58 protein-coding genes, 1 tRNA gene and 2 other RNA genes (1 of these 61 running past the window's edge) are annotated in these 57,671 nt (G+C 44.3%); 43 read left to right on the top strand and 18 right to left on the bottom strand.

Annotation, left to right across the window (positions count from 1 at the left end; genetic code table 11):
- From BUA78_RS16290 to BUA78_RS16260, 7 genes are all read left to right on the top strand, one after another.
- On the top strand, positions 1 to 53 hold the end of the coding sequence (locus BUA78_RS16290) for a double-cubane-cluster-containing anaerobic reductase (RefSeq protein ID WP_072916655.1). 1,105 nt of this gene lie to the left of the window's left edge; 53 of the gene's 1,158 nt are visible here — the last part of the coding sequence; its start codon lies beyond the left edge, outside the window; its stop codon occupies positions 51 to 53.
- 3 nt (positions 54 to 56) lie between these two features.
- Positions 57 to 836 (top strand): acyl-CoA dehydratase activase, encoded by a 780-nt coding sequence (locus tag BUA78_RS16285; RefSeq protein WP_072916654.1) that lies wholly within the window; start codon positions 57 to 59, stop codon positions 834 to 836.
- Positions 837 to 949: 113 nt separating this feature from the next.
- Positions 950 to 2,242, top strand: coding sequence for an asparagine--tRNA ligase (gene asnS / locus BUA78_RS16280; protein WP_072916652.1), 1,293 nt, complete (start codon positions 950 to 952; stop codon positions 2,240 to 2,242).
- A 33-nt stretch (positions 2,243 to 2,275) separates the two neighbouring features.
- On the top strand, positions 2,276 to 2,692 hold the full coding sequence (locus tag BUA78_RS16275) for a 4Fe-4S dicluster domain-containing protein (RefSeq protein WP_072916651.1): 417 nt from the start codon (positions 2,276 to 2,278) through the stop codon (positions 2,690 to 2,692).
- On the top strand, positions 2,682 to 4,421 hold the full coding sequence (locus BUA78_RS16270) for an aldehyde ferredoxin oxidoreductase N-terminal domain-containing protein (protein ID WP_072916649.1): 1,740 nt from the start codon (positions 2,682 to 2,684) through the stop codon (positions 4,419 to 4,421). The genes BUA78_RS16275 and BUA78_RS16270 overlap by 11 nt, the downstream gene beginning before the upstream one ends.
- Before the next feature lie 92 nt (positions 4,422 to 4,513).
- A complete protein-coding gene (locus tag BUA78_RS16265; protein ID WP_072916648.1) occupies positions 4,514 to 5,812 on the top strand; it encodes a putative DNA modification/repair radical SAM protein in 1,299 nt (432 codons plus the stop codon).
- A gap of 1 nt (position 5,813) precedes the next feature.
- On the top strand, positions 5,814 to 6,560 hold the full coding sequence (locus BUA78_RS16260) for a TIGR03915 family putative DNA repair protein (protein WP_072916646.1): 747 nt from the start codon (positions 5,814 to 5,816) through the stop codon (positions 6,558 to 6,560).
- Between the two features lie 163 nt (positions 6,561 to 6,723).
- On the opposite strand, the gene BUA78_RS16255 is transcribed toward BUA78_RS16260, so the two are convergent.
- Positions 6,724 to 6,930 (bottom strand): hypothetical protein, encoded by a 207-nt coding sequence (locus tag BUA78_RS16255; RefSeq protein ID WP_072916644.1) that lies wholly within the window; start codon positions 6,928 to 6,930, stop codon positions 6,724 to 6,726.
- A gap of 288 nt (positions 6,931 to 7,218) precedes the next feature.
- Here BUA78_RS16255 and BUA78_RS16250 point away from each other — a divergent pair, with 288 nt between their 5' ends.
- The 3 genes from BUA78_RS16250 to BUA78_RS16240 all read left to right on the top strand — a co-directional run bounded on the left by BUA78_RS16250 (position 7,219) and on the right by BUA78_RS16240 (position 8,462).
- Positions 7,219 to 7,833 (top strand): hypothetical protein, encoded by a 615-nt coding sequence (locus BUA78_RS16250; protein ID WP_072916642.1) that lies wholly within the window; start codon positions 7,219 to 7,221, stop codon positions 7,831 to 7,833.
- Between the two features lie 137 nt (positions 7,834 to 7,970).
- Positions 7,971 to 8,314, top strand: an RNA gene (rnpB, locus tag BUA78_RS16245) — RNase P RNA component class B.
- Between the two features lie 72 nt (positions 8,315 to 8,386).
- Positions 8,387 to 8,462 (top strand) — tRNA-Ala (locus tag BUA78_RS16240).
- A 230-nt stretch (positions 8,463 to 8,692) separates the two neighbouring features.
- Here the strand turns inward: BUA78_RS16240 and BUA78_RS16235 are convergent.
- Positions 8,693 to 9,499 (bottom strand): AP2 domain-containing protein, encoded by an 807-nt coding sequence (locus BUA78_RS16235; protein WP_175549052.1) that lies wholly within the window; start codon positions 9,497 to 9,499, stop codon positions 8,693 to 8,695.
- A 473-nt stretch (positions 9,500 to 9,972) separates the two neighbouring features.
- Between BUA78_RS16235 and BUA78_RS16230 the strand changes: the two genes are divergently transcribed.
- Positions 9,973 to 10,503, top strand: coding sequence for an SLOG family protein (locus BUA78_RS16230; protein ID WP_072916640.1), 531 nt, complete (start codon positions 9,973 to 9,975; stop codon positions 10,501 to 10,503).
- A 102-nt stretch (positions 10,504 to 10,605) separates the two neighbouring features.
- Here BUA78_RS16230 and BUA78_RS16225 read toward each other — a convergent pair whose 3' ends face one another.
- Together BUA78_RS16225 and BUA78_RS16220 are read right to left on the bottom strand one after the other, a co-directional pair.
- Positions 10,606 to 11,946 carry a sensor histidine kinase gene (locus BUA78_RS16225; RefSeq protein ID WP_072916639.1) on the bottom strand — a complete coding sequence of 447 codons (1,341 nt, stop codon included), beginning with the start codon at positions 11,944 to 11,946 and terminating at the stop codon, positions 10,606 to 10,608.
- A gap of 18 nt (positions 11,947 to 11,964) precedes the next feature.
- Positions 11,965 to 12,699 (bottom strand): LytR/AlgR family response regulator transcription factor, encoded by a 735-nt coding sequence (locus tag BUA78_RS16220; RefSeq protein ID WP_072916637.1) that lies wholly within the window; start codon positions 12,697 to 12,699, stop codon positions 11,965 to 11,967.
- Positions 12,700 to 13,375: 676 nt separating this feature from the next.
- On the opposite strand from BUA78_RS16220, the gene BUA78_RS16215 reads away from it, so the two are divergent.
- The 9 genes from BUA78_RS16215 (at position 13,376) to BUA78_RS16175 (ending at position 23,226) form a co-directional block, all read left to right on the top strand.
- A complete protein-coding gene (locus BUA78_RS16215; protein WP_072916636.1) occupies positions 13,376 to 13,807 on the top strand; it encodes an RrF2 family transcriptional regulator in 432 nt (143 codons plus the stop codon).
- A gap of 237 nt (positions 13,808 to 14,044) precedes the next feature.
- A complete protein-coding gene (locus tag BUA78_RS16210) occupies positions 14,045 to 14,707 on the top strand; it encodes a hypothetical protein (RefSeq protein ID WP_139257427.1) in 663 nt (220 codons plus the stop codon).
- Positions 14,682 to 15,233, top strand: a complete 552-nt coding sequence (lepB, locus tag BUA78_RS16205) for a signal peptidase I (RefSeq protein ID WP_084082474.1) — start codon at positions 14,682 to 14,684, stop codon at positions 15,231 to 15,233. The genes BUA78_RS16210 and lepB (BUA78_RS16205) overlap by 26 nt, the downstream gene beginning before the upstream one ends.
- Positions 15,234 to 15,275: 42 nt before the next feature.
- Positions 15,276 to 18,203 (top strand): DUF7601 domain-containing protein, encoded by a 2,928-nt coding sequence (locus BUA78_RS16200; protein ID WP_072916631.1) that lies wholly within the window; start codon positions 15,276 to 15,278, stop codon positions 18,201 to 18,203.
- 1 nt (position 18,204) lies between these two features.
- Entirely contained in the window at positions 18,205 to 18,774 is a 570-nt protein-coding gene (lepB, locus tag BUA78_RS16195; RefSeq protein ID WP_084082473.1) for a signal peptidase I, read from the top strand.
- 56 nt (positions 18,775 to 18,830) lie between these two features.
- Positions 18,831 to 20,123 (top strand): DUF7601 domain-containing protein, encoded by a 1,293-nt coding sequence (locus BUA78_RS16190; protein WP_072916630.1) that lies wholly within the window; start codon positions 18,831 to 18,833, stop codon positions 20,121 to 20,123.
- Positions 20,124 to 20,174: 51 nt separating this feature from the next.
- A complete protein-coding gene (gene srtB / locus BUA78_RS16185) occupies positions 20,175 to 21,095 on the top strand; it encodes a class B sortase (protein WP_084082472.1) in 921 nt (306 codons plus the stop codon).
- Positions 21,096 to 21,100: 5 nt separating this feature from the next.
- The gene (locus BUA78_RS16180) at positions 21,101 to 22,405 is read left to right on the top strand and encodes a Spy0128 family protein (protein ID WP_175549049.1); all 1,305 of its coding nucleotides are present in this window, start codon (positions 21,101 to 21,103) and stop codon (positions 22,403 to 22,405) included.
- Between the two features lie 26 nt (positions 22,406 to 22,431).
- Positions 22,432 to 23,226, top strand: coding sequence for a class B sortase (locus BUA78_RS16175; RefSeq protein WP_072916627.1), 795 nt, complete (start codon positions 22,432 to 22,434; stop codon positions 23,224 to 23,226).
- Positions 23,227 to 23,262: 36 nt separating this feature from the next.
- Here BUA78_RS16175 and BUA78_RS16170 read toward each other — a convergent pair whose 3' ends face one another.
- The 5 genes from BUA78_RS16170 to BUA78_RS16145 form a co-directional block, all read right to left on the bottom strand.
- The gene (locus tag BUA78_RS16170; RefSeq protein ID WP_072916626.1) at positions 23,263 to 24,366 is read right to left on the bottom strand and encodes a GerAB/ArcD/ProY family transporter; all 1,104 of its coding nucleotides are present in this window, start codon (positions 24,364 to 24,366) and stop codon (positions 23,263 to 23,265) included.
- A gap of 19 nt (positions 24,367 to 24,385) precedes the next feature.
- Positions 24,386 to 24,598 carry a hypothetical protein gene (locus BUA78_RS16165; RefSeq protein WP_072916624.1) on the bottom strand — a complete coding sequence of 71 codons (213 nt, stop codon included), beginning with the start codon at positions 24,596 to 24,598 and terminating at the stop codon, positions 24,386 to 24,388.
- 14 nt (positions 24,599 to 24,612) lie between these two features.
- The gene (locus BUA78_RS16160; RefSeq protein WP_072916622.1) at positions 24,613 to 25,749 is read right to left on the bottom strand and encodes a Ger(x)C family spore germination protein; all 1,137 of its coding nucleotides are present in this window, start codon (positions 25,747 to 25,749) and stop codon (positions 24,613 to 24,615) included.
- A complete protein-coding gene (locus BUA78_RS16155) occupies positions 25,746 to 27,296 on the bottom strand; it encodes a spore germination protein (RefSeq protein ID WP_084082469.1) in 1,551 nt (516 codons plus the stop codon). The genes BUA78_RS16160 and BUA78_RS16155 overlap by 4 nt, the downstream gene beginning before the upstream one ends.
- A 675-nt stretch (positions 27,297 to 27,971) precedes the next feature.
- Entirely contained in the window at positions 27,972 to 28,634 is a 663-nt protein-coding gene (locus tag BUA78_RS16145; RefSeq protein ID WP_084082468.1) for an NAD-dependent epimerase/dehydratase family protein, read from the bottom strand.
- 261 nt (positions 28,635 to 28,895) lie between these two features.
- Here BUA78_RS16145 and ssrS point away from each other — a divergent pair.
- The 6 genes from ssrS (at position 28,896) to BUA78_RS16115 (ending at position 32,857) form a co-directional block, all read left to right on the top strand.
- Positions 28,896 to 29,096: non-coding RNA, 6S RNA (ssrS, locus tag BUA78_RS16140), on the top strand.
- Between the two features lie 121 nt (positions 29,097 to 29,217).
- Positions 29,218 to 30,183: a cation diffusion facilitator family transporter gene (locus BUA78_RS16135; protein WP_072916616.1), complete on the top strand. Its 966-nt coding sequence runs from the start codon at positions 29,218 to 29,220 to the stop codon at positions 30,181 to 30,183.
- A gap of 72 nt (positions 30,184 to 30,255) precedes the next feature.
- On the top strand, positions 30,256 to 31,179 hold the full coding sequence (locus BUA78_RS16130) for a DUF362 domain-containing protein (protein WP_072916615.1): 924 nt from the start codon (positions 30,256 to 30,258) through the stop codon (positions 31,177 to 31,179).
- Positions 31,180 to 31,240: 61 nt separating this feature from the next.
- Positions 31,241 to 31,726, top strand: a complete 486-nt coding sequence (locus BUA78_RS16125; protein ID WP_072916612.1) for a 2-thiouracil desulfurase family protein — start codon at positions 31,241 to 31,243, stop codon at positions 31,724 to 31,726.
- Positions 31,727 to 31,786: 60 nt separating this feature from the next.
- Positions 31,787 to 32,320 (top strand): BON domain-containing protein, encoded by a 534-nt coding sequence (locus tag BUA78_RS16120; RefSeq protein WP_072916609.1) that lies wholly within the window; start codon positions 31,787 to 31,789, stop codon positions 32,318 to 32,320.
- A 99-nt stretch (positions 32,321 to 32,419) separates the two neighbouring features.
- Positions 32,420 to 32,857, top strand: a complete 438-nt coding sequence (locus BUA78_RS16115; RefSeq protein ID WP_072916607.1) for a DUF6147 family protein — start codon at positions 32,420 to 32,422, stop codon at positions 32,855 to 32,857.
- On the opposite strand, the gene BUA78_RS16110 is transcribed toward BUA78_RS16115, so the two are convergent.
- Positions 32,844 to 33,575, bottom strand: a complete 732-nt coding sequence (locus BUA78_RS16110; RefSeq protein WP_072916605.1) for a DUF4367 domain-containing protein — start codon at positions 33,573 to 33,575, stop codon at positions 32,844 to 32,846. The two genes, BUA78_RS16115 and BUA78_RS16110, sit on opposite strands and share 14 nt — an antisense overlap.
- Positions 33,562 to 34,146, bottom strand: coding sequence for an RNA polymerase sigma factor (locus BUA78_RS16105; protein ID WP_072916603.1), 585 nt, complete (start codon positions 34,144 to 34,146; stop codon positions 33,562 to 33,564). Before BUA78_RS16105 ends, BUA78_RS16110 begins: the two co-directional genes overlap by 14 nt.
- A 449-nt stretch (positions 34,147 to 34,595) precedes the next feature.
- Here BUA78_RS16105 and BUA78_RS16100 point away from each other — a divergent pair, with 449 nt between their 5' ends.
- From BUA78_RS16100 to BUA78_RS16060, 8 genes are all read left to right on the top strand, one after another.
- Positions 34,596 to 35,042 (top strand): hypothetical protein, encoded by a 447-nt coding sequence (locus tag BUA78_RS16100; RefSeq protein ID WP_139257421.1) that lies wholly within the window; start codon positions 34,596 to 34,598, stop codon positions 35,040 to 35,042.
- A gap of 15 nt (positions 35,043 to 35,057) precedes the next feature.
- Complete coding sequence (locus BUA78_RS16095) at positions 35,058 to 35,474, top strand: hypothetical protein (RefSeq protein ID WP_072916598.1); 417 nt, start codon at positions 35,058 to 35,060, stop codon at positions 35,472 to 35,474.
- Between the two features lie 779 nt (positions 35,475 to 36,253).
- Positions 36,254 to 36,844, top strand: a complete 591-nt coding sequence (locus BUA78_RS16090) for a HEAT repeat domain-containing protein (protein WP_072916596.1) — start codon at positions 36,254 to 36,256, stop codon at positions 36,842 to 36,844.
- Between the two features lie 171 nt (positions 36,845 to 37,015).
- Complete coding sequence (locus tag BUA78_RS16085) at positions 37,016 to 37,333, top strand: type II toxin-antitoxin system VapC family toxin (RefSeq protein ID WP_072916593.1); 318 nt, start codon at positions 37,016 to 37,018, stop codon at positions 37,331 to 37,333.
- A gap of 431 nt (positions 37,334 to 37,764) precedes the next feature.
- Positions 37,765 to 38,181: a Fur family transcriptional regulator gene (locus tag BUA78_RS16075; protein WP_072916589.1), complete on the top strand. Its 417-nt coding sequence runs from the start codon at positions 37,765 to 37,767 to the stop codon at positions 38,179 to 38,181.
- Positions 38,182 to 38,191: 10 nt separating this feature from the next.
- Positions 38,192 to 39,148, top strand: a complete 957-nt coding sequence (locus BUA78_RS16070) for a metal ABC transporter substrate-binding protein (protein WP_072916586.1) — start codon at positions 38,192 to 38,194, stop codon at positions 39,146 to 39,148.
- Positions 39,145 to 39,885, top strand: coding sequence for a metal ABC transporter ATP-binding protein (locus tag BUA78_RS16065; RefSeq protein ID WP_072916584.1), 741 nt, complete (start codon positions 39,145 to 39,147; stop codon positions 39,883 to 39,885). Before BUA78_RS16070 ends, BUA78_RS16065 begins: the two co-directional genes overlap by 4 nt.
- 12 nt (positions 39,886 to 39,897) lie before the next feature.
- Positions 39,898 to 40,755 carry a metal ABC transporter permease gene (locus BUA78_RS16060; RefSeq protein WP_072916582.1) on the top strand — a complete coding sequence of 286 codons (858 nt, stop codon included), beginning with the start codon at positions 39,898 to 39,900 and terminating at the stop codon, positions 40,753 to 40,755.
- A 70-nt stretch (positions 40,756 to 40,825) separates the two neighbouring features.
- Here BUA78_RS16060 and BUA78_RS16055 read toward each other — a convergent pair whose 3' ends face one another.
- Positions 40,826 to 41,047 carry a hypothetical protein gene (locus BUA78_RS16055; protein WP_072916579.1) on the bottom strand — a complete coding sequence of 74 codons (222 nt, stop codon included), beginning with the start codon at positions 41,045 to 41,047 and terminating at the stop codon, positions 40,826 to 40,828.
- A gap of 132 nt (positions 41,048 to 41,179) precedes the next feature.
- Between BUA78_RS16055 and atoS the strand changes: the two genes are divergently transcribed.
- From atoS to BUA78_RS16035, 4 genes are all read left to right on the top strand, one after another.
- Positions 41,180 to 43,024 (top strand): two-component system sensor histidine kinase AtoS, encoded by a 1,845-nt coding sequence (gene atoS / locus BUA78_RS16050; protein WP_072916571.1) that lies wholly within the window; start codon positions 41,180 to 41,182, stop codon positions 43,022 to 43,024.
- A 32-nt stretch (positions 43,025 to 43,056) separates the two neighbouring features.
- Entirely contained in the window at positions 43,057 to 44,418 is a 1,362-nt protein-coding gene (locus BUA78_RS16045) for a sigma-54-dependent transcriptional regulator (RefSeq protein ID WP_072916568.1), read from the top strand.
- 169 nt (positions 44,419 to 44,587) lie between these two features.
- Positions 44,588 to 45,490: a TSUP family transporter gene (locus BUA78_RS16040; protein WP_072916566.1), complete on the top strand. Its 903-nt coding sequence runs from the start codon at positions 44,588 to 44,590 to the stop codon at positions 45,488 to 45,490.
- Between the two features lie 22 nt (positions 45,491 to 45,512).
- Entirely contained in the window at positions 45,513 to 46,310 is a 798-nt protein-coding gene (locus tag BUA78_RS16035) for a TIGR02186 family protein (RefSeq protein WP_072916717.1), read from the top strand.
- Positions 46,311 to 46,457: 147 nt separating this feature from the next.
- On the opposite strand, the gene BUA78_RS16030 is transcribed toward BUA78_RS16035, so the two are convergent.
- Entirely contained in the window at positions 46,458 to 47,783 is a 1,326-nt protein-coding gene (locus tag BUA78_RS16030; protein WP_072916563.1) for an acetyl-CoA hydrolase/transferase family protein, read from the bottom strand.
- Between the two features lie 385 nt (positions 47,784 to 48,168).
- Between BUA78_RS16030 and BUA78_RS16025 the strand changes: the two genes are divergently transcribed.
- Together BUA78_RS16025 and BUA78_RS16020 are read left to right on the top strand one after the other, a co-directional pair.
- Entirely contained in the window at positions 48,169 to 48,327 is a 159-nt protein-coding gene (locus tag BUA78_RS16025) for an MFS transporter (protein WP_072916560.1), read from the top strand.
- An 18-nt stretch (positions 48,328 to 48,345) separates the two neighbouring features.
- The gene (locus BUA78_RS16020) at positions 48,346 to 49,368 is read left to right on the top strand and encodes a sulfite exporter TauE/SafE family protein (protein WP_072916558.1); all 1,023 of its coding nucleotides are present in this window, start codon (positions 48,346 to 48,348) and stop codon (positions 49,366 to 49,368) included.
- A 103-nt stretch (positions 49,369 to 49,471) separates the two neighbouring features.
- On the opposite strand, the gene uraA is transcribed toward BUA78_RS16020, so the two are convergent.
- The 3 genes from uraA to BUA78_RS16005 form a co-directional block, all read right to left on the bottom strand.
- Positions 49,472 to 50,755, bottom strand: a complete 1,284-nt coding sequence (uraA, locus tag BUA78_RS16015; protein ID WP_072916555.1) for a uracil permease — start codon at positions 50,753 to 50,755, stop codon at positions 49,472 to 49,474.
- 236 nt (positions 50,756 to 50,991) lie between these two features.
- The gene (gene upp / locus BUA78_RS16010) at positions 50,992 to 51,633 is read right to left on the bottom strand and encodes a uracil phosphoribosyltransferase (RefSeq protein WP_072916715.1); all 642 of its coding nucleotides are present in this window, start codon (positions 51,631 to 51,633) and stop codon (positions 50,992 to 50,994) included.
- Between the two features lie 243 nt (positions 51,634 to 51,876).
- Positions 51,877 to 52,134: a thioredoxin domain-containing protein gene (locus BUA78_RS16005; RefSeq protein ID WP_072916553.1), complete on the bottom strand. Its 258-nt coding sequence runs from the start codon at positions 52,132 to 52,134 to the stop codon at positions 51,877 to 51,879.
- Between the two features lie 179 nt (positions 52,135 to 52,313).
- On the opposite strand from BUA78_RS16005, the gene BUA78_RS16000 reads away from it, so the two are divergent.
- Positions 52,314 to 52,790 carry a cell division protein SepF gene (locus BUA78_RS16000; protein WP_072916550.1) on the top strand — a complete coding sequence of 159 codons (477 nt, stop codon included), beginning with the start codon at positions 52,314 to 52,316 and terminating at the stop codon, positions 52,788 to 52,790.
- Positions 52,791 to 52,967: 177 nt separating this feature from the next.
- Here BUA78_RS16000 and BUA78_RS15995 read toward each other — a convergent pair whose 3' ends face one another.
- The gene (locus BUA78_RS15995) at positions 52,968 to 54,353 is read right to left on the bottom strand and encodes an aminotransferase-like domain-containing protein (protein ID WP_175549048.1); all 1,386 of its coding nucleotides are present in this window, start codon (positions 54,351 to 54,353) and stop codon (positions 52,968 to 52,970) included.
- Between the two features lie 137 nt (positions 54,354 to 54,490).
- Between BUA78_RS15995 and BUA78_RS15990 the strand changes: the two genes are divergently transcribed.
- The gene (locus BUA78_RS15990; protein ID WP_084082467.1) at positions 54,491 to 55,903 is read left to right on the top strand and encodes a pyridoxal phosphate-dependent decarboxylase family protein; all 1,413 of its coding nucleotides are present in this window, start codon (positions 54,491 to 54,493) and stop codon (positions 55,901 to 55,903) included.
- Positions 55,904 to 56,049: 146 nt separating this feature from the next.
- Here BUA78_RS15990 and BUA78_RS15985 read toward each other — a convergent pair whose 3' ends face one another.
- Positions 56,050 to 56,808, bottom strand: a complete 759-nt coding sequence (locus BUA78_RS15985; protein WP_072916545.1) for a tRNA lysidine(34) synthetase — start codon at positions 56,806 to 56,808, stop codon at positions 56,050 to 56,052.
- A gap of 232 nt (positions 56,809 to 57,040) precedes the next feature.
- On the opposite strand from BUA78_RS15985, the gene BUA78_RS15980 reads away from it, so the two are divergent.
- Positions 57,041 to 57,199 carry a small, acid-soluble spore protein, alpha/beta type gene (locus tag BUA78_RS15980; RefSeq protein WP_072916543.1) on the top strand — a complete coding sequence of 53 codons (159 nt, stop codon included), beginning with the start codon at positions 57,041 to 57,043 and terminating at the stop codon, positions 57,197 to 57,199.
- Positions 57,200 to 57,671: the final 472 nt, after the last annotated feature.

The following is a 57,671-nucleotide window of genomic DNA, read 5'->3' as shown; positions in this document are numbered from 1 at the left end:
AACAGCTCAGGGTTCGGGTACAAGCCTTCCTGGAGCTAGTTCAGGGGGAATAGTAGATGATCACTGCTGGCATAGATGTGGGTTCCGTATCGACAAAAGTCGTTTTCTTACAAGAAGATGAAATTTACTATTTGGTTCGCCCCACTGGCTGGAGTCCCAGAGAGGCTGGCCTAAATACGTATCAGGAACTGCTGCAACAGACGGGAATTGGCGACAGTGAAGTAGCCTATAGAGTAGGAACTGGTTATGGCAGGATTTCTCTGGGGTTCATCGATAAGGCAGTAACTGAAATACACTGTCATGCCAGAGGTGCTAATTACCTGGTCAGTGGTGGTGGACTAGTGATTGATATCGGTGGTCAAGACAGCAAAGCCATTCTAATGAACGATCAAGGTAAAGTGCTTGACTTTGCCATGAACGATAAATGTGCTGCAGGAACCGGCCGTTTTCTCCAAGTAATGGCAGCGGCTCTGGGGGTGGATGTTAGCCAATTGGCAGAATTGGCCAAAGATCGTCAACCGCTGGAGATTAACAGTATGTGTACTGTTTTTGCCGAATCCGAGGTTATCAGTCTGTTAGCCAAGGGAGCGGATAAACAGGACATCATAGCGGGCATTCACCGTTCAGTGGCCCGGCGAGTCTGGGGTATGGCCAGCCGTTTTGGTCCGGCCAAGCAAATACTTTTTACCGGCGGTGTAGCTAAAAACCAGGATGTCAGAAACCGTTTAGCCATAGAAGCTGGCGCACCGGTAGTTGCACCGGAACTGGGCCAATTGGCGGGAGCCTTAGGTGCAGCGCTGCATGCCCGGGACGTAGCTAAAAAGGATTTCGTGTAATAAAAGAGCCCCTCAAAGCAGGGGCTCTTTGCTATGCAGTAGTAGATTTGTATAGATTTAACACCGTAGAGAATGATAATATAATATGGAAAACTTTGTGTTGAGGTGAAGAAATGCAACAGGGTACATTGATTAAGCATCTTGGCAAACATGTAGGGGAAGAAGTAACGATTCAGGGCTGGTTATACAACAAACGTTCCTCCGGTAAGATCCAATTTTTAATTGTCAGGGACGGTACCGGCATGGTGCAAAGCGTACTAGTCAAGAGTGAAGCACCGGAACTTTTTGAAATGGCCAAGGGTATTACCCAAGAATCTGCTATTCGAGTAAAGGGAGTTGTGCGAGAAGAGCCCCGCTCTATGGGTGGTTATGAAATGTCTGTAACCGGGGTAGAACTCATTAGTTTAGCTCAAGAATATCCAATTACCCATAAAGAGCACGGCGTAGATTTCTTAATGGATCGCCGACACCTGTGGATTAGAACCCCACGGCAAAACGCAGTGTTACGCATTAGAGCGGAAATTGAACAGACTGCCCGGGACTTTTTTCACCAAAATGACTTTACCCTGGTGGATAGCCCCATTATTACGCCCGCGGCCTGCGAGGGTACTACGACTTTATTTGAATTGGACTATCATGGTGAAAAAGCCTATCTTACCCAGAGCGGTCAACTGTACAATGAAGCCTCCGCCATGGCGGTAGGACGTATGTATTGCTTTGGACCAACCTTCCGGGCGGAAAAATCCAAGACCCGTCGTCACCTGATGGAATTTTGGATGATTGAAGCCGAGGCAGCTTTTTTTGACCATGAAGATAACATGAAGCTGCAGGAGGAAATGGTTTATTTTATTGTGCAGCGGGTCTTAGAACGCCGTCGCAAAGATCTGGAATTATTGGGCCGGGATATCAGTAAACTGGAAGCTGTTAAACTTCCCTTTCCCAAACTCAGCTATACAGAAGCCGTTGAACTGTTAAAGAGCAAAGGGGAGGAGTTTGTGTGGGGCGAGGACTTTGGCGCACCTCACGAAACAATTATTTCCGAAAGCTTTGACTCACCGGTATTTATTGATCGCTACCCCACAGAAATTAAAGCTTTTTACATGAAGCCAGACCCGGCAGACCCCAAAGTAGTCTTAGGGGCCGATTTAATCGCACCGGAAGGTTACGGCGAGATGATTGGCGGTGGTCAGCGGATTGATGACCTGCAGCTTTTAGAACAGCGTCTCGAAGAGCACAAACTGCCTAAGGAAGCCTTTGAGTGGTATCTGGATTTACGCCGCTACGGCAGTGTGCCCCATGCCGGCTTTGGTTTAGGCCTGGAGAGGACAGTAGCCTGGATTTGCAAATTGGATCACGTGCGGGAGACCATTCCTTACCCGCGCATGCTTTATCGCGTGTATCCCTAACACGTCTCACTTTACCAACGATAAGGGGTTACCATGGCAAAAATACTGCAAGCAAACTATATGGCCAAATGCATTGGCTGTTATTCCTGTATGTTGGCCTGTGCCAGAACGGTACGGCACAGCTTTTCCCTGCAGCAGTCAGCGATTCAGATTCATACGGCTGGTGGGCTGCAAAGCCGCTTTTTAGCGGATATTTGTCGAGGGTGTTCGGAACCAGCCTGTGCCAAGGCTTGCCACTGCGGCGCTCTCCTGCCCCGCAACGGCGGTGGTGTTCGATTCATCCCGGAAAAATGTCTGGGGTGTCAAGAGTGCGTGGAAGCCTGTGTGGTTAAAACCATTCGTTTCGATCATACCAGCAATAAACCGCTTATCTGCATTCAATGCGGCAGTTGTACTCGCTTTTGCCCTCACCAGGTAATTACCATGGAGGTAAGAGAAGATGGCCGTTAAACCAGTACCCAGAATCTTAGTGATTAACCTTGCGGAGGAAAGGGTAGAAACCATCCGTCGGGAGGATTTAGCACCCTTCATCGGGGGTATTGGAGTGGCTACCAAGCTGTTTTCCGAGTTGGTAGATGTAGAGAAGGATGCTTTAGACCCTGTACAGCCTATCATTCTAGCCAATGGCCCTATGTCCACCATTTTTCCGGTGGTAACCAAAACGGTGGCGGTATTCCGTTCACCGCTAACCGGGGAGTGGGGAGAGAGTTACGCTGGTATGCGGCTGGCCCTGGCTATGCGCATGACCGGGTTCCAGGCCATTGTTATTAAGGGACGGGCGAAGCGGCCGATGTACCTAGCCATCAGTCATCAAGGGGTACGATTTAAAGATGCCACAGCCCTGTGGGGACTATCGGTTTCAGAAACCGGTAGTATCCTACGAGATTTGGAGTCGGGTCGGGGGCATCGCAGTTGTATTCGCATCGGACCAGCCGGCGAGCGGGGCGTACGTTTTGCCAATGTCAATGTTGATACCTACCGCCACTTTGGCCGTCTGGGCTTAGGGGCCTTGTTTGGCTCCAAGAATTTGAAGGCTGTGGTAATTCATGGCGAGAGAGAAGAACCTATTGAAAATTTCGCCCAATACAGCCGGGTTTATAAAGAGATCTATAATAAAGCAGTTACCACCGATATTATGGATAAGTATCATGGCATCGGTACAGCTATTAATGTCAATGGACTGAACAACCTTAATGGCTTACCCACCAAAAACCTGCAGCAAAGCTCTTTCGATCAAGCTGCAGCTATTAGCGGGGAAGCCTTTGCGGAACAAAGCCTCATCCGTAAAATGGCCTGTGCCGGTTGCCCGGTTGGCTGCATTCATATTGGTTTGCATCGCAGGGAGTTCGGTCCGGGGTACGATTACGAATCCAAAAATCTCTCCTATGATCATGAATTAATCTTTGCCCTAGGCTCTTTTTTGGGCATGTCTAGCCAGGAAAAGATTTATGAATTGATCGATGCTGTGGAGGAGCTGGGATTGGATGCCATATCCGCTGGCGTGCTGTTGGGCTGGGTGACCGAAGCCTTTGAAAAAGGGATACTGACCGAAGAACAGCTGGGTGTCAGGCCAGCCTTTGATCACTCCAAGCCTTATTTGCAAATTCTCAGAAAGCTTGTTCAGCAGCCCAACGAGCTATATCGTTTCTTAGCCCTTGGCGCCTACGCTGCCGCCCAACGATATGGTGGGCAGGAGTATGCGATGACCTTGGCCAAAAACGAGATTGCGGGTTATCATACGGGTTATGCTAACATCTTGGGACAGGCTGTGGGAGCCAGACACAGTCACTTAGATAATGCCGGTTATTCAGTGGATCAAAAACTAAAGGATAAATCCCCGGTGGAAAAAGTAGAGGCTTTAGTGAAAGAAGAAAAATGGCGCAATGTCTTGAACTGCCTCACCATTTGCCTCTTTGCCCGGGAGATTTACCAGCTGGATACCGTGCTAGCAGCTTTAGATTCCATCGGCATTCCCAGCACGGAAGAAGAACTGGAAAAGCTTGGTGAAGACATATTCAGGCTGAAGCAGGATACTCGACGTCAGTTAGGCTATGATTTTAATCAAGTAGAAGTTCCCAAACGTTTCTTTGAGACAACCAGTGTCACGGGTAATCTCAACCGGGAAGCCTTTCAAGAAATGGTAGAGCATTATAAAGCCCATACCTGTCCCCAAAATTAGGGGCAGGTATTTTTTGTTTGCCAAGAGAGAAGAAATATGGTAAGTTATAGAACATAAACATATGTTCGGTTGAGCTAGTTGGGGTGTTGCTAGTGGAAGTGCTTGAGAAATTAAATATTCTGTCTGCTGCGGCAAAGTATGATGTGTCTTGCTCTTCCAGCGGCAGCAATCGCAAGAATAAACCGGGTGGAGTGGGCAATGCCGCTGCCAGCGGTATTTGCCATAGCTGGTCCCAGGACGGGCGTTGCATCTCTCTGCTAAAAATCCTACAGACTAATTTTTGCGTCTATGACTGTGCCTATTGTGTTAACCGGGCCAGTAACGATCTGCCCCGGGCAGCTTTTACCCCCGAGGAAGTGGCAGATTTAACCATCAATTTTTACCGAAGAAACTACATCGAGGGGTTATTTCTCAGCTCGGCTGTTTGGCCCAACCCCAATCAAACCATGGAAGCTTTATTGCGTACAGTAAAACTATTGAGAACTCAATACAGGTTTAACGGTTACATTCATGTAAAAGCCATTCCAGGTGCCGACTGGCGTTTAATTGCGGAAACCGGCACCCTTGTGGACCGCATGAGTGTCAATATCGAACTTCCCACCAGCGAGAGCTTACAGTTGCTGGCGCCGCAGAAAAAAAGAGAAAATATCCTGCAGCCCATGAAACTCATCGGCTCACAGATTGTTGAGAGCCAAGAAGAAAGGAAACAATCGCGGAAGGCACCTTCCTTTGTACCGGCGGGGCAAAGTACTCAGTTAATTGTTGGTGCGACACCGGACACCGATCTGCGTATTCTGCAGCTTTCAGAAAGCCTTTACCGCCGTGTCCACCTAAAAAGAGTTTACTACTCTGCCTATGTACCGGTCTCCACAAATCCCAAGCTGCCTACCCTGGCGTCTCCGCCTCTAAACCGGGAGCACCGCTTGTACCAGGCAGACTGGTTGCTGCGATTTTATGGTTTTGAAGCGAAGGAACTACTCAATGAGGCAAGCCCAAACTTTCACCTACAGCTTGATCCTAAATCCGATTGGGCACTGCGTAATTTACATCTGTTTCCCCTGGAGGTAAACAAAGCGGATTATCGATTTCTCTTACGGGTTCCCGGCATTGGAGTAAAGTCGGCCCAAAGAATTCTTACGGCACGCCGCTTTCATTCCTTAGATTTTGAAGATCTACAAAAGCTGGGTGTGGTTATGAAGCGGGCTCGTTATTTTTTAACCTGCAAAGGAAAATACTTTGGCCAAATTCCTTATCGGGAGGAAGCCATTAAAGAAAAATTGCTTGCTAAGCCTACCAAGGTAGAAAATTATACCCAGCTTGCTTTATTTTCAGATGTTGAAAATCAACAACCGGTTCAGGATGCCCTCACCAGTATTACGGGAGAACTTTAAAATGATCATTTATCTTTATGACGGCAGCTTTGAGGGGCTCCTGACCGCTATTTATGAAGCCTATTATCGCTCTGAAAAGCCAGAACAAATCATGGCGCAAGACTCATACCAACCAGATTTGTTTAGTCAGCCCAGGGTGATTGCCACCGATTCGGACAAAGCGGGGAAGGTATACGATGCCATTGAACGAAAAATATCCCACGAAGCCCTGGAACATGTCTTTTATGTTTATCTATCCGAACTGCCGGGGCTGGGTACACTTATCTATCGTTACCTGCAATTTGGTTGGCGGGTAGGCGCGGACATTAATGGTCATCTCTCGCTGGAACCAGTACGGGAAGTATTAAGAATCAGCCAAAAGGTCGGAGTGGAAAGGCACCGCATGTTGGGCCTGCTTCGTTTCAAGAAGATTCAAGGAGAGCTCTACTACGCCCCCTTTGAACCGGATTACAATATTGTAGGGCTCATGGCACCTCATTTTGCCAGGCGACTGGCGGATCAAAACTGGATTATTCATGATCTGAAAAGAGGATTGGCAGCCTTTTATAATCAAGAAAGATGGCTGATTCGTGAACTGGCCAACAACACGGGGCAATTGAACTGGGAGGAAAATGAAGCCTTCTACCAAGAATTATGGCAAAATTATTTTCAGAGGATTGCTGTGGAAGGAAGAACCAACCGGAAAGTACAACGTCAGTTTATGCCTGCACGGTACTGGCGTCATTTAATAGAAAAACCTACACAATAAAGTCCGCACCCATAGGTGCGGACCATTTGTTTTCTCCTTTAAAAAGTGTAACACTAGGACTTCTACCTGCTACCCATAACCCCTTTGGTCATGCCCAAAAGGATACGTCCGGTCTTAGTTCGGGACAAGTTCATTCAATGTAATTTAGCTATTGAATTTGAAGTCAACTTTCCTCTCGATCAATATGGAAATGATTATGATGAATCTTTACTTTATGGTTAATTCGGCATTCTGGACAAGAGAGAACTTCACCATCTTTAAATCGAACTTCACCAATGTGTTTGTTACAGCAGATAACCTCAATACCGATAAGGGATCCGTCATTCTTTTGGTTGACCCTATAACCAGAGCTAGGTTTTTGAGTTTCCATACTAATCATCCCCCTTGTGGTTACTTTATTACTTCTTCGCCGTAATAATGAAAAATCCTGCCGCTCTATGATGTTGAGTTGAGTTTTGGTAAATAAGATGAAAAATATACATATTTTAGAGATTTTGTTGGAAAACTTTGACCCCCCAGGAACGATCTGCCGGTTTCTATAGTTTATTTAAATGCACATTTTCTAGACCTTAAAAAAGAATATTTTTTTAAAATACTCTAGGAAATATTCCTGATTTTTGATATGGATATAGTAACCTGGAAAAAGGAGTGATGTACAATGTCAAAGGCTTTAATTAACCCTTATGTGGTAAAGCAGATTAGCCATACAGAAGTCCAGTATCCCATCCCAGGCAAAGAAGTTAGCTTTTATATGAACAACGAATTGGCCACAGCTTTTGTCAGTGATAATTTTCTTACCATCTGCCGCAAGGAAATGGACCTTGTTATTCTGGGTAAAATTAAGTATATTTTGTTTAAAAATTTTCAACCGGAGATGACTAAGCAAGTAAAAATAATGACAGATTCCTTAGTAGAAATTGATAAATGGCCCTTAGTGACCAGCGGTGAATTAGAACTATGGAGGGCAAATAAAAAATTATCATTGTACCATAGTTCCGATTCTATTCGAGATCATTTATTGAAGGTTTTATTTGAACAAGAGAAGGTTGAACCAGGTTTAGCAATTAGTGTAGCCAATCTGGCCGCTAAAATGAATACCAGCCGAACTATATTAATACCGGAAATATTGGCTTTGGTGGAAGCTGCGATGATCGAAAGAGGTGGCGACAAAAACTTTGTGCATGCTTCGGATTGGATTAAACTGACCCAGGCTGGTGACCGTTATGTAGATGAAAATTTTATTATAGGTGGTTTAAAAGTAAGAATAAAATAGCTTTATCGTAACCTGTCTTAGACAGGTTACTTATTTATTTTGAATTTTCTTACTGGAATGTCAATCAAAGCAACTTGATTTATCATGAAATTTGAGTATAATTAATAAATGTCGCAGTAATTGCGGCATGATCAAAGTACAGCGGGTAGTCGCTGTTCCATGTAAATGGGGCAGAGGAAAGTCGAGACACGCACACGGTTTTTGGCCTTGGGTCGGAGATCGTGTAAATTGGTGCCCGGCGCAAGCCGGGGCAGGGTGACCTGACGACGGTAAAAGCAACTCACCGAGTTGCGAGTAGCCATAAAGTGCCACAGAAACAATGTCACCGGGTGACCGGTGAGTGCAAGGGTAAACTCCACCGGCGTGCAACCCAAATAGGCAGGGGCGTTTGCCGCCTGCGGGTAGGGGCACCTCGCTTGGCGAGGAAGGAGAACTTTCTCCTTAGATAGATGACTACTAGAACAGAATCTCGCTTACGGCTGTATCTTTGACCATATATTTCTAAAATGGACTTGCAACATGATAGATACTATGCTACAATAACTTTTGTTACGGGGGCATAGCTCAGCTGGGAGAGCGCTTGAATGGCATTCAAGAGGTCAGCGGTTCGATCCCGCTTGTCTCCACCATCGCAAATGAAGGTTCACAGTTTATGCTGTGAGCCTTTTTGTTGTCTGTTGGCAATTCATAGCCAGTATCGATGAGCTCTCACTTTCCCAACTGGAAGGCGAGCTCTGTTCTCGGTTAAACGTATGTCCGTTGTACCAACCGTTATGAACGAAAGGAATATCGAGCACATATCATGGTACTATCAGCGGGGCTGAGCGGTTTGATTGCCACAGTAAATGAATTGGCGAGACTATTCCTTGAGCAAATGGCGGTTCTCTTCAATAAAAGGCATTAGTATTTCATCTTCAGCCTGCCACCTTGCCTTCGCCGCTTCGATGATGGTATCATGATTTCCAAGATAATAATGCCTGCCCTTAAAGTTGAGCGTGGCAACCCAAGAGTCTGTTCTGCTGTAGTAAGAAACTCCTTTTATACCACTACGATTATCTCTCGGCACTTTGGTAGACGCAATAAGCTCTAAACATGTACCATCGATCATGGTTCGGTACTCTATTTCGTGCAAGCATCCGCAGCTTCGTGTATGGCCGTTCCTTAAATTTGAAATGCTTACGCTGCATGTGTTTCCGCAGTCACAGCTACAAATCCATTTTCGACGGCCTTTTTTAGACGCGTCATCAGGATATAGAGCAATCAGATGACTAAAACGCTGGTTCGTGATATCACGTTTTTCTTCCGAAAGGCATCCGCAGCTTTTTGTAAATCCCCGCGTTAGATTACGTCCTGTAACATAGACCGTTTCGCCGCATTCACAGATACACTCCCAAATAATATTGCCATCTTTACGCTGATCGGTAGGGGAAATCGCCTTTAACCTGCCAAATGACATATCGGTTATATCGTTGAACTTCCTCCGATTCTTTTCTTCCAAGCAACCACAGCTTTTTGTTCTATGGGCCGTTATATTACTTTTATGGATTTCTTTCATATTGCCGCATTCGCATTCGCACAGGCAAATAAGGTAACCCTTTTCGTTTCTATACTGATCTCTAACAGTAAGTAGTCCAAAACGTTCTCCAATGATGTTCATGTAAGCCATATTTATCACTCCAATACAGTTCAATTTGTCTTTGGGCATCGGCCTATCAATTTGCTGATAAGAGATAACTGGCAGGCGGGTTGCACAATCCGGTCAAAGATTGTCGGATTCATAAGAAAAGTATATAGAATAAAAAGATAATTTGGCCGTTCATCAGTCCAATAAGCTGGAATCCGTGCTTAATTGATACCTAAAAGGAATCACCCGTTCAAAACACGGGCGGTTCCTTTTTAAGATTGCGTCGAGTATGGGTGGAGTTGGTTAGTCAGAATGCATCGGAATGATCAAGCGTTCCATGCTAAATTCGACTATAAAGATAAATTCAGCGAAAGAAATTGCGTATTTGGCATAAAAATTCTGTTCCAAACAACTTTGCGATTATACTCTGAATAGCATTTAGGATCAGAAGTTATAGATATGAATCCTGGATTATTAATAGTATGCCTCATGTCAATGATTTGGAGGAATTCAAAGTGAACGAAATACTGAATAGTATAAAAGCAGAGACCGCAGCAACGTTTATCGGCCCCCATATTACTCGTTACCATTTTGGAGGCAAGGAAGATCATCCCGACTGTATGCAAATAAAGAAAGATCTGCGTGAGACGATCGTCACTCTGTATCGTGAAACTGCTATCTATCAGTATCTCAGTGGTGTCAGTCTAGGCATAGATATCTGGGCGGCGGAAACTGTGCTGGATCTTAAGAAAGAATACCCCGCTCTAGAACTGTATTGTGTGGTGCCCTACTCCGGACAAGCAGATAAGTGGTCTTCAAAAAATCAAGCTCGATATGCCCATATACTCCATCAAAGCACCGGCGTAATACAGATCAGTGCCGATACATATATTCCGGGCTGTTCTCGAGCGCTCAATGTGTTTCTTGTTGAGCACGCCCATATTCTTATTGCTGCATTTGGAAGAGAGTGTAGGTCAAAGAGCGGTTCAATACATAGAATCAATATAGCAAGGGAGAACGGCAATCGCATCATTTTTATCAACTGATTTACAGGTTGTAATTATAAAGCAAGTAAGTGAAAGTCTGAAGGGAATCCCTCTCAGACTTCTGCTTACATAAACTAGGTGTTTACTCTCATCTCTTTCCCGCTATAAGCTGATCGGGAATAAGAGCTTGATCGTAAATATCTTTTCCTGATGGTTCACGTCGATCTTCATCAAGCCACCTAAGCTCTCGACTGTATCTGAAACGACCGATAAACCAATTCCATGGATTTCCTGATTTTCTTTCGTGGATTTCGGCATCCCATTGCGCATGTTTGCTTCACCATGAAAAGAGTTCGACATTTCAACGGTTAACCAGCCGTTCTCTTTGTTTACACTGCTTGTGACTGAAAGAAAACGTTCAGATTCAGAGGCAACCTTGGCACAAGCTTCTATCGCATTATCCGTCAAGTTTGAGAAAATGCGAACAATATCAATATCTGCTATTTCGAGCACCACGGGGATGTACGCCATCGCTGAAAAGCGGATCGAGTGCTCCTCACACATGTTGGCAGCATCCTGCAATACAGTATCGAGTATGATATGGTTCGAATAGGTCTTATGAACCAGAACCTGTTTTTGCATCGTGTCATGGATGGTATCGAGCATTCTTTCCGCCTTGCTATATTCGCCGGCGGATAACAGGGATTTCACAGAGGTCATCATGTTCTTATAATCATGCTTAAACGCCCGGAAACTTTCGGTATATTTCTGATAAGCGTTGTAGTGCTGTAGTTGCCGTGAAAGCTGCTTCTGAAGCAATTGTTTATGCATTTCGGCTTCTATAAGAATGCTGATTCTGATTCCGTGTTTCACCAAAAACCCTTGCGTAAAAAAACAGATCACGCAGGATACGATATAGGTGAGCTTGTACCAGGGCAGGTCCAGCCCGTAATACCGTCCTAAATTGATAAACAGCATATAGCCTAGTAACATTGTTTGAAAGATTGCCACAAACCGTAATTGTTCGTGACTGCGATAGAGTTTCTCCATTTTTTGCTGGGGAGCGATGACACGACGAAAAAGCTCATGATAAAGAAGCATAATACACAATGAGATCACCCATGCAAGGCGGTAACATGATTCATCATGTCGAACCCATTGAACGCTCTGCCCCAAACACAATGCAAATGATGGAAGCACAATTCCCCTCGCCCAGTAAAGGCTGGCGACAAAATAACTTCCCTCGAAAAGAAGCTGCATCATGTTCATTTTGTACATGCATTTAAGTTCTAATATTATGATTCCAAGAAATGCCAGCGCCCCATAATGCGATGATAACGCCAATCCCCAACCAGCGCTGAAGCTAAAATGTATCAACAAAGCAATTGAAAAATAAATCCAGTAGCCCGGCCTGACAGAAAAGCTTTTTCTGTGATAGAGAAGGAAAGAAATGCTGTAAGCCAAAAACAGACACTCCGCTAAATTTCGTAGTAATATCGTCATCAGGCCGCCCCTCTCGCATTAGAACTCTGCGTTGATGCGAACGATATAATCCATAAAGGCCGTTTTCACTTTATCTTCATAGGTAACTCCCACGGGGATACTCTCTCCTGTTTTAAGCACCACAGAGCGGCGCGCAAATTTCGCAATATACTGGAGATTGACGATATAGGATCGGTGGGTCCGTATAAAGTCCTTACCGCGTAGTTGATCTTCCAACTCCGCTAGGGTCATCCAATATTCAAATTTCTCATTTTTTCCATAGTGTACGGTAACGACTCCTCGATTGATGTCATAGTGCGAGATCTCCTTGAGCGATATGATTTTGTGCGAAGCACCTGATTTGCAGACGAACTTCTTAGCCTCTTCACCAGCAGACAAATGAACGGCACGCAAAAACACCTGCTCGAACTTTTCTTGTGCCGTTTCTTCTTTGAGCAGATAATGTATCGGGAAAACATCAAACGAATCGAACACATAGTCTTCGCTGCTGGTCAGGAAAATAATCTCAGCATTACAGCCCAGCTTCCTCAGTTGTTTTGCCGTGTTAATACCGTTGAGCTTACCCATCAAAATATCAAGATAAATGATGTCCGGCAGATCCGGCGTATCGGACATATGAAAAACCAGAGATTCGCCGCTGTAAAACACGGAAAGGGCGATATCGATCTGATGCTTCTCTGCAGTGCGTTTAATCAAAGTGCTGTATTTTTCTACCGTCTCACTGTTATCGTCACACAGAAAAATGGTAACCATTTTGTACCCCTACTCTCATAAAATAAGGTTGAAATACATGGCGTCCATTTATTAGGATGAGGCTCAACACACTTATTTATTCGCTTGATCACCGGGTTTGAGTGTCACCCTTATACTAGGACGAATGTATATTTCAATTTATAAGTATAATAAAGAGTTTAATCAATCGGCACGGCATCCGCTAAATAAAACAATTTTTCCGCTCAATTTCATGTCTCTTATACCATGCAGGAACACATCAAGGAGCTGTTCGCAATGGTGCTTGATCTTGACAACAGCGGCAAAGGACCGGTCCAAGAGAAAATGCCGGGTTGCTATCATACAAATGCAACTCCGAATCTGTGACCGTCCCATAGATGATAAAGGACGCACCTGCAGGAATACGGGCGCTTTTTACTTATAGAATGAAAACAGGATATTTCATCAGAGCGTGTCTGCAGACAACAGTCTGCGGGCGCGCTACTTTTTTATAAGGGCAAGCTAAAATTTTTCTAATCGAGAATGACCACATACGGTTATCCATATGTAATCTCAATCACATATACACAAATTGAGCCGATATTTTAATGCATTGAGCGGATATCTGCGCCATCGGCTAATTTTATTTCTATACTTAAAATGCAAAGTATTATTGCTGACATTTGATATAGAACTTTTGGAATTGAGGGAATGAAAGATGCACTTACAAACAACGACTGACTATGGAATTCGCGTTATGTGTTATCTCTATGATAAAGATAGACTGATCACGGCTACCGAGCTGTCGGAGAAGCTCGGTATTTCATACCCGTATCTGATTAGGGTGCTCGGGCGTCTGAGGCAAACCGGTATGATTGAAGTCGCCCGGGGACGTTTTGGCGGTTATCGGATTACCAAGAGTGCGCGGGATAGCAGCCTTTATGACATCATTAAGACAATGGAAGGCGAAATTTGGATCAATTTCTGTCTGAATAAAGATGGCGATTGTACAAGGAATGCGATCGATACATGCCCTGTACATAAAATACTGGAATCAGCACAGGAACAATTGATTGCCAGTTTGGATCGTGTGCGCCTATCCGACATTGCAAGCATCAGTTGGAACGGAAGAACGGTGGCCGTCCAATAAATCAGGCAGGGGGTACATAGCCTGCGGATATGTAATTTACACAAATCACGGATCACCGAGCGGATGTTTTGTGGTATTGGGTGGAATCAACGTCAGCAGCAACTATGATGATGTATACTACTAAAGGCTTATTCGGAGATTTCCGATCGCGAGAAGTCGTTTGGCGTGGCGAGCGATATCACACCGGAATGTATTGCCAAGAAACTGCGGAAGCAGAGGTATGGGGGAATGGCGCAAATGGAAATTGCAACAACCTACCAATCACAGATTACGGCTTTTTTGTGCCAAATGAAATTCAAGAAGAGAATCATAGGCGGCGTGGATGAAGAGGACGTTTTAGATAAGATCAAGCATATTACCGAGATGTATAAGGATGTGGAAGTGGCCCTCCTGCGCCAAAATGCGTTCGTGCAGCAAGACAATAGCCTTCTGCAAAACCAGATGGAACAGCTTCAAGCGGTAGGTCGGGAAAAAGAGGCACTCATCTCTGCCCTTCAAATAGAAAAAGCATCCGTACTTCGTGAGCAGGAGGAGCTCAAAGCAAAGGTGCAGGAGATTGCCAGCACGTTGCAACGGTATGAACAAGAACGAACAGAGCTTATCGCGGCGGCACAGTGCGAAGCAAAGAAAATCATTCAACAGGCGATGACATATGCGGAGGAGTTGGCTGCACAGAATGAGCGCGAAATCGAGCGGCAGATTTCAGCACGGCAAGCGGAGATTGGACAGCTGACCAACCAACGAGAAGTGATGGAAAAAGAAGTCGAAGAAATCCGGATTAGGATGAAAGACGATCTGCGGCTCATTACCGAAAACCTCTACCAGATGCTGAGTCTGATAAAAGGATTGGACGGCGAGTTGGCCTCCGGTGCAGATGGCGATGCGCTCAAAAGTTTATAACGGGGCGGAACTGCCCGAGGACGTTTTAAAGAAAAGGTTCCATCAGCTGCGCCGGAAAAAAGAATGGTATCGGTTGATACGCAGCCTGGTGGCAACCGCTCTTACCGTTTTCTTTTTGTTTGGGGTTTTTTGTGGGGTCGGCATCATTCGCGGCCAGTCCATGATTCCGTCCTTCCAAGACGGCGACCTTGTACTGTTCTGGAGGTTGTCAAAAGACTACGCTCGCAATGATGTGATTTTCTTTGAGCGTGAAACATGGCAATGCGAACTCATCAAGCGCATTGTGGCCGTACCCGGCGACACGGTGGATGCAGACTCGGAGGGCAGGCTTATGGTAAATGCTGAGGTTCTGAAAGATACTCACACCAAGCCCGGTATCGGATACCCCTTGACGCTTCTGGAGAATGAATACTTCGTGCTGGGAGATAACCGGGAGGCCGCTATGGACTCAAGAAACTTTGGTCCTGTGGATAAAAGGGATATTGATGGCAAAGTCATTCTTGTTTTGCGGACTCAGGTAAACTGATGCATTTTACATGGGACCACTTCAAAGGAGATAGAACAAAATATGGAAAATGTCTGGAAAAGGATGAAAGGACCGGATAAGGCTTTATCCCGATTGTTGGCACTTACGCTTGCGGTGGTGATGGCCGCGACGTTATTTATGGTGGCATGGGGCTCGCTGGACGTTGGGACGGATACCATACTCTCTTTTGAGGCCAGCAACCCGGTCGTAAATCTGACAGTGGACATAGGGACTGAGCAACCATATTTGCCGGATACCCTTCGGGCGGTTGTGGAGCTTGCGGAGATTGAACAGACAGCGCCTGTGGCGCCACCCACCGAAGAACAAGCTCCGCCGACAGGCAATGAAGAAGTGCCCGTGACGTCACCCATCGAGGACCAAGTTTCGCCGACAGGCGATGAAGAAGCGCCCGGAGAAGTTGAAGATTCGCCTGTGGACACAAAGGAACAAGCTGCAACGTCAACAGAATTTTTCTCAGCACCGGAGGAGCCTACTTTTGTACTGTCGGAAGCAGCACTGGAGGAGCCTGTTTTTGTACCGGAAACACCGCTCGATTCCTACGACTACGAAGCTGCCGACGGCGGCCTTTATACATACACCGATCAGACGGGAGCGGTATCGTATCGTGTGTACGGTTCATACAGCGGCAGCGCCCCCGCTTGGTTTGCTTGCGATGAAGACGGTAATGTGAACGGCATCATCCAGGAGATCCCCGTCACTTGGTCGTGCACTGATTATGAAAAGGATACTCCCGGTACTTATACCTTCACCGCGTCGTTCACTGGCTATACCTATGCTGGCCCTTGCCCCTTTGCCTTGATTACGACGGAGGGTGAAGGCATTATGCCGCCCTCCGCTCCCGGTGCAGAATCCACACCAACCCCGACGCCCGCTGTGCAAACGAACAGCATCTCCGGCAAGCTGTGGCTGGACGAAAACGAGGACGGTGTGATGAATGAAACCGAAAACGGCGTGGCTTTTTACCCGATACACCTCTACGCGACGGACGACACTGGCGTGGCGGTGCAATCTACTCAAACCGAAGAGGACGGAACCTATCGGTTTGAAAGCCTTGAACCCGGCAGCTATGTAGTGGGGATAGCCCCCGAAACCATAACCGAAGTGGATTACTTGCTGCCTGTAGTCGGCATTTCCCATGATAACCAATTTGAAATCAATGAGGAATTGTCCGCTGCCTATAGTGGGCCGCTGATGATCGCAGAGGACACGGCGATAGAGAACATACATGCCGGCGTGCGTCAGATACCGGTAATGGAGAAAATGCCATTTGCAACCACTTATACGGTAACCGACTTCGCAACACTAAAAAAAGCCGTGGAGACCGACGCGGTTTCAGGCGATACCATCAAGATTGAGAATGATATCACCTTTACTGGAGCCATCACGATCAATGACAAGAGCCTCACCTTCATTAGCACGACGCCGGTAGTTCTTACGGCGAAGACCTCACGGCACTTTAGGATTGAAGGTGAAACGAATAACAACATCACCCTTACCTTTGATAACGTCATATTAGACGGCGGAAATACGGACGTCGGCACAAACGGCAGAGGCGGGATTGAATATGCACAAAACGCACTCTCCCTGACGCTCATCAATCCCGAGATACGCAATTGCTTTGCGAATAACAGCAGTACAGCCGGGGGTGCTATCTGGGTCTCCGAACGGAGCGAACTCACCATTACAGGCGGAAATCTACACGAGAATCGATCAAATCACTCGAGTGGCGGCGGCGCTATCTGTGGTTCGGAAAGCACCATCACGCTTACCAACTGTATCATCAAAAACAATAAGGCAAGTAATGGCGGCGGCATTTTTGGTGCGTTGGCAACAATTCATATCAACGGGGGCGCGGTCACCGGCAATACATCAGAATTTGTTGGCGGTGGCATTTACGTCACGCAAAACTCAGCTCTTTTCGTCAATGGCACTGATATTTCCGGCAATACGGCAACCGGCGACGGTGGTGGTATCTATACAAGCGATAGCAGCTATGCCAACCCCGCCGCCACGGCGAAATATTCCAACATCAGTATAACGGGCGCAGCGGTCATAAGCGGCAACACGGCGGGTCAGGCTTTTTTGCCCCCGTCCAACGCATCAGAATTTATTGCCCGGTTCCCCGGTACCTTGCTGAACAACAACGACATCAACTACCGCAACCCATACTTTGTCGTCACATATAAGGCCAACAATGGTACCTCGCAGCCTGACTACCTGCAGCAAACCACGATCACAGGCAGCGGGAGCGTCAACACGGTTGCGTTTGCAACCACGGGCTTTACAGCTCCTGCTGCCGATACAATCTTTTTAGGATGGAACACCCAAGAGGACGGCAATGGCACGGCCTATACGGAAAATGCGCCAATGGCCATCACCGGTTACACAACACTGTACGCCAAGTGGTTGAATGCTGTAGTACTTACCGTTTCCAACATGGTAACAGAACCCTACGCCAATACAACGCAGGCGTTTACCTTTACCATCCGTTTCTTTGATGCAGGCGGTGACCCGCTTCCGGACGGCACGGAGCTTTTCTATACAGGCGGCATCGTGCAGGGCTCCGGCGCAACGGCCCCCGCAAACGGTATTTTGACGCTGGCGGGTGGCCAGGCGACGTTTATGCTCAAACACGGCCAGCAGATTACCATTGCCGGTATCCCGGCAAACAACAAGGTTCAAGTAACACAGGCAGCCGCTGAAGGGTATAGTACATCTTTCAAGGACAGCAAGGACACGGGTTCTACAACTTCCTTGGATACCGGTGTGCGTGACCTGTCTGACGGCAACAGGGTATTCGCCTTCACGAACGCCAGCATCATCGTACCGGCGGGCATTTTGACAGGAAGCACGCAGGGCCCGGTTCTTCTGATGTTATCTGCGCTGCTGATAGTGGGAGTCGGCGTGGGTATCCATAGGAAATACCGCAACCGTAAGGAGAATTTTTGATATGAATGAAGCGCTAAAACACGCGGTAAACCCAACATCCCGAAGGGGCCAGGAGCCCCCTTTTAGAGCGCCCCCTGAACCATCGCCGCTCAAGGATATTTTGTTCCTGCTGGCCAAGATTGCGGTGATCCTTGTTGCCTTCCTGCTGATTTTCACCTTTATGTACGGTCTTTGCCGCAATACGGACGCCTCCATGGCTCCGTCGGTCAAGGATGGCGATCTGGTAATCTTCTACCGGCTGGACAAAAAGTATGTCGCTCAGGACACCCTTGTCCTGGAATTTGAAGGGCAAATGCAGGTGCGTAGGGTGATCGCCACGGCCGGAGACGTCGTGGACATCACCGAGGACGGGCTGGTGATCAACGGCGCGCTGCAGCAGGAAACAGGAATCTACGAATCAACGCAGCGATATGAAAACGGTGTGGAATTCCCGCTTACCGTAGGAGAAGGGCAGGTATTTGTGCTTGCCGACAGCCGGGTAAACGTTGCGGACAGCCGCATCTACGGGGCTGTGGAGATCAAGGACACGCTGGGGAAAGTGATGACCATCTTCCGGCGCAGAAATATATAAGCGCAAGCGATAAAGAATACGTTTGCATATAAAACAAAAAAGGAGTACACCAAACAATGAAAAATCAAAACAAGAGGTTTATAGGAAGGCTGCTTAGCAGGGTCCTTGCTATTGTGCTGTGCTTTGGCATGGCTGTCCCTGCATTTGCAGCAGGCCCAATTTTGGGAACCGAAGTTAACCCCGCCACGGCGGCGATTACAAAAACGTTGAAAATGCCGGAAGGCACAACCATACCTGGCGTCACTTTTGGGTTTACCTTCGAAAAGAAGGCCCTGAATGAAAAGATCGGTGCTGATTATCTTGCTCAGATGCCGGTAATCTCCAACCATGTCATTGCTTTCACCAGCGGCGATAACCCCACTTCCAGCGACGGCATCAAAAGCATAACTAAAGAAGTGCTTATTGATCTCACAGGTGTCACCTTCCCGAATGCGGGCGTCTATACCTATAAGCTTACGGAACTGCCAAATATCACCAACGGCAGCATCGATCCCGCCAAGGAAACTCTCGTTTACTCCAAAGCTGTGTACGAGATCACCTTTTTTGTGAGAGAAAAATCGGATCATTCGGGGCTGTACGTATCGGCCATCGGAACCAAAATCATGCAAAATGAGGAGGGAAGTCCCGGCTCCGGAGCGAAGGTTGATCCCACGCCCGGCACTGGAGGAGGCTTGGGCGCCGGCGGGCTGCTCTTCACCAACTCCTACATGAAGACCACCGGCGGCGTTGATCCTAGAGTCGAAGCGAACCAGGTTCTTAGAATCAGTAATGTCGTAGCCGGAGACTTCGCCGATACGAGCATGTACTTCAAGTATCTAGTTACCGTAAAGAAGCCCTTAGTTGCCGGCGCTGCCGCTAGATACAAGGCTTATGTCCTGAACGCTTCCGGAATTGACATTGATCCGACACAAAACGCGCCCGGCTCCATCATCCAGACCGACGCTGCCGGCAAAAAGTACATCGAATTTGCGGCCCACTCATCCATAACAATTAAGCTCAAGCATGATGAAAAGCTGGTTTTCACGGATGTGCCAGTTGGTGCGCTCTATGTTGCGGTAAATCAAGGTGCTGCAGACTATATACCGACAGCAAAGATTACAGTCAACGGGACGGTGCTTACTCCGGATTTATCTGCCGGAGTTGGTCAGTCTCTTATCACCGACAACATAAGAATTGGTGAAAATACTAACAAAGCCGATTTTACCAATACCTTTAAGAGCATCCCTGTCACCGGCCTAATCATCAACAACCTCCCCTTTATCATGATTCTGGTCATAGCGGCAGGTGCGTTCATTGCCTTCATCCTTATGAAGTTACGCAAACGCCGGAATTCTGCTGTCAGCTATTAAATGCTAAATTAAAAAATAAGTAATTAAGAAATATGCCGAAAGGAGGGCCATATGGCCATCGTTAAAGCAAAAAAAGCAGGAAGGGTCGCAGTTAAGGTTGCACATAGCATCATAGATTTCACGGTGCTGACCATCATCCTGCTTCTGGTCGCCTTTGCAGCTTACGCCATATGGGACTCCGACCAGGTATATCAGGCGGCGGACGCCGCGCAGTATGCGGTTTATAAGCCAAGCACCGAAGACAGTATTTCCTTTGCGGAGCTTCAGACCATCAATCCGGAGGTGTTTAGCTGGCTCACGGTTTACGGCACAAAAATCGACTACCCGATAACTCAGGGCACAGACAACATGAAGTACGTCAACACCAATGCGAAGGGGGCTTATTCCCTCTCGGGTAGCATCTTTTTAGACTATATGAACGACAAGGACTTTCAGGACTTCAACAGCATTTTATACGGGCATCACATGGAAAAACAGGCGATGTTCGGTGAACTGGGATTGTTTAGCGGTAAGCGCTTTTTTGACAGCCGCGTTTACGGCAACCTGTATTATGGCGGCAAAGACCATGGACTGGAATTTTTCGCATTCATAAAGACGGACGCATATGACGCAGGCATATTTTCGCCTAATGTTCAGGGCCGAGAGGCACAACAAAAATATCTAAACAACCTGCTGGCAAAGGCGATGTATACCCGCGATATCGGTGTGACGACAGACGACCATATCCTTCTGCTGACAACGTGCTCAACGGAGGCAACCAACGGACGGGACCTCCTCGTAGCAAGGATAACGAATGAATGCTACGGCGATGCATTTAAAACGGAAGAAAAAAGCGATGCAACCGAACAGGCGTCGGTGGATCAGCAGTTTGGCTTCTGGGGGCGCATCCCATTATGGCTACGGATGGTGTTGCCGGTCCTCCTGTTTATTGTGCTTATTTATATATTCAGGAGAAACCGTGTAAAGAGGTAAGGAAAATGAGCTTGATACTAAAATCATGTCATAAAAGGATAACTGCATTCTCCTTGTGCCTAGCCTGCCTACTCACGCTGGTATTCCCACTGACGACCTATGCGGCGGTCGATTCGGTTTCAGTTACTCTACGAATGGATCAGACCTTCAGTAATAGTTCCGCCTTTACAAGTGTGAACAGCGTGTTCCATTATGAGATTCTGTCACTGGAGGCCGGAAATCCAATGCCATCGGGAAGTTCAGGCAGTCTTTATTCCTTTACCATCGACGGAACAACCAGCTTTGACCTCGGCCCGATTACCTTTACTGATACCGGAGTATATCGTTATGAAATTAGAGTGGATTCGTCTTTCTCCGCCCCCGGATATACCTACGACAAACAAGTTTATTCCGTAAGGATCAATATACGCAAATCCGGGCAAAACCTGATCGCCGATATTACGATTGGAAACAGCAGCGGCAGCAAATCGAGTGGTATCAAATTTAATCACAGCTATACCTCTTCCGGCAGCAAGCCTGGGACTATGGCAGATCCTCCGGTGCAGAAAACGGTGTCAGGCAATCCATCCAAGGCAAGCACCTTTGCCTTTTTGCTAACTGCGGGGAAGCCCTCAAATCCCATGCCGGTGGACAGCGTCAATGGCAAAAAAACAATCACGATTAATGGGTCAGGCCAAAAGCGTTTCGGCACATGGGAATACATCCAGGAAGGAACGTATTATTACACCATCTCCGAGGTCAACACCGGCGAAACGGGATATACCTATGATAGCGCTAGATATACCATCACCGATGTGGTAAAGGATGTAAACGGCCAGCTTACTGTCAAGCGGACGGTCACCAACGAGTACAACAAGCTGGTAGAATCCTTCATCTTCATTAATAAGTACAACGGCAATAGCTCTGGTGGCAATAGCTCTGGTGGCAATAACTCTGGCAACAATAACTCTGGCAGCAATAACTCTGGCGGCAATAACTCTGGCGGCAATAATTCTAGCAACAATAACTCTGGCAACAATAACTCTGGCAGCAATAACTCTGGCGGCAATAATTCTAGCAACAATAACTCTGGCAGCAATAACTTTGGCGGCAATAATTCTGGCAATAATAACCCTGGCAGCAATGACCTTGACAACAATGATCTTGGCAACAATGGTGGCGGTAGCACAAACGGGCCTAAAACCGGCGACGATGCCGGAAACGACCTGTATACCATGGCGATTATGATAGCCAGTATCGTAGCAATGAGCTGCATTCTCTATTTAGTATTTGTCGGCAGCCGCAGAAAAGAGGACACGGAGAAGTATTGATATCTGAAGGAACGGATAGGTGACGCATGGAAAAGAATCAAAAACCAGCCATAACGGCAGTATGGTTTCTTCTGATTATTTCAATCGGCGTTATCCTTTTTTCCGGATATAAGCTGTGGGGAAGTTTACAGAGCTATGCGCAGGGCAATGAAAACTATGAGCAACTGCATGAACAGGTCCGGCAGCCTGATGAAAATCATGTGGACAGTAACATGGCTGTTCTCGGGTCAGCACCGATGGTGGATATTTCCCCCATTTATATTAACTTTAATGTGCTTGAAAAAATCAATTCCGACGCTGCCGCATGGTTGTACTGCCCGAATACCGTAATTGATTATCCGATTATGCGTGCAGATGATTACGATTGGTATCTCCATCACCTGCCTGACGGCACCTATAACGCAAACGGGACATTATTTCTTGACTATAACTGCCCGGCAGATTTTAGCGGCAGGCTGAGCATCATTTACGGACACTACATGAAATCCGGTAAGATGTTCGGCTCACTGGCAGGATACAAGAAACAGGAATACTTTGAGCGGCATCCCTATTTGTACCTGTACACGAGGCAGGGAAACTACAGGATTGACCTGAAGTATGGCTGTGTCATCGGTGCGGGCGAATGGCGTGACAGGGCATTTATGTATGAAGTGAATCTTAACGCGCTGCTCGCATACGCTGCCTCAAAGACTACCTTTGATAGCAGCGCGGAGTGCACGGATGGAGACAAGTTTATCATACTTTCCACTTGCAGCTATGAATTTAATGATGCCCGGTATATCGTAATCGGCGTGTTAAGACCGGAATATGGGGCAGGCTGAATGATAGCTTGTTGGATCTTATGAGGCCGAAACCTATTATTGGCTTACCTCCTCCATTTGAGATGTTTTCCCCCGGCTCACCTTTATTTCGGCCGCGATCCATATGATTACGGGGAGAATCACCTGGATCGGAAACGCGATATACTTATACATCCACGCAAAATCGAACATCTCAAACGCTGTTTTGAAAACGATTGAGCAGAGCGCCAATACCAAAAGGCTGACCGGCAGTAGCAGGTTGCGGTAGGCATCTGTTTTCAACAGCTTAGCAGTCCCCAAGGTTGCCGCAGAAAGGCAAAGAGCGATTTTCGTGATTCCCATTAGGATCAAATTAAACGAGATGAGGCTTTCCATACGCTCAAAAAAGCTGCCGAGGTGGACGATACGCACCGCCATATATCCTGAAAACTTAGCGGCCTCAACCATTTCCGGCCCTAAGATCAGCAGGTTGCGCAGCGCCACCAGAGCCAAAGCGACAATGCCGACTAAGAGTCCCCATAAGTAAACTTTATAGGAGCTCTTCCCTGTCCCTACATGACCCATAAGCGTCATAATCAGCACGGATTCGCCAATGGCGATCGACCCGATTGAAGCTGCATTACCGGCGATCTGTGAAAAACTGTGGTCCAGTACCGGCTTGATGCGGGAAATCTCGATCACATCCAAGGAAAGAAGAATCGTAAATGCGAGATTGGCTAATATGATTGCACAAATAATGGTTGACCATTTACCGAACACCGCCAACCCTTGACGGGCCAGAAATACCACCACGAACAAGATCGCCATCATCAGCGGGATTTTCGGCGTGTCTTCCAGTGCAATGACCACGGTAAACTCTACAAAATTGCGGAGCGTCAGCGCGGCTATGGTCAGGGCATAGGCGGAGAAGAGAAGGATGAGCAGAAAGACGATTGCTTTTCCAAATAACGACTCTAGAATTTCATACAGCCCCTGCTGCGGGCATAGCGCGCAAATCCGGCTGTAAACGAAAATGATGGGCAAAAACAGCAGCGCGGAGAACAAAATAGATAGCCAAAGGTCCTGCTTGACCGTGTTGATTCCCGTCAGCACTGAGCCGCATATAACCATCAACGCCATCATGCTGGCCGCGCCGCGCGTAGTGATCATCTCTTTATTCATAAAACTCCTCATTTCGTACCTAGCGGTCAATCCCAACGGAGCGCAGCCATTCAACCAGGAGCCTGGTGGGGTCCGGTAAAGTGACCTCCAGGCTCCTGAGCAGCAAAACAGTGAAGCTGACCCCGATGCAAATCACAGTAAACACGTTTTCTCTTTTGCTATTTAATTTCCATGCCGGCCAAAGCCCCAATATGATCAGCGCAAAGGCAATGCATACAATCGCCAATACCATGTGATCCCATCTCCTTAGAAGTTTTTCAGGACGCCGGTATTCACGATGTCCACAGTGACTTGTACCTCAAACTGGGCCTGTGAGAAGATCTCATCCCAGCTATCCTCCAATTGCCTCCATACATCCGGATGGTCTCCATACAGCAATCTGCCCAGACCAAAAATGTCTGTTTTGTATTCTGTCTGTACGGACCCAAAGAAGGCGCGGGTAGATTCCTCTATAAATTGAGCGGCATGTGCTTCCAGCCAAGTCCGTTCCTGTTCCTGAGATAAGTCCAATTCTCCTTTCAGCTCTGTTAGATTCATCTCTGTTTTGATTTGGACAGACACAACCAATTGCCCATTCTCATACCGGACACTAGTTTTGCTGCGGTTGCTTTTGATTTCCATAGAGATTTCGCTGTTTTCGCTGCGGTAAGGGAGCGACACAGCAGCGCTCTTTATCTCGTCTACCAGAAATAGATAGTACAGGGTCTGCTCCGGCGATAAAAAGCCGATGAGCTTATCCCCACGAAACAACGCCACGCCGTTAGATTCCGTGGTCACATCGTTATTGTTTTGCTGCAGATGCAAGATCGGCAAAACCAATGAATCCCCTGCTTCCTTGATTGCGTTGTAAGCTTGATACAGTGCGATATTTTTTGTGGAAGAGGTGGTTTGGTTGTCTTCATTGATGACCCCATGGATTTCAAAAGAAATAATCTTCGAATCCAGCCCCTTGGTCATTAGAACCGATTTGGCGGTCTCTTCCTGTGAAATGGCAACACTCAGGGTTTCGCGCGGCTCCCCATCCCGCAGAAACATCTCCAGAATCGCTAAGACGCCTTCCTCCTGTGCAATCTGCCTGCTGATGATGATTGCCTGCATATTGCCGCCATACAGTTTGTTAATGAGCTTTCTCTTTGCGTTTCGTATTGCGCCGAATAAGGTTGGCCCTTGGGATTCCACATATTTTACTTCCGTAGGTACATCTTTTCCCGAAACCGCGGTATCCACCATTTCGTAAGTCAACAAGTACATGCCTGTTTCCGGGTTCTTGTCGATGGCTATCCCCGTTACGATATCAATCGTGTCCAAGCCTTGATAATTCCAGCAGCCTCCCAAAAAGACACAGCACAGCATCAGGCAGATAAGAACAATACCTTTTTTCATGACTGCTCTCTTTTGCCGGATTTTTCCCGAACCCGGTTTGGACTAAGCTGGAACGGACGCAAACGCATCTGCCACCAGGGAGCGCGGATGACCGTGTCCTTGATTTCCTGATATTGCAGCTTATGGCCGGAGGCCAGTTGAGAAACGCCAAACGAGTGGAGCGAAAGCACATGGGCAAGGAGCAGCGCACATCCGAGCGTCACCCCCAAAAAGCCCAGGGAAGCGCCCAAGGCAAGAATACCGAACCGAATGTATATCACGGGCGCGTTCATCTTCGGGATCAGCAAACTGGTGATGCCTGCCATGGCGACCACAATAATCATGGGGGCGGCGACCAGACCCGCCTCCACCGCGGCCTGTCCCACCACCAGCGCGCCCACAATACCCAGCGTCTGACCCACATTGGTGGGCATGCGAAGACCTGTCTCCCGCAAGATATCAAATACCAGCAGCATCAAAAAGCATTCCAGGGCGGCCGGTAATGGGACCCTCTGCCGTTCTATCGCAATTCTGATGAGGATCGGGGCTGGTAGCATCTCTTGGTGATACGCCGCAATGGCGATATAGACGGCCGGTACCAGAACCGTTAGGAAGAAGCCTAGGATACGGAGGAACCGGGAAAATGAGGTATAGTAGAAATTCAGATAGTAGTCCTCGTTGCTCTGAAAGTTCTCGATGAACAGGTACGGCAACGTCAGGACCACCGGCGTACCATCCACAAACAGGGCGATACGCCCCTCCAGCAGCTTGCCCGCCACAACATCCGGGCGCTCGGTATACCCAATGGAACGAAATGGCGACCACGGGTTATCCCGTACCAACTCCGTGATGTAATTCGTGTCCAGAACACCATCAATATCAATCGTGTCCAAACGGCGGTATAGTTCTTTGAGAATGTTTTCATTCACAATTTCGTCCAGATAGGCGATGCCAAGCTGCGTTTGAGTTTCTTTACCTATCGTATAAAAGCGCATCTTCAGACGGTTTGTCCGAAGCTTGCGACGAATCATGGACAAATTGCTAAGCAGCTCTTCTGTAAACCCTTCCCGCGGTCCGCTGAGGATCTTTTCCCCTTCCGGTTCTGAGACGGATCGCGTTTCAAACTTCTTAACGCTGAACAGCAGGCCTTCTTTCAGGACATTCGTAATCAGGAGCGTATCGCCACCGGTAACCGCACGCACGATCTCCCGGTAGCTGCACAACTTTTTCCCCGAGACGGTCTGGATAATCTGTTCCAAAAGAGCGTCGGCAGTGATCTTTTCCCGCACGTCTAACTGAAGCTCCAAAAGTGGCCGGATCAACTGGGCGCCGATCAATTCGGAATCCACCAGACCGTCGCAGTAAACAAGGCAAAAGCGCAGATCTCCGGCATTTTTATTTTGTAGCTCACGGAACTGCATGACATCATCGTCCCGGAATAATTCTTTTAAATATCCTACTGTTTCATCATAGCGGCCCGACACCTCGTCACGTGCCACTTGATGATTCAGAAGGGCAACCTCTTCTTTTATTTTCCTTGACTTTTTTGGTCTATTAATCCCAAACATAAAGCACCTCTTTAGCGTGATACCACTTTAAGTATTGGCAATATTTACCGCTAATATTCTTCTGTTATGCGTGCTCTGTATGGCATTGACTCGTGATATCGTAACCCGGTAAGCAAAAAGAAAACATCGTGTCGTAGATCATCTCCCTGCAAGCAGTTGAACGTCTCAGTGATCGCGGAGGGCGTCGAAACAAAGGAGCAGTCAGATCTGTTAAAACGGCTTGGTTGCCAATATTTTTAGGCTTTCATTACAGCGCATCATTATGAAAAATTCCTGGCTTGTGTGGATCAAAACGGCGCTCAGGGCAAGCAGGCACAGGCAGAGTGAAGAAATAAAAAAGAGCACCCAGCATTATGCTGTTGCTCCCCAAAATCTATATTTCAAGGTTACGGCCACATCGCGTCCTTAAAACGATACATCACCAAACAGTTTTGACTCATTATTTACTGAAACATGCTAAAATACATGTAAATTGTGGATTGCTTAGAGGGGTCTGTTTGTTGTGAATGCCGTTCCAGTGTTTTCTCACTTAATGTTGCATAATTTTAGTATTGTTTACCCGGCATTCAAGAGATTAGTGGTTCGATCCCGCTTGTTTTCCAACCAAATCTTATTTATCAAGAGCTCAGAGGTAGTTTACTTCTGAATCTTTTTTATTTAGACTGAGGATACATTTTATTTGATAATATCTTCCATTTGTTTTGGGGAATAAATCCTTACTCCTGGTTTATTCATTTGAGCAATCTGATACATGGCCTGAGCTACGATTTTTGCTTCTATCCCCATCTGACTGGGTAATGATCTTCTCAACAAAATGGAAAGACCTCGAACTACTTTAATAGCTATGCCTTCAAAAAATCTAAACTCTTTGCGCATTCCCAAAAGCAGCGACGGACGAAGGATTGAGGTTGTTGCAAAGGGAATGTTTTTTATTTGCTCCTCAAGTTGTCCTTTCATCTTTGGATACCAGATAAATGATTCAACATTCGCATTTACCGAACTTATAATCAGAAAATGACAGGCCCCCTGTGCCTTTGCCAATTTGGCTAAAGTAACAGGATACTCCACATCGACCTTGTACATCGCTTCTCTTGTCTTGGCTTTTTTGATGGTTGTTCCTAAGCAGCAAAATACATCATCCACCGCAAAGTATTCTTTTACCTCTTCAAGCCGGTCAAAATCACAGACGATTTCTATTAGCTTCGGATGTTTCAACATCAAAGATTTTCTGACGATGGCATAAACCCTCTCATATTCTTTTTCCTGCAGCAGGATTTGCAGCAGTTCATTTCCTACTAATCCAGTTGCACCGGCGATAAGAGCTGTTCTCTCCTTCAAAATATCGCATCTCCTTCCCGCGAAGAATAGCAGCCACTATAAGGTTAACCGTCAAAAGTGTTTTTACTATAGTCGCTCCTAGTATGTGGTATTCTTTATAACGATACTATCATATCACAACTCCTGCAGCGTCTAGGGAGATTGATAAGGTAAAAAGTAACTTCATATCGGACTTGACTAAATAAATTATTTTTTGATATGATACCTCTAGAAGGTGATCACTTTCGACAATCAAATAGTGTTGGGTTGCAGAATCCACACTAAATCCTGCTTTGTGCGCTGCTTGATGATTTTTAAAACCACAGTGTTTTTTCGGGAGTCAGACTTAGCTTGCAAATATCAAGCCGTAGTTCTTGTGCCCTTTAGGGTACATTAGCGGAAGGTAGAACCAAGCTAGCGGGCACCCACCTGCGAGAAGCGGGTACTTTAAAAACACCGAGTGGACGGCTTAGTGGGGCAAGATTAAAAAATCCTCAGAGAGAAATCTCTGAGGATTTTCTGTATTTTTAAAATTACCAGTTTTTGTTGGTAGTACCATCCTATAAACCAAGGAATATTACAGAGAAATAAAGGAGTTGGTAAGATGGCCCATAGTAGTGAGTCTGCCATTAAAGCTGCCTTAATTGCCAACGGGGTCATTATGATCATGAAACTGGTAGCTGCCACACTCAGTGGCAGTGCTTCTATGATGGCGGAATTTAAACACTCGGTGGGTGATTGGGCTAACGGTTTTTTCTTGTTGATTGGTATCCGTCAATCCCAGCGTCCTATTGATGATAAATATCAATTTGGTCATGGCAAAAGGGTATTTTTCTGGAGTTTTGTGGCCAGCTTGGGGATGCTATTTATTGGTGGTGCCCTTTCCATTTACGGCGGGATACAAAAGATCCTTCATCCAGAACATTTACAATATGTGGGTCTTAACCTTGGGATTATTGGTGTTAGTATTTTATTTGAGATTTATTCTTTAACCATGGCCGTGAAGGCCATCATGGTAGAAGTGGGTGAACCTAGCCGAGGCATTGGTATGTATTTTCGGGTGCTGCCAGTTTTGTCTAAAGCTACCCCAGCCACACGATTCATATTTCTAGAGGATTCAGCTGCCCTCATTGGTTTGTTCGTGGCTGGCGGAGCCATTATTTTATCTGTTGTTACCCATAATGTACTTTTTGATGGTCTGGCATCCATCATTATTGGTATGTTGTTGTTGTCTATTGGTCTTGCCACAGCCAGGGAAAACGTTGCCGCCATCCTGGGAGAAGCTGCGGACCCGGAGCAAGTGGAAAAAATGGGTAATTACGTGCTTGCTCTGGGGGGAGTTAAGGATGTTCACAGTGTAAGGTCAATGTGTATTGGACCCAACAGCTATTTAGTGGAAATCGTGATAGAAGCGAATGAACGGATTTGTCTGTCAGAATGCGATATTATCAATAACCGGGTGACCACGGCAGTAAGCAAAGCTTTTAAAGAATTCACCCATGTACATGTTAGTGTTATCAGTGATGACAAAATTAAGGATTGGCATTACATAAGGCCGGTTACACAATAAGTTTAGTCTTTTGAAGCATAGCGATCACCGTGAATGACCATGCTAAACAAAGTATATCTACGGAGGGATTCTATGCGCAAAAGAAGAGTAGAAAGACCCATTGTTGCCATTACCAGAGACCCCTTAGAAGGGAACGCGTTAGGGAATGCCCTGGCCATGCTGCCAGTTGATGAACTATTTAAAACCGGAGATACCGTGGTAATTACTCCTAATTGGGTCAATACCCGTTCACCGGAAACTGGGACGGTAGTGGGGCCGGAGACCTTGCGGCAACTCATTCAATTTATCAAAAAGCAACAACCCGGTCGGCTGGTAGTTGCCTGTGGTTCCGGTGGCGCTCCTACGCCAAAGGTCCTGGAGCAGACTGGCTATCAGCAAATTTTGCAGCAGGAGCAGGTAGAATTTGTGGACACCAACTATGGGCCCTATGTTGAGTTGACACTGAATCATCCCTATCCCCCGTCCACACCCATCAATGAATTAATTACCAAGGCCGATGTTCTGGTATCCTTTACCCAGATCAAACAGCATGAGGAAGCTACCGTTTCCCTGGGTATCAAGAATATTGCCTTATCCTGGCCACCAGCGGAGATACACGGTTGGCCCAAAACGCAAAGGGGTATTCATGAACGTTTACATAGTTTTATTGCGGCCATGGGAGAGAAGCTGCCCATTGATCTGACGATTTTAAGCGGTGATCAAGCAATGATTGGTACCGGGCCCTCCCATGGCAAGCCGGTGAATTCCGACTTAGTGATTGTGGGCACCGACCCAGTGGCCACGGATGTAGTGGGAGCCAGATTACTAGGTTTTATGCCCCAGGCTGTACAATACCTTTATGAATTGATTCTGCGGGGAGTCGGGGAGGGAGATTTAAAAAAGGTGGAGTTAAAGGGAGTACCGCTTTACGAGGCGGAAGAAGTGTTTAGTCGGGCTGCCTATGGACACACGGTGGTGTTAGACCAAGGACGGCTAAAGCCACTGCAGTTAAAATAAATGTAACAAAGATGAAAACCTTCCTGTGTTACAATGGATAAAGTGAACAGGAGGGAGAAACATGATTTTAGTGAGTGCTTGTTTGGCTGGTATTCCCTGTAAATACCACGGTGGAGATAACCTGATTCCGGAAGTATTGGCACTGGTTGAGCAGGGGAAAGCCATTGCGGTGTGCCCGGAGGAGTTAGGCGGGCTCTTAACTCCCAGAGAACCGGTGGACATTGAAACCGGAGATGGTTTTCAGGTATTGGCTGGGCATGGCCGGTGTTTGTGTGAAGGTGGTCGGGAGGTTACTGCTGAGTTTGTACAAGGGGCGGAAAAGGTATTGCAAATAGCCCTCGAAAAGGGCATCACGCTGGCCATATTAAAGGAACGCAGTCCTTCCTGCGGTAGTTCTCGCATTTACAATCGTGTGCCAAGTGCCTTGCCGGGTGTGGAGCGCAGGGTTGTGGAGGGTATGGGTGTTACAGCAGCGTTATTAAATAAAAATGGTATTAAGGTTATTTCGGAAGAACAAATTGATCAAGGGATTTTTAGCAAAAAATAAACTGATAGCTCTCTCCGTTAGGGGAATAATAGATACTAATCTACCCAAGGAGATGAGATAATGTCAAAATATCAAGATCAAGAAATGCAGCGGGATATCCAGTCTTTAATAGACAGAACCGATGGTCTAAAGAGTTACGGTATTAAAACCCTAGTGCAAAAAGGTGAAGTGCATTTGATGGGCATGGTAGACACTTTGCACGAAAGAAGGCAACTGCACGAACTAGTGTCCCGAGTAGAGGGTATTAAGAGCATTGAAAATGGCGTTACCATCAGCACCGACGGCCAAATTAATGACGGCGAGGTGACAGCCGAGGTTTATGAAGAGTTTGCCAATAACGATATTAATGTAAAACACATTGGCGCAGAAAGCAGAGGCGGTACTGTTTACCTAGTGGGGCACGCAGACAGCCAGGAGGAAATTGACAATGCTGTGGAAGCAGCCACCAGAGCCAGGGGTGTCCGGGATGTGATGAGCCAGGTGAAACTTACTGAACCTCAGGAGGTTCTGGACGATCTTAGTTTAAAGGAAATATTCCATAGTCAGGTTAATAACGATCGTGAGGACCCTCATTTTAAAGACGGGCTTGAATGAAGAAAAATAAATTTTGTGTAGTAAATTAAAAAATTTTGAAACCAAAAAGCTACCTTCCTTATCCAAGTATTGAAAAATAAATTAAGGGAGGTAGCTTTAATGTTCCAAAAAATCAAATCACTGGTGGTTTTACTGGTAGGGTTGATGTTCCTTACCCTCGGGCAACCCGTAATGGCACAAGAGAATGAGAATGATGTAGTAGAGGTCGTAACACCGATGGCTTACCAGTACCTGTTTGACTGCTCTTGCCTGTATACACTGAATGGAAGTAGCATAGGAGCCTCGGGTACAACGCAAACTTACTCGAAGGTAAGCAAAATAACTACTACAGTATATTTAGAGAAAAAGACTTCAAGTGGTTGGTCAGTTGTTAAGGAATGGCAAAGTAGTGTTCAGAATGATACCTATTCTAGTACCAGTGGGAGTTATACGGGTACATCTGGGACAACTTATCGGGTAAAATGTCTCCATAGGGCGGATAACGGTGGCACTACAGAGACTGCCTATTCCTACACAAGTTCCTTTACTGTAAAGTAATTCTTCTTAATGAGCCAGCTAACACAAATAAGTCTTTCTCACTTAATGAACCAGTGATTGTTACAAAGATATCCCGGTCAACCCATAATAATTGCTTTTTCCCATCTTTAAAAAGGAGTAAATTAGCCTCTTGGCCCATGACATTCACGTTCTCCATGACTGCGTCTTCTGTATCATAAGCTATAGCCTGATTAAAATCGCCAATAATATTAACCTCGCTAATGGTTAACCTTTCTAGGTTAGTAGTTTCAAGGAAAAGTATAACCTTTGTCGAATCCCCAACCTCTTCAATTAACGCTTTTTCAATGGTATATTGACCGGCTAAGTCATAAGGTAATAACACTTCATATGGCACTGTAGCTAAGGCTTGGCTAACTTCTGGTTTTAAGGGGTTATCCAAGTCTTTAGCATTTTTCTGAGTGCCAAATGAGATCTGGACGGTTTGAACCTTGCCAGTTACAAAGGTGCAGATGGACTCGAAAAATTTTAGGTTTAAGGCTGTACCCTCTTTAGGCATTAACCAAAAACCCACTACCAGACAGAGAACAAATGAACAAGCAATAACAGGCCATTTCGATAACTTTTTAGGCTCCTGGTGGTACCTTTTGTTATATTTCTCCCAAGCAAGCTCCATATCCACATCTATATTTTCTTCAAGCTGCTCTTTTAGGGATCTTTTAATTAATTCGTCAACAGAATGATATTTATCGCTTTTCAACTTTCAAATCACCCTCCAGATTATTTAGCAGGTATCCTTTTTTAATCAAGTACTTTTTAATAAGGCCTCTTGCTCTGTGCAATAAAGTTTTGACAGTACCTTCGGGTTTCTGAAGCAATATGGAAATATCCTTTACTTTGAGTTCCTCATAATAATACAGTTGAATGACTTGTTTCATATCAGGGTCTAGAGAACCAATTGCATTTTTTACCGTTGTTATGGTGTCCTGTGAAGCTACCACATACTCCGGGGAGTTTTCAATAGGGTCAACAATGTGTTCCAAGAGATCAATACTAATCACTTTTTTATGTTTATTAAGTATACTGTTGACATTATTTATGGTTATTTTCTTTATCCATGCCTCAATTTTATCTGGATCTCTTAGTTGGTCTATATTTTGAATAGCTTTAAAAATTGCTTCCTGAGCAGCTTCTTCAGCAATAGTTGCATCTCCACAATAGAAATAGGCAGCATAATAGGCTGATTTATAATGTAGTTCAAAAATAAGTTTACTAAAATCTTTATTAACAATAGGCCTCTTTTTGGTGAAAAGCTTTTTAAATATAGACATAGTGGACCCCCAAGAGATTCAAAAAATATATGATATATTTCTACAAGTTATGATTATATTCCTCTTATAATTATCAAGCTGTCAGCGTAACTAATTAATTACAATCCCTTCGAGAGCCAAGCATCTTTGCGTCCTTGATTCTAGATAGTTACTGGAAAGTAGTGGGATCTATATTCAAAGATAAACGAAATCATCTGGGAAATTATACTTTCGAATATTGTCGAAATAATTGGAAGTATTTTTGAAACTAAACTCTCCCTTTTTTTATCTAGTTATAAATCGAAACTTTTAGTATAAGTCGGAAGAGGGGTGATTCCAATGGATGGACAAAACGTGGTTCGAGTGGATTATAAAGCGGCTCACATTTACATGGTTTTTAGGTAAACTTGCATATGTATAAGCCACATTTTGTTATTCTTATGTTAATATTAATGATGGGAGCGTTGGAAATGAAACGAAGAGATTTTAGAGTTGCTTTCTGCGTTTTTGTAATGAGTGTCTTGCTATCAATAAGTGCCACAGCATTTGCACTTGTGGCAGATGGTACATCAAAATCTTATGGACCAGTTGGAGGGTACAGCTATACGAACCAGTCGAGTGTAGGTTATACTAATAGTTCTTCCGGTGTTTGGGCCAGTACAACTGCGAGGGTATCTGGTAGCGTACAAGTACCTGTGTCGTATATCGGTGTTGATGCTAAACTATATAACTCAGCCGGATCTTTAAAGACTAGTACTGGTTTTAAGTATAATGACATGAAGACTGGGGGATATGGTGTCGTTACACCAAACTACTATACCCATGACACATACTACTCTAAAGGCGATACACGAGCTTATACGGGTACAGGGTATATTACGTATTCCTCAAATCAGAGCCCTAATGTTAATTACTAAGGAGGGAATAATATAATGTTTAAGCCGAATATAGGACGGACAGCACTGTTAAGTACTGCTCTTGTTGTTGGTTTAATAGCAGGAACTGTTGGTTTTAATCATGCAAAAGCTGACACCTTGTCTGATCAAAATAAAGCACCCGTATACAAGAAAAATGCTGGTGGCCAGACGTATGGTTCTGCTTTGTATGCGCCCTCTCCAGAGTTAGAACCTGATTTAATTCAAGCTGAAGATGAAAATGGTACTGTTGGTTATGTTCTAAAGACAGAACTTGATGGCCCTATCCCGAAGACACCAGAGGAAGCTACGGAGTTAATGCGTAAAACCCCTAAGGTTAGAAAGATAAACTTGTATGCTTCAGATGGTAAGACCGTTATCGGAACCTTTAAGATTGAACAAGGTCATGAAATTTATGTATCGGATGATAATTAACGGTTAAACAGTCTTATGGAAGTATACTGATTTGTAATTGGTTTTTAATACCTTGAATATTTAAATAAGCCTTTATCCTACCGAGGAATAGGTCAATCTACGCTTTGCAGACAAACCTAAATTAACTTGTGTAATAGCGTAAAACTCAGTTTTCAGTGAAACCCTGAGAACTGGGTTTTTTACTTACTAAACCAAGAAAAAAGAAACACAGGGGGACGGTTCTTGTGTGTTACGGCTACAATAAACTAACCAACTAACGAGATTGGTCAACACCAAAGAAGTCCAACTGCACCTACTTCCTAACGGTAACATTATTGGCATTATTGACGCTGCAGGAACGATAATCAATCTCTATGACAGACTGTAAATCCTCATTTTGTTTTAGCCAGAATGGCCAAGTATTTACTAATTACAGTATCCGAGTTTAACCAGGGGTTGGTCCTAGAATTGGGTGAGCAACCAGGTGGACATCTTTCGCCAGACCCAGCAGGTCATTAGTCCTATGTATTATGATTAACCGGATAACCCCGGGGTTCTGACATACGCCATTACAGTGGAACTTTAAATGGCGTTTTTTACAGTCGCATCGATATTCCGATAACAAACTACAATCCTTAAACTTAAACAATTCCTTCCACATGGAGGGTTCAAATAATTGCTGTTACAGAAATTAGAAAAAGTAATAAAATATTAATTATCTTTTTATTCAGCCTTTTAGTGGTCTCAAATTATTACTTAGCAATTATTAATGATATGTATAGAGATGGTAGGGAAATATTATGGAAACATTAATTAAAAACCTGAAGGATGTGTACTGGAAAACCCGTGCAAACGCCGCTAAAGAACTAGGTGAAGTAGGTGATTTGACCGCTGTCTTTCCGCTCATAGATGCACTATTAGACGAAGAAGGGGTAGTAAAGAATAATGCGATTGAGGCATTAGGAAAAATAGGTCAAAGTGCAGTGGTACCCTTAATAAACGTTCTATCAAACCAGGACAGCTATCAAATTAGCGATGAAGTGTCAAAAGCCTTGGTGAAGATTGGAACTCAAACAGTAAAACCCCTTGTTCGCTTGCTAGAAACTTGTCTTGAAGATGTCAATGATATTATTTTTACAAGGGTTGCAAACATCTTGGGGGAAATCGGCGATCCAAAAGCTGTATTGCCTCTCATAAATTCATTAAATAAGGGGAATACATCTATCCGATTAGATGCTATAAGAGCATTAGGTAAAATTGGAGATAAAAGAGCAGTAAAACCAATTATTAACGATGTAAAAAAATACGGAAGTTCTTTAGAGGCCATAATTGCTTTGGGTGAACTAGGAGACTCAACAGCATTACCTACTTTGCTAAATATACATCATTGATGCGAAAGCTTTTGAAGAATTACAGGAAAAGGTAAAAAATGCAGCCGAGTATGAAAAAATGGAGTCTACGAAAAAGGCATTAGATCGATTATCCCGGTTGAGAGGACAAATGAACCTGCAGCCGGATTCTACTCCCCTCATCAGGCAGTTGAGGGAAGGGGAGGAAAGAATATGAGAAGCTACATTTGTCTAGATAGTAGCGTACTGATTAAGTTGCTGGTACGGGAAGAAAACAGTGATAAAGCGGCTCTGCTGATTGAGAGGGTTTTGAATAACAAGCAAACCGTAGTGCTTCCGAGCTTTGCATGGGCAGAGATAGGCAGTGTACTACGTAAAAAAATTAGCAAAAAAATGATTACTTTGGAACAGGCGGAGATTGCCTGGGAGTCCTTTAGCAGTCTGGGAATTCTAGAATTTATTATTAGGAGGAGACACCGGCAATCAAATTTGAATAAATTCAGCAATAAAACAACGATTGTCCTACGCTAAATTAAACTTTGAGAGAGGAATAAATACAAAATGGGTATATTCATGGAAGAAGAAACTATACCTTTGTTTTTTATTTGTTCTATTCTTGTGATTTTCTTTTGTTTACTTTCTATCATCATACTGTGGCATAGATATAAAAGGAATTTAGCATGGTTTATCTGTCAGTTTATTTTCTTGACAATATCTTTATTATTGTTCGTAAAATTTCTTAGACAAAATTATGGCCTGGATATAGCATCTTCAATTAATAATTCAGTGACCATTGCTTTAATAGGCGTATCATGGTTTTTAAGTATGATTTGTATGCTTATTGGTTTATGGTTTCTTTGCATAAAAAACAATAATTGGGGTTTACCAGCCAAGCAATTGACAGAGAAAAAAAAGAGGTGTAATCTTAAATAGTAATAATTCCTAATTAGGAGGAGTATACTTTGCCAATTAACTATTTTATTGAGCAATTACAGGCCAAAGGGGTAAAAATTACCCCTCAGAGGCAGGAAATAATAAAGGTTTTTCTCGAAAGTCAAGATCTTCATTTGAGTGCCGAAGAGGTACACAGAAGAATCACCGTTAAATTTCCCAGTATGAGTCTGGATACGGTCTACCGTAATCTATCAATGTTGCAAAAACTGGGTATCTTAACGGAATTAAATTTTGGTGACCGGAAAAGCTTGTTTGAGATCAACAACTCACAGCACCATCACCATCTGATTTGCACCAAGTGCGGTGGTTCCCAGGAGATAGAATTCTGTCCATTGGATTTTTTAGATAAACAGCATATTAAAAACTTTAAAGTACAGAAGCATAGTTTTGAAATTTTTGGTATTTGTGCAAACTGTATGCAATAGGGGGAGAGCTATGATACGAGGTAGGTTAGCTGTTGTTATATTGGCTTTAGTCTTCATATCTTCAAGTTTTCTTAGTGGTTGTGCTAATAACCGTACCTCTGCTGAAGTAAAAGATAAAATAGTAGTCTATACCAGCATTTATCCCCTTTATGATTTTACCCGTAAAATTGGCGGCGACAAAGTAGAGGTTAGAAATGTGGTACCAGCTGGTGGGGAACCTCATGAATGGGAGCCTTCTCCCAGGAACCTGGCGGATCTCGGTAAAGCAGCTGTTTTTATATACTGTGGCAGCGGCATTGAACCTTGGTTGGAAAAAACATTGCCTTCCATTGATCAAAACAAAGTGTTAGTCAATGCCGGACGTAATATCGAACTGCTTCCGGCTAAAGAAGAACAGACTGCCCATGGCAATCAACAGGATGACCACCACCATGCCAAGGTAGACCCCCATATTTGGGTTGACCCGTTAAATGCGGTGATCATGGTGGATCATATTTTATCTGGATTGGTTCAGGCAGATGAGCAAAATAAAGCCTACTACCAAGCCAATGCGGCCGCCTTTAAAAAGCAACTGTTGGCCTTACATAAGGAGTATGAAACTGCCCTGGCGGGTGCCCAAGGTAAAGAATTTGTGGTTTCCCATGCTGCCTTTGGTTACTTAGCACATCGTTATGGGTTGAAGCAGGTAGCCATTCGAGGCTTATCACCGGAGGTAGAACCTAGTCCTAATGATATGGCGGAGATTGTAAAATTAGCTAGGGAAAAGGGGATCAAATATATTTTTACTGAATCATTAGTCAGTCCGAAGGTATCGGAGGCCCTCGCCAGTGAACTATCGGCAAAGACCTTGGTGTTAAACCCTGTGGGTGGATTGACTAAGGAAGAAATAGCAGCTGGTAAAGATTATTTGTCTGTTATGGGTGAGAATCTGAAGAACTTAAAATTGGCCGTGGGAGTCAACGTATGATGAAGACTGTTGTAGAATTGCAGAATGTTTTTTTTACCTATGGTTGCCATCCGGTTCTAAACGACATTAATTTAACCATAAAAACGGGTGAATTGGTCGGTATTGTGGGACCCAATGGTTCCGGCAAATCCACGCTGCTTAAGCTAATTATGGGACAACTAAAACCTAATGCCGGTCACGTAACAATATTTGGCACCGATCCTTGTAAACTAAAAGAAAAGTATAAAATTGGTTATGTCCCTCAGAAAGCCAATCATTTTAACAATCAGTTTCCAGCTACCGTAAGAGAGGTGGTAACTTCCGGTAGAGCGGCTCGCAGAGGACTGTTTCGGCCCTTTACTGGCAGCGATTATCAAGAAGTAGAGCGGGTGTTGGAACTGGTGGGGTTGATGGATATCAGCAACCAACTGGTGGGAATGTTATCCGGTGGGCAGCAACAAAGAGTTTTTATCGCCCGTGCACTGGTATCTGAGCCGGAAATTTTAATTTTCGATGAACCAACAGTGGGTGTTGATGCTGCTGCCCAATCCTTATTTTATAGATTGCTACAGGATCTAAACCAGAAAAGAAATATGACGATGTTGATGGTTTCTCATGAATTGGAGGGATTATCCTCCATTATTACCAGGCAAGTTTGCTTGGATCGACACATTTGCTCCTGTAATTGCCATACCTACGAGATACCTCGTCTGCAAGAAAACTGCAGCAAAAGGTTGGCTTACCAGGCGGCTAAATAACGGGAGAGAACGATGGAGATATTTCAATATGATTTTATGCTGCGAGCCTTTGCTGCGGGTATTATAGTGGGGTTGATCTGTCCGGTGGTGGGACTCTTTGTAGCCTTGCGTAGAATGTCCATGATTTCCGATGCCTTGTCCCATGTCTGTTTAGCAGGTGTAGCGGCAGGACTTTTGAGCGGGGTGCATCCTATTTTATCGGCTTCGGTTTTCGCCGTGGCAGGGGCACTGGGTATTGAAAAATTAAGGGATGTATTTAAAGCATACTCGGAAATTTCTATTGCCATAATATTGTCGATGGGGATTGCTCTGGGGGCTATTCTGTTGGACCTTGGAAAGGGTTACAATGCCAGCTTTATGAGTTATCTATTTGGTAGTATTGTTGCCATTAATCAAACAGATCTCATCATTATTGCAGTAACCGGCTTGAGCATCCTGGGGCTGGTGTTACTGTTAAAAAAAGAACTCTTCTTCATCTCTTTTGATGAAGAGGGTGCAGAGTTAAGTGGTATGCCGGTTAAGATTATTACCATTACCTTTACTGCTCTAACGGCTCTTACCATCGCCATTGCCATCAGGGTGGTAGGTATTCTGCTGGTATCCTCTTTAATTGTTTTGCCCGTAGCAGCAGCTATGCGTTTGGCTAAAAGCTTTCGTGAGGCCATGATTATATCGGTAATCCTGGGGGAAGTGGCAATCATTATTGGGCTCTTTGCTTCCTTCTATATTAACTTGGCTCCTGGGGGAGCCATCGTAATGACTTCCGTGATAATTCTCTTATTCACGTTGGCCTTGCAACAGCGTCGACGATATAGCGATGTAAAACTAGTGGGAGAAAGGGTGCCTCAGGGAGGAGACAGTCAGGTATAATAAAACGTTTTATTGGGGATGTAGGGAGTATCGCAAAAGGTAGTTTTGCGATACTCCCTTGTTCTCCTTATTAATCCCGATTAATATTATGCTTCATATCCCGAACACCAGTCTTGTGACCCATTTGCATTTTTACACTTTTTTGCGTTCCGTGCTGGTGGACACTGTTCAGCTGGGCCTTTTGGGACTTGATCTCTCTTGGCTGTGTATGTCCCACCGGATGGTGCAAGTATTGCTGTAATTCAGGTTTGTTATGCTGCTCACCTTTGTGATATTCATCTATAATGGTCATTTTTATATCACCTCCCTATCGTATTTTTATTTTGCCCAAAAGCCTTTAACTAATAAGATTATTTTCCGATGGCTGTCCTTTGAGATAAGTGCTAATATAACTATAAAATAATGATTTATTTTAGGTGAAACAATGCTTAAAAAATTTAGATTTCAGCTTATGATACTGGTTGGTGTTTTGCTGTTATTGCCGGTGCTTATCACCGGGGCTATGTTATATATGGTTAATCATAGCAAACCTGCAGTATTAGAGGAGCAACGGGAAAGTTTACAAGTGGCTGTGCTGGAATTAGCAAGGACAATGCCAACGGATGTAGCTGGCTTAATCGAAAAACACACCAGTATCGATAAACCTCGAACGGAACAAATCAAGGCCATGAATAGGGAATTGGCTGGTGCAGTGATGAAGGTATTTCAAAAACACCCTGGGATGGAATTAGGGTATTATTCGCCGCAGGTCAAGGCAGTGCTGGTTCAAATGGGTCAGGACAGTCACCTACCGTATATGGATTTTAAAGATTTGCTTTTAGACGTGTCCGAGGACACCCAATGGTCGGAACAGGCCCAGTGGAAAGATGCCTTTGAAAAGGTAATATGGACTAAAAAATCCTTGGAAATTGTACTGGGGTCGTCTGGTAACCAGAAACTGATTATTTTTCAGCCTTTATTAAACGATCAGCAGGTGGTAGCAGTCATCTGGGCCGGTGAGAGGCTGGGAGGCATCAATAAAGAAATCCTTCAGGCAGAAAGCTTTGCCTATACCGTGATATTTTTTGGTTTTATGTTAGGTCTTTGCAGTACTTTCTTTCTCCTTAAAAATTACATGGATACGGTAGCCAGTATTAAAAATGGTCTGCAGAAGCTAAAATATGACCTAAACTATAAAATTCCGCCAGCCATTGGTGAGTTGGATGAAATTTCTAAGGCTATTAATGAATTAGCTGCCAGATTAGTCAGGGTGCAAAATTACAATGAAATTATTATGGCTAATATCGATGCCGGTATTGTAGCTGTTGATTTACAGGGGAGAATTGTTAGTATCAGTTCTTCAGCCCGTAAAATATTTTGTCTGTCGGAAGATGCCGTTGAAAAACCCTATCATCGAGTATTTACTGACCCCGGTATCGCAAAAATGTTTGAAGCTTGTCTACAGGGAAAAGAAACGAAAGATATGCTCATTACCTTAGGTAAAGACAGAAATCTTCAACTGCTGGCCAGTACGTCCGTTTTGCTGGATGCCGGACAACAATTGGTGGGAGCAGTACTAAGCTGTCGGGATATTACCCAAAGGCTACGACTAGAGGAGCAGATGAGAAGGCAGGAGAGGCTTGCTTCTTTAGGACAGTTGGTGGCTGGTGTCGCCCACGAAATAAAAAATCCGCTTACTTCCATCAGTGGTTATATTCAGTTTTGGTTAAAAAATAAGGCTCCTACAGTTAAATCTTTAAATACCATCTATCGTGAAGTACGTCGTCTGGATTCTATTGTTAATAAACTACTTTTTTTTACCAAACCAACCAATGCTGTATTGACTCAGCTAAATATCAACAGCTTCATTAGCCGGGTTTTAAATTTTTTTATTGAAACCCATGTAGACGATATTACCTTTGTTGCTTTACCCAAAGAAGGATTACCCGAAGTGAAATTAGATTCCGATCAGATGGAACAGGTGCTCATGAACATTATTTATAACGCGGTACAGGCTATGCCTCAAGGGGGGCAGGTGAGCGTAAGCACCGGCTATCTGGATTCCGAAAAAATGGTGTATATTGATATTCAGGACACGGGCAGTGGGATACCTGAAGATATTCTAAACCAATTATTTGACCCCTTCTTTACCAACCGGGCCAAAGGGACTGGTTTGGGTTTGACCATAGCCGATCAGATTATTCGTGCCCATGGTGGTAGAATTGAAATAAGCAGTAAGCTAGGTTCAGGAACTCGGGTACGTGTTTTACTGCCTGCAGAGCAAGAATAAACTTGCCAGCCATTAGGAGGTGTTACTTAACTATGAACCAAAAACTGGTGCTGGTAGTTGACGATGAAGAAAGTGTAAGACAGTTTCTTTACGATGTTTTAACCGACGAACATTACCGGGTAGAAACTGCTGTGAATGGTGAGGAATGTCTTGAGAAACTACGACGGTTTAAGCCAGATGTGCTTATTACGGATATTCGCATGCCTGAAAGGGATGGCTTCTCACTCTTAGAAAAGATTAAAGAGAATGGTTTTACTACCCCAGTTATTTTAATGACGGCCTTTGGTACCACCGAGGTAGCCATTCGGTCTATGAAGCTGGGTGCCTTTGATTACATTGTTAAACCCTTTGACCTGGATGAATTTCTCAATCTAGTGAAAAGGGCGGTAGCTCAATCGGATACGGTGGTGACTTTCAAACCTGAAGATGTAAAGGAAGAAGCTAGCGAAATTAACTTGATTGGTAATTCAATGGCTATGCAGGCAGTTTATAAGGATATTGGGCGAGTCGCAGACAGTAATGCCACTGTACTTATCCAGGGAGAAAGTGGCACAGGGAAAGAATTAGTGGCCAGGGCCATCCATAGTAACAGTTCTCGGCGAAATAAACCCTTTATCAAAATTAACTGCGCTAATTTACCGGACAGTTTGCTGGAAAGTGAATTGTTTGGCTATGAAAAGGGAGCCTTTACGGGAGCTAGTAATACCAAGATCGGTAAATTTGAGGTGGCTCACCAGGGAACCATTTTCTTTGATGAAATAGGGGAAATCAGTCTTTCAACCCAAGCAAAGCTACTTAGGGCCATTCAAGAAAAAGAGTTTGACCGGATCGGCGGAACAGAGACCCTAAAGGTGGATGTAAGAATTTTGGTTGCCACCAACAGAGAGCTAAAACAGACTGTTTTGGAAGGTGGTTTTCGCGAGGACCTGTTTTTTCGATTAAATGTGGTGAATATATCCATTCCACCTTTGCGGGAGAGAAAAGAAGATATCCCTCTGTTGGTGGCCCATTTTTTAGCAAAATATAATAGAGAATCTAACCGGCAGGTAAAAGGTTTTTCAGAAGAAGCCAAGAGGGTTTTATTGGCATATGATTGGCCAGGCAATGTTAGGGAATTGGAGAATGTTGTGGAAAGGGCTATTATTATGGCTCGAGGTCCCATTGTGGTTCCCGAAGATATAGAACTTACTGCCCAAGAGAAAAAGCAACCCATCCCCTGGCAAAATACAATTGAGCAAAATTTGCCCTTAAAGAAAATCGTGGCAGACGTCGAGCGACAGGTTATTTTAAAGGCACTGCAGGACCACGACTGGTGTCGAACCAGTGTAGCCCAGGCGTTGGGTATCAATAGAAGGTCTCTTTATGCAAAGATGAAGGAGTTTGGGATCGAGTAGTGGGCAAAAATTGCCCACGGTGGGTTAAAGTTGCCCGATTTGTCATTACAATTAATGAGTAAAAGCCAAACAAAACGCGGCCCTAAGGGGTTGCGTTTATTTTTATTAGGTTGGCATTCTTCTTGCTTATTAGATAATCAATAAGTAATTAAGGAATGGGGGAGCAAGGATGGAAAATATTTTTTTCTCAGGTGCTATTACTTTTTTGCTAATGGGTATCATTTCCGGTGGTTTAGCTTCTGCCATAGGGAATGCAGGAGTCTATCTTATTGTTCCCCTTCTGATGCTGGTAACTGGATTAACACCTGATATAGCTATTCCCGTGGCGTTAGCTCATCTGGCAGCTCTCCTAGTCCCGCGAGTAGTTGGCATGTGTCAAGCAGGAAATGTTGATTTGCGGTTGACGCTATGGATTTTGGCGGGCTTTTTACCGGGTACTTTGTTTGCCGCCAAACTGGCAGCCTTAACCAATAATCTTGCCTGGTTTAAGCTAATTGTGTTAATACCGTATCTTATTTTGCTAGTGGGTGCTGTAATCTATCGTGCAAAGCCCTTTCGGTTATTACCCGCCCCGAACAATTTAACCCGAAAAAAATTCTTGCAACTGGTAAAAAGAGTTCCTGGAAAAGTTTCTCTGCCCTTTTCGGGAATCACACTTTCAGCGGTAATTCTAGTCATTTTGGGAGCGGGATTTGCTATGGGGACCTTTCTATGGGGTCCGTTGGCAGTTTTGCTGCTGAGTCCGTTGCTGATCGTCGGGCTGGATATTCCGGCCATGGTGGCAGTAGGTACTGGTGTGGTTGTCAGTTTTATAGGGGCGATCGTTAGTTCCTTAAGCAGCGGGGTGCTCTTATATCCCATTACACTACAGATGCTGTTGTGGCTATTTTTGGGTACTGCCCTGGCCGTTTTAGTACTCTCTGTTCTCCGACACAAAAATAAGCTATGTCCTGTACCTGTGGCTGCCTTAATGGTAATCATTACCTCGGTGACCCTTTGGGCATTATCTTCAACACAACCCCAGGACTTGCTCCTTCAGCATTATCAGTTTCCCCTTCAACTGTTGGGTTAGTTTGGGGGTGTCCGGTTTGAAAATGACGGTTTTCCTAATCCTTTGCTTGTTCTTAACAGCACCGCTGGCAGCCAGTGCGGCAAGTATTTCCTGTCAACTTTCCAAGGATGAAATTGAGGTGGGGTTGAATCCGACAAAAGAAAAGATAACCGTTTTTGGGCAAATTCCGGAAGGGTTACCGGTGATTGTGCGGGTGGAAGGGCCAATGCGTCCGGTTTTAGTTAGCCTTTCTCAGAATCATTCCTTTGTTAAATGTTCCGAAGCGGAAGTCCTTGGTTTGCCGGGTTTTTATCAAGTTCTCACTTCGCAATCTGTGGAAAAAATTCCGATACAATATTGGGATACCCTGGGGGTTAACCCAGACTATCGTCAGTTAAAAGAGAAGGCCTGGACAAGAATGAGACAAAATTTGGGTGAGTCCTATGAGAAGTACCAGCAGGATTACCTAAGCTTAGCCCTTAAAATAAAAGATCATGAGCAGATGTTGGCTTTGCGTCAGGGAGTGGTCCAACGCCAAGGACAACAATTTTGGGTGGATATTCCTCTGCTAGCGGGAATGCCTCTGGGGGAGATCAAAGTAACTGCTTTGACTGTGATGGATAACAAAGTAATTGCTGCACCAACCCAAGTTTTGCAAATAAGGCCAGCCTCAATCCTCTCTTTAGGCTCTAAGGAACTGTCTATTTCAGCAGTGTTGGTAATCTCTCTTTTTATGCTACCGATTCTGCTGCTTACAGTGGCACAAATCTTAGAAATGGTTGAACAACATAAGGAAGAGGAAAAAAGGACACGTCTTTTGAGACAGCTTCGTCATCATTAAGAAGGTTGTTGCACAATGAATTGATGATGCGAAAGACAGTCTTGCAACATAGCGAACGTGTGTCCTGTGTAAACTAACTACGCCTACGGCAAAAAAGGGAGTGCCGCTTACTACACAAAAAGTAGTTTTGCGACACTCCCCTGATACTTATCTGGTTAAACCAAACTTTTTAGCAGCCTCCGTTAAGCCATCCCGGTGGTCTGGGTGAGAAATGGCAATTAATGCTTCCGCTCTTTGACGGTAAGTTTTACCTCGAAGTTTAGCAATGCCGTATTCCGTAACCACGTAGTCAACATCGTTTCTGCTAAGACTAACCACCGAACCACTTTCCAGCATTGGAACAATTTTTGTTCGACCTTTGTGAGTGGATTGAAGAACCACAATACTTTTACCATTTTGGGCATTCATGGCACCTCTGGCAAAGTCCACCTGTTCCCCGGTGCCGGAATATAGTTTGGGTCCAATTGGTTCCGAGGCGCACTGGCCCAGGAGGTCAATTTCATCAACAGAGTTAATGGCAACCATATTATTGTTTTTAGCAATGATAAGAGGGTCGTTGGTGTAGTTGACGGCATGCATTTCAAACAAAGGGTTGTTATTCATAAACTGGTAAAGACGCCTGGAGCCAACTGCGGAGCTACAGATAATTTTACCTTGGTGAATATTTTTTCGTCGATTGGTGACTGCTCCGCATTCAACCAAATCTACGATGGTATCTGTAATAAAGTGGGTGTGAATCCCCAGTCCTTTTTTTATACTTAGACAGAGAGCCGTTGCATTGGCTAAGGAGCCTAGCCCAAGCTGAATGGTTGAGCCGTCCTCGACTAATTCACATACATAATCGCCAATTTTGCTGTGAATTTTATTTAATTCTGGTTTGGGCAACTCTAATAAGGGAGTAGTATCCTCAACAATTAAATCTGCCTGAGAGATATGAATAACACTGTAACCCATCGTCCTAGGCATATGGGGATTAACGAGTAGAATCACTTTTTTGGCACAACCTGCAGCGGCTATTGTATAATCTACAGATACACCAAAACTGAAATAACCGTGCTCATCCATGGGGGATACTGTTCCCATAAAGACATCCACATCCATATCCCGAATGAACCTGGGGTACTCATAAAGGTAACCGGGCATTACCCCAGCGCGCCCTTCTTTAACCCCTCTTTTTACGACACTGCTGGTAAGCCAAGATACATGCCTGAAATGCCGTTCCATGCCAGGCTTTAGGTAGCTGGCTTCTCTTAAAGGAAGCATTTGATGAATTCGCACATCTTTCAAATCACCCTTGCGATTTGCCAGGGCTTCCATCAAAATTTCAGGTTCCGCAGCACCGGGGGGAACCACGACATTGTCGTTGGAGGAAATAGCAGCAACAGCCTCGGTGGCTGAAACCAGTTTTTCTTCGTACATAGTAGACAACTTGTTTGCATCTTCAAATAAAGGTCCCGCTTTAAACCATACCAAATTTACGTCACCTCCGGGAGCATATACTAAGTGAATTATATCACTTCAAATTTGTTAATGGAAGAACCTGTTTGTCATATCCTTATGTTTTTGAAAAAATACTACAAAAACTAACACTAACTAAGTATCAAAAACATTTGTAAGTATAAATTTTCAGGATCTCCTATTTCTTGAAATTCCTTGATATCATTATGATAATATGCTAGCATATCGGTGAAAAAAAGAAGTTTTAGGAGATGAATTTTGTACACTATAACGTAGCAGAGTAAGTGATAATATTCACTAATTTGTCACCACATAAAGTATTTTTAACTAACACTTTAGGAGTTTTATTGAGAAAAGTTGTCACTACAAAGTTAGTGTTTTTAGATGGAGGTGAAGCTTTGTGTTTGAATCCCTAAATGAATATATTGTGGCCCTTTACCACCTACACAAAGCTCAGTATGGCTTAATCGTGGTAACTTTAATGGCCTTGGTTGGTATTTCGGTAGGTTTGACGACAGAAGTTGTGTTACGATTGTTGGGTATCAGAGGGGAAAAATAGAGCAGGGGGGAGTGAAAATTGCTGCATCTACCAATAGCGAATGCCGATGTTAACGGCTGGGCGTTACTGCTGCTGGGTTTTTTTGTAGGGGTTTTGGGTGGTTTTTTTGGCACCGGCGGCGCCTATATCATTACACCCTCTTTGCATATTTTTGGTTTTCCCATGGCTTTTGCTATTGGCACGGACATTGCCCATATTTTTGGCAAATCCATTGTTGCTAGCTTTAAACATGCTTTGTTGCGGCATGTTGATTTTAAATTGGGTCTTATGATGGGATTATTAGGTATGATCGGGGTTTCTTTAGGGAAACAAGCAATCTTATATCTAGAGAAAATAGGACAGGTAGGTCCTATTGTTAGAATCGTATATATGGTTTTACTTTTCTCCCTAGGGTTATTCATGCTAAAGGATTATTATTGGTATTCTAGGTTAAGTGAAATACAAAAAGAGAGTATTGAGAGAAAACCATCGAGAGTAGTACTTTGGATACGGGGGTTGAGGCTTGGACCTTACATCAGTTTTCCTACCTCCGGGGTTAAGAATATTTCTATTTGGATTGTTGTCTTTTTAAGTATTTCTATCGGTTTCATTTCTGGATTTCTCGGGGTAGGGGGAGGCTTTGTGCGTGTCCCCATTCTAATCTATTGTTTAGGACTGCCGACAGTAATGGCAGTGGGTACGGATTTATTTGCTATCCTAATTACCAATTCCTGGGGAACTTATATTTATGCTATGTCCGGTAAGGTAGAAATTATTGGTGCACTGGTAATGTTGGTGGGTGCAGCGGTGGGAATCCAAATTGGTTCAGCGGCGACCGGCTATGTCAAGGGTATGAAAATTAGGTTCTATTTCGGAGTAACTTTGGTCTTGGCAGGGGTGGCGGTGGTGCTTAGGCATTTGTTAATGCCAACCTTGGCGGGATATCTGATGTTGAGCTCGGCGGCTATTTTAAGTAGCTTAATTATTTTTATGCTTATTAGGGCGGTGGCAGAGGAGCGCTATCGATCTAAGGAAGAGGTCTATGACAAGCCGAAAGCGTAAAGTTGCTACACAATGAACCGATGCGTGCATTAGCCTATGGTTTAAGGCCAAAAAAAGGGGAGAGTTGCAAACTACTTTTTTGCGACTCTCCTTTTACTATCCTTTAATGTTTACCAGATTCTGTTTCGTTGCTTAGATTAGTCTTTTCCAACAGGCGGAAAAAGATACTTAGAATAATGGCTACCACGGTTGCCAAACCCATGCCTTTCAAGCTTACCACACCCAGTTGAATCTGTGCTCCGCTGACACCAATGATCAACACAATTGAGGTGAGGATTAGGTTGGAAGCTTTGCTGTAATCCACCTTGGCTTCCACCAGCATACGAATACCAGATGCTGCAATAACCCCGAACAGCAGCAGGGAGACACCGCCCATAACTGGAGTAGGGATACTTTGAATGGCGGCGGAAAGTTTACCCACAAAGGAGAGGATAATGGCAAAGATGGCAGCTCCCCCAATTACCCAGGTACTATAAACCTTGGTGAGGGCCATCACACCGATGTTTTCTCCATAGGTAGTGTTGGGAGTGGAGCCAAAGAAACCGGAAAACATGGTGGAGATACCATTACCCAGCAGGGAGCGATGGAGGCCAGGATTCTTGGATAAATCCCTGCCGACAATATTACTGGTAACAAATAGGTGTCCCACGTGTTCCGCAATTACTACCAGAGCGGCAGGAACGATAATCATCATAGCATCAATATTAAAGGTAGGATGGTAAATAGTAGGGGAGGCCAGCCAACCGGCATTAGCAATGGCTTCGGTGTTTACCAGACCCATAAAGAGAGCGAGAATGTAACCGGAAACCACACCCACCAAAATGGGAATGATGGCCAAGAACCCGCGGAAGATGATGTTACCTAAGATGGTGACTCCTAGGGTAAACATCGATACAGTAATGACCTTGGGGTCTGCTACATACGGGACAGTAGGATCAGCGCTAGCCAGACCAGCCATTTGAGCAGCAATCGGAGCCAATTCCAGGCCAATCACCGCCACGATGGCACCCATGGCTGCAGGCGGGAAAACAACATCAATCCATTTGGTACCTACTACACCAATGAGCAAAGCTACTACAGAAAAGATAAGGCCTGTTATGATAAAACCACCTAAAGCTGCACTATAATCATACTTTGAAAGGACAGCAAACACCGGTGAAATAAAGGCAAAGCTGGAGCCGAGGTAAGCGGGAATACGTCCTTTACAGATCAAAAGGTAAAACAGGGTACCAATACCGTTGAATAACAGGATCGTAGCTGGGTCCACTTTGAATAAAATCGGTACCAACACCGTTGACCCAAACATGGCAAATAAGTGTTGCAGACTTAGTGGTACTGTCTGCAGTAAGGGTAGTTTCTCATCTACTTGAATCTCTCTCTTAGCCATTCTCTAACCCTCTCCTTTTTCCTAAAAATGTTTAGAAATACTTGGCTTCCGCCGGCGGAAGCCTTAGTTTTTCTTATACTTTCACCAATAGAAATTATATAATTTCTGAAAGTGAAAAAGCTCCTTACAGAGTCCTGTAAGGAGCAAATCACCCAGAAAAGTATTGCTACTGATCATTGACCGCTACCTTATTAGTCTCTCTGTACTAAGTTAAAGGTGCCAATAAATATTAATTTTTATCCAATTAAGTATAACCTGTCCCCAGCATCACCGCAACCCGGGGAAATATAACCAATATTGGTAAGGACTGGGTCTACGGTGGCCGTTACCACAGAGACTTGCGGGAATTTGGTTTGAATTTGTCCCAATCCTTCTTTTACCGCAAAGGCACAGACAACTCTAATTTTACTTGCATCTATACCAGCTTCCACTAGAACTTCCAGAGCTTTGATGCAGCTGTTCCCCGTAGCCAGCATAGGATCTAAAACAATGACTCTCTCAAATTCGGATAGATCCTTAGGCAGGCTATTTACATATAACTTCGCCTGCAAAGTATCATGATCCCTGGACATACCAATATGAGCTACTTTTGCCTTGGGGAGAAAGGAAAGAAAACTTTCTACCAGTCCTAAACCGGCTCTTAAAATCGGTACTAACAGGATTTTATCATCCCGTAAAACGGATACAGTGGTTTCTACTTCCATAGGAGTGGTTACCTTGGCTTTTTCGGTAGGAGCGTCTTTGGTTGCTTCAATGGCAAGCAGTTGTCCCAGACGGTTAATAGCCGCCCGGAAAGTGGAGATATTACTTTCTTTATTGCGGATCAATTGCAGTTGTTCATCCGCCAGGGGGTGTCGGAGCACTGTAACAAATTCCATCAAAAATAGTCTGCCTCCTTTGTGTTCCGGCAGCACCAGGTAGTAAGGATACGCCAGATAATTACATAAAGCTTCTTGAGTTTTTCTACCGAATATCCCAAATTCGCTATAATATTACAAAATCCTCTTTTTTATTTTTCTTAAATTTATATTAATTTCAGTTTGTTATCGTTAAGGGGTTACATAAAAACGATAAGTTGGAGGTAAGAACATTGTCTCATCTCCAACCGTCGCTTTTGCAGTCTAGGTAAGTTCCAATGGTTCTTCACTCAGCAAGTGATCCCACTTTTCTGGCAAAAAGCCAATCACGATATGCCCGTTTACATCAATGGTAGGGGTATCTAAACCACCTGTTTTATTGAGTAATTCACCACGGGCTCCATGGTCTTGAGTGGTTTTCTCTTGGTAATGAATACCTTTTCCTTTTAAATAGTCCTTCGCTTCATCGCAACCACTTTTGTTCCAGGGGGAAACAAATAGAGTTACATGATAGTCTCCCATTAGAATAACCTCCTTTATGCTGAATATAGTGTGCCCACAAGATAGGAAAAACTTCACTTGTAAATAGGACTTTAGTCCTATAGCAAAAAAGAAAAATTTTAACCATAATTATAATAAAGTCTAATATTGGTATGTTTTGGAATATTGTTATAGAGAATGATTGAAGAGGGGGATTTAGGTTGTCTAAAGGGTTAATGGACAAAATTTTAAGCATCATCGGTTTTCCAGAAGAGGAAGAGGAAAGCGTAAAGGCGCCTGAAATATCTTCCCCTAGGGAGCTTAAAAATCAAAGTAAAACCATTCAACGTGTAGAGCTTGCAGCGGTACCAGCCGCTAGGCAATCTCAAATTGTATCTACTCAACCCGGAAGCTTTAATGATGTTCAGATAATAGCGAATCACTTAAAGAGTGGACAACCAGTGATTGTTAATCTGTCACAGGTGCAACCCGAAGAAGCTCAACGGATTTTAGATTATGCCAGTGGTGTTGTCTTTGCTTTAAATGGTTCTGCCAAGAAAGTAAACGGTGAGATTTTTCTGTTTGTACCGAGTGGTGTAGATATTGTTGGTGCAGGTGATTTAAGAACCTTCACCAGTGAAGTTGAGCCGGTGGAAGAGAAAGTGACCAATCGTTGGTTTAAGTCGGAAACTGCTTAGAAAAAGAAAAACAAACCGGAGAGGTTTGGCGTGTGTCCATACGGATACAGACTGAACCGCGAAATTTAGAGGAAGGCAGACAGCAAATTTTGCTGCCTGCCTTTGTTGCTAAATGCTATTTAGGGGTCCCTTTCACGAATGCACCAAGGACGCTGATGTCCCGATATCGGATAAAATTTATATTATTATTGTCTGATGCTCATGGCCCTTCAATAATAAGCCTTTTAGAATATCAAGCCCTTTTTCCAATTCTTCAATTGTATCCGGTCCCGACAGAGATATTCTTATTGCTGGGGGGAACCGGCAACTGCCGACTGCAAATTTCTCCGCACAAAATACTTGTACTCCAGCTTCTCTGGCACATATTTCAAAATCCCTTCCCTGCCATCCATCCGGGAGAATAAGCCATTGAAAAAAACCGTAAGGTCTACTTAACACAGTATATTGAGATAGTTTTTTTCGTGCCAATTCATTTCTTTTATGTGCTTCTGCTCGTTTATCCTTCAAAACAGCTTCTGACTTTCCAGTTTCAATCAGTTTGGTCACCATTTCTGCAGTAATAGGCGAAGCCATCCAGGATGTATTCAGCAGTCCTTTCTTCATTCGTTCAATATATGTATTTGGTACTCTCACAAAAGAAATCCTGAATCCAGGCCCAAGAAGTTTTGATGTGCCCCCTATATAAATTCCCTGTTCCGGGGCAAGTGCAGATATGGGAATACTATCCAAGCTGCCCGTATAGCTATAGGCATCATCTTCAATTAAAACAAGATCATGTTTTCTGATTATATCTGCGACCTGTTCCCTACCGCTTTGTGTCATAGAACAGGTTGTTGGATTCTGTACTTCCGGCATCAGATAGATACCTTTAATCCCTTCATTTTTGCAAATACTCACTAAAACTTCTGGATTCATGCCTTCATCTGTCATTTCAATTGGTATCAGTCTAATTCCATACATGGCTGCCAATGCCTTGATACCGGGGTAAGTCAAAGCATCAACCGCTATTCGATCACCATGCTCAAATAATGTTAACATACAAATTGCTATTGCATTCTGAGAACCGGGTGTAATCAGAATTTCATCGGCTGAAGCACTGATGTTAAAACGCTTTAGCCACTCTGCTCCAATAACTCTATGCTTTACATAACCAGCTGGCTCGGAGTATTTAATCAATCTTTCCATATCCATGTCTTGAAGTGATGTTTTTGCTATCCGTGCAGTATCTTTATCTATACTGTAAAGGGGTAGTACTTGCCCCATTTGAATAATATCCGGTGATTTATTTTGACTAATAAGAGATAAAGGTATCTTTACGTCAGAAGCGACAAACGTTCCACGTCCTACTACTCCTGAAATTAACCCCTTTAGCTCACAAACTCGAAAAGCTCTTGTTACCGTACTTAAATTCACACCAATCTGGTCTGCCAGTTCTCTTTGTGGTGGCAATTTGTCTCCCGGCTTTAAAATACCTGAATTAATATCTGACTCTAAAGCATTCGCTAATGCAATGTATAATGGTTTATCTCCGGTTTTAATAGTAGGACACCATTCATTAATCATTAAAACCAACTCCAAAACATTGTTTTGCATACAATAATATCATTGACTGCATACAATATCAAGCATACAATTATGATCACTAGAAGACAATTTGAAAAATATTCACTGGGTGTAAAACTGGGAGGGGGAATTGAAAGATGGAACAAAACAAAGATAGTAAAATTGTGAGTGACCGTTTAAGAGAAGAGGCTTTAGACTTGGCATTATTTGAACAAGCCAAAAATTATGCCTTCGACTATATGAAAAATATTCTTGACCAATCGGTATATCCAGATAAACTTGCTATTGATGGACTTACTATATTTAGAGAACCTCTCCAATCCGAAGCTGGTAATCCCTATGATATTCTTGATAGGCTGCACTTTAAAGGATCACCTGCAACTGTTGCCCAAACAGGTGGACGTTACTTTGGTTTTGTAAATGGAGGGATAATCCCAGCTGCATTGGCAGCAAAATGGCTAGCCGATACTTGGGATCAAAATGCAGCTTTATATGTTATTTCTCCCATCGCTTCTATTTTAGAAGATGTTTGCGAAAAATGGCTTATAGATCTTCTAAAGCTTCCAGAGGGTACCGCTGCCGGATTTGTAGGGGGCAGTTCAACAGCAACACTTTGTGGACTTACAGCTGGTAGAAACTATTTATTAGAGCAACTCGGTTATGATGTCGGCAAGCAAGGGCTCTTCGGTGCACCAGAAATTCGTGTCGTACTGGGAGATGGTGCTCATTCAACAATATACAAAGCCCTCTCAGTTTTAGGGCTAGGAAGTGAGAGATTGATTAGAGTTCCTGCAGATGACCAGGGAAGAATGATAGCAGAGGCTGTGCCGGAACTGGATAATCAAACACTGCTCATTTTGCAGGCTGGAAACGTCAATTCAGGTGCTTTTGATAATTTTGAAGCACTCTGCCAAAGGGCCAGAAATGCTGGTTCGTGGGTACATGTAGATGGTGCTTTTGGTCTATGGACCTCAGCTTCAGAAGAACTAAATAGTTTAACTAGAGGTGTTGAACTGGCTGATTCCTGGTCTGTCGATGCTCATAAAACTTTGAATGCACCTTATGACAATGGAATCATTCTCTGCAAGTACAGGGATGCTTTAACCAAAGCTCTTCATATGACAGGTTCGTATATAATTTATAGTGATCATCGAGATGGTATGCTCTATACTCCAGACATGTCCAGAAGGGCTAGGATAGTTGAACTATGGGCAACTTTAAAATCTCTTGGTAAAAAAGGTGTTTCAGAGCTTGTTGAGGACCTGCATCATAAAGCAAGGTATTTCGCAAAGTCATTAGAGGAGAATGGTTTTAAAGTTATTAACGATGTGTGCTTCAATCAAGTAATGATCTCCCTTTGCAATTCTGAGCTAACGGAAAAAGTGCTTAAGCTCATACAAGATTCTAAAGAATGCTGGTGCGGCGGAGCGAAATGGGAGAGTGAGTCTGTCATACGAATCAGTGTTTGCTCTTATAGAACTACTTATGAAGACATAGATCGTTCTGTTAAGGCATTTATCAAAGCCAAAGAGGAAGCATTAAGGATGTAGCTGGCACACTTAATTAAAAGACCGGAACATGGCCTTATTAGGAATCAGATACTCTGCCCGCTTAAGTTATCTCAGCATATTAAGAAGAGGCATTATCATTGAAATAATGCCTCTGGTTCAGTAAGTTTTCCTATTGAATTGAGCCTTTAGCCCCACCGGCCTTTTTCATTTTCTTTGGCTGGCCAAAGATTCTTGGCATCAAAGTTATGCATGGAGGTTAAAAATTTCTGGCGAATATCAGGATATTGCTGAGAGAGGTTAGCGATGAGATTTTTAACTTCCTCACGTTTGGTATGCTTATTGGCTGGGCAAGGATTGTGAATGACCGGAATATTTTCTAATGGTAACAATTCAAGGACCTGGGCCTCTGTGATATAAACAAAGGGTCTAATCAGAGTAAGATCGGTACGGTCCAGATAGGTTTTGGGCGAAAAAGTTTTTAAGTTGCCATTAAATAATAGGCTCATGAAAAAGGTTTCAACTACATCATCCAGATGGTGTGCTAAGGCCACTTTGTTGAAGCCCAGTTCCAAAACGGTGTTGTGCAAGGCTCCCCGTCGTAGATTGGCACATAGGGAACAAGGGTTTTGCTCCTTACGTATATCAAACAGGATCGTCCCAATATCGGTGGTTTTGATGGTCAGGGGAATCTCTAACCGTTGGCATAATTCCTTAAGCGGTGTTAAGTCTGCCCCCAGCCCCATATCCAAATGAACAGCATGAAGCTCAAAAGGAATTTTTTTGAGATACCTATGGCGGTACAGATTCATCAAGAATAACAGAGAATTACTGTCTTTCCCCCCGGAAACGCCTATTACTACCTTATCCCCCGGTTCAATCAAATTAAAGTGACTAATTGCCCGTGTTACCTGTGTTAGCATGGTCTTTTTAAGAAATTTACTCATGTTATACTCCCCTGCTGTCGGAATAGTTGTCTACCTACCATTATTAATATTTAAGGTAAAATGTCCAGTGAAACTTTTTAGCATATCGGAAAGTATAAAGTTTTTCCGATATGCATAAGGGCAAACTTAGCTTTTGACTGCGTCTAAAGACTTGGCATAAGCTTAGTTTTTCTAACCTTTGTATAGTATAAAGCACTATCGGCTACATTAACAAACAAGGGGGGTATGAAACATGGCTAAATTCATGAGTGATGCCCTAAAGTATGAGCTTGCCCGTGAAATGGGTGCAGCGGATCGTATCCAAGGTAACGACTATGGTAACCTGACCTCGCGTGAGTGCGGTAACTTTGTCAAACTTGCGATACAACGGGCCGAACGAAGCATGTTGTAACTTCCCCGACGGCTGGTTCACAATTGTGAACCAGCTTTTTATGTGCGCCCGGCCTGGGCGCAGTCTAAAGGGTGAAAGTCCCTAGTGCGGGTTGATAGTGCCAAGCACATAGCCAAGGGCAAGGGTGTCCACCGTGAGGTGGAATCTGAAGGAAGCCGGAGGCAAACTTCTGGTCTGACGAACAGAAATCACATCAGGCAATGTAAGCTGGGTAAGGTTGCATAACAAACTGAAGCCCAAAACTATCTGGAAGCTTACAATGTAAATGTGGCAGACAAGTGGAAGGAAAGACTGCGCTCTTACCCGGGGAGGTCTCACGAACGGGTGGAAACAGAGTAAGAAACCCGGTTGAAACAAGATTGATCGTGAGAAGTCAGCAGAGGCCATAGTACGGAGGTAGCGCGATACCGAAGGAAGGGCTGAACCAAAGGAGATGCAGGTCAATGAAAGTTACTGAAAGTGACAATACAAA

Origin of the sequence: Desulforamulus aeronauticus DSM 10349 (genome assembly GCF_900142375.1) — a bacterium.
GTDB lineage: Bacteria > Bacillota > Desulfotomaculia > Desulfotomaculales > Desulfotomaculaceae > Desulfotomaculum > Desulfotomaculum aeronauticum.
This window is presented reverse-complemented; position numbering and strand designations above follow the sequence as displayed.

Coding starts and splice junctions, on each gene's coding strand:
- BUA78_RS16285 (WP_072916654.1), top strand. CDS start 57: ATGATCACTGCTGGCATAGATGTGGGTTCCGTATCGACAAAAGTCGTT.
- asnS (WP_072916652.1), top strand. CDS start 950: ATGCAACAGGGTACATTGATTAAGCATCTTGGCAAACATGTAGGGGAA.
- BUA78_RS16275 (WP_072916651.1), top strand. CDS start 2,276: ATGGCAAAAATACTGCAAGCAAACTATATGGCCAAATGCATTGGCTGT.
- BUA78_RS16270 (WP_072916649.1), top strand. CDS start 2,682: ATGGCCGTTAAACCAGTACCCAGAATCTTAGTGATTAACCTTGCGGAG.
- BUA78_RS16260 (WP_072916646.1), top strand. CDS start 5,814: ATGATCATTTATCTTTATGACGGCAGCTTTGAGGGGCTCCTGACCGCT.
- BUA78_RS16255 (WP_072916644.1), bottom strand. CDS start 6,930: ATGGAAACTCAAAAACCTAGCTCTGGTTATAGGGTCAACCAAAAGAAT.
- BUA78_RS16250 (WP_072916642.1), top strand. CDS start 7,219: ATGTCAAAGGCTTTAATTAACCCTTATGTGGTAAAGCAGATTAGCCAT.
- BUA78_RS16235 (WP_175549052.1), bottom strand. CDS start 9,499: ATGGCTTACATGAACATCATTGGAGAACGTTTTGGACTACTTACTGTT.
- BUA78_RS16225 (WP_072916639.1), bottom strand. CDS start 11,946: ATGACGATATTACTACGAAATTTAGCGGAGTGTCTGTTTTTGGCTTAC.
- BUA78_RS16220 (WP_072916637.1), bottom strand. CDS start 12,699: ATGGTTACCATTTTTCTGTGTGACGATAACAGTGAGACGGTAGAAAAA.
- BUA78_RS16215 (WP_072916636.1), top strand. CDS start 13,376: ATGCACTTACAAACAACGACTGACTATGGAATTCGCGTTATGTGTTAT.
- BUA78_RS16210 (WP_139257427.1), top strand. CDS start 14,045: ATGGAAATTGCAACAACCTACCAATCACAGATTACGGCTTTTTTGTGC.
- lepB (WP_084082474.1), top strand. CDS start 14,682: ATGGCGATGCGCTCAAAAGTTTATAACGGGGCGGAACTGCCCGAGGAC.
- BUA78_RS16200 (WP_072916631.1), top strand. CDS start 15,276: ATGGAAAATGTCTGGAAAAGGATGAAAGGACCGGATAAGGCTTTATCC.
- lepB (WP_084082473.1), top strand. CDS start 18,205: ATGAATGAAGCGCTAAAACACGCGGTAAACCCAACATCCCGAAGGGGC.
- BUA78_RS16190 (WP_072916630.1), top strand. CDS start 18,831: ATGAAAAATCAAAACAAGAGGTTTATAGGAAGGCTGCTTAGCAGGGTC.
- srtB (WP_084082472.1), top strand. CDS start 20,175: ATGGCCATCGTTAAAGCAAAAAAAGCAGGAAGGGTCGCAGTTAAGGTT.
- BUA78_RS16180 (WP_175549049.1), top strand. CDS start 21,101: ATGAGCTTGATACTAAAATCATGTCATAAAAGGATAACTGCATTCTCC.
- BUA78_RS16175 (WP_072916627.1), top strand. CDS start 22,432: ATGGAAAAGAATCAAAAACCAGCCATAACGGCAGTATGGTTTCTTCTG.
- BUA78_RS16170 (WP_072916626.1), bottom strand. CDS start 24,366: ATGAATAAAGAGATGATCACTACGCGCGGCGCGGCCAGCATGATGGCG.
- BUA78_RS16165 (WP_072916624.1), bottom strand. CDS start 24,598: ATGGTATTGGCGATTGTATGCATTGCCTTTGCGCTGATCATATTGGGG.
- BUA78_RS16160 (WP_072916622.1), bottom strand. CDS start 25,749: ATGAAAAAAGGTATTGTTCTTATCTGCCTGATGCTGTGCTGTGTCTTT.
- BUA78_RS16155 (WP_084082469.1), bottom strand. CDS start 27,296: ATGTTTGGGATTAATAGACCAAAAAAGTCAAGGAAAATAAAAGAAGAG.
- BUA78_RS16135 (WP_072916616.1), top strand. CDS start 29,218: ATGGCCCATAGTAGTGAGTCTGCCATTAAAGCTGCCTTAATTGCCAAC.
- BUA78_RS16130 (WP_072916615.1), top strand. CDS start 30,256: ATGCGCAAAAGAAGAGTAGAAAGACCCATTGTTGCCATTACCAGAGAC.
- BUA78_RS16125 (WP_072916612.1), top strand. CDS start 31,241: ATGATTTTAGTGAGTGCTTGTTTGGCTGGTATTCCCTGTAAATACCAC.
- BUA78_RS16120 (WP_072916609.1), top strand. CDS start 31,787: ATGTCAAAATATCAAGATCAAGAAATGCAGCGGGATATCCAGTCTTTA.
- BUA78_RS16115 (WP_072916607.1), top strand. CDS start 32,420: ATGTTCCAAAAAATCAAATCACTGGTGGTTTTACTGGTAGGGTTGATG.
- BUA78_RS16105 (WP_072916603.1), bottom strand. CDS start 34,146: ATGTCTATATTTAAAAAGCTTTTCACCAAAAAGAGGCCTATTGTTAAT.
- BUA78_RS16100 (WP_139257421.1), top strand. CDS start 34,596: ATGAAACGAAGAGATTTTAGAGTTGCTTTCTGCGTTTTTGTAATGAGT.
- BUA78_RS16095 (WP_072916598.1), top strand. CDS start 35,058: ATGTTTAAGCCGAATATAGGACGGACAGCACTGTTAAGTACTGCTCTT.
- BUA78_RS16090 (WP_072916596.1), top strand. CDS start 36,254: ATGGAAACATTAATTAAAAACCTGAAGGATGTGTACTGGAAAACCCGT.
- BUA78_RS16085 (WP_072916593.1), top strand. CDS start 37,016: ATGAGAAGCTACATTTGTCTAGATAGTAGCGTACTGATTAAGTTGCTG.
- BUA78_RS16070 (WP_072916586.1), top strand. CDS start 38,192: ATGATACGAGGTAGGTTAGCTGTTGTTATATTGGCTTTAGTCTTCATA.
- BUA78_RS16065 (WP_072916584.1), top strand. CDS start 39,145: ATGATGAAGACTGTTGTAGAATTGCAGAATGTTTTTTTTACCTATGGT.
- BUA78_RS16060 (WP_072916582.1), top strand. CDS start 39,898: ATGGAGATATTTCAATATGATTTTATGCTGCGAGCCTTTGCTGCGGGT.
- BUA78_RS16055 (WP_072916579.1), bottom strand. CDS start 41,047: ATGACCATTATAGATGAATATCACAAAGGTGAGCAGCATAACAAACCT.
- atoS (WP_072916571.1), top strand. CDS start 41,180: ATGCTTAAAAAATTTAGATTTCAGCTTATGATACTGGTTGGTGTTTTG.
- BUA78_RS16045 (WP_072916568.1), top strand. CDS start 43,057: ATGAACCAAAAACTGGTGCTGGTAGTTGACGATGAAGAAAGTGTAAGA.
- BUA78_RS16040 (WP_072916566.1), top strand. CDS start 44,588: ATGGAAAATATTTTTTTCTCAGGTGCTATTACTTTTTTGCTAATGGGT.
- BUA78_RS16035 (WP_072916717.1), top strand. CDS start 45,513: ATGACGGTTTTCCTAATCCTTTGCTTGTTCTTAACAGCACCGCTGGCA.
- uraA (WP_072916555.1), bottom strand. CDS start 50,755: ATGGCTAAGAGAGAGATTCAAGTAGATGAGAAACTACCCTTACTGCAG.
- upp (WP_072916715.1), bottom strand. CDS start 51,633: ATGGAATTTGTTACAGTGCTCCGACACCCCCTGGCGGATGAACAACTG.
- BUA78_RS16005 (WP_072916553.1), bottom strand. CDS start 52,134: ATGGGAGACTATCATGTAACTCTATTTGTTTCCCCCTGGAACAAAAGT.
- BUA78_RS15995 (WP_175549048.1), bottom strand. CDS start 54,353: ATGATTAATGAATGGTGTCCTACTATTAAAACCGGAGATAAACCATTA.
- BUA78_RS15990 (WP_084082467.1), top strand. CDS start 54,491: ATGGAACAAAACAAAGATAGTAAAATTGTGAGTGACCGTTTAAGAGAA.
- BUA78_RS15985 (WP_072916545.1), bottom strand. CDS start 56,808: ATGAGTAAATTTCTTAAAAAGACCATGCTAACACAGGTAACACGGGCA.
- BUA78_RS15980 (WP_072916543.1), top strand. CDS start 57,041: ATGGCTAAATTCATGAGTGATGCCCTAAAGTATGAGCTTGCCCGTGAA.